A 52,782-nucleotide genomic window follows, 5' to 3' on the forward strand; every position below is an offset into this window, starting at 1 on the left:
CACACCTCTATCGGGGTGAGATCCACCGGATGACGCTGTGGCGCGAACGGTTGGACCGGACCACGAACTGGGCGGTGCTCCTGCTCGCGGCCATCCTGACGTGGGCGTTCACGAACGCCTCGAACCCACACTACGTCTTGCTCATCGGCAACCTCGCCGTTGGGCTCTTTTTGATCATCGAGGCGCGCCGGTATCGTGCGTACGATATGTGGCGTTCGCGGGTGCGGACCCTCCAGCGGAACGTCTTCGCCATTGGACTCGATCCAACCCGGGAGCCGGCTGACGACTGGCGCCGCCGCCTCGCGTCGGACTACCACCAGCCGGCGTTGAAAATCTCCACCGAGGAGGCGGTCGCCCACCGGTTGCGGCGTGTGTATCTGCCGCTGCTTGCCATCCTCAACGCCGCGTGGGTGCTGCGGGTGACGTCGTTTGGCCCGGCCCGGTGGCCGGCGAGCGCGGCAGTGGGGATGATTCCTGGACTCGTCGTCACGGGAGTGGTCGCCATGATGTTCGCTGGAACGGTGTTTGTTACTGTACAGTCTCGGACGTGGCGGGCACACGATGAACTTCGGACGGAGGACCTCAGGCCTCCCTACGAATAACGACTCAAAAAAAGCGCGAAGCGTCGATACGCCCGGAGCGGGATTTGAACCCGCGTCACGACCGTGACAGGGTCGTATGATGGGCCACTACACCATCCGGGCTACCACACCTACATCAATCCGGGACTGGAAAATAAGACTTGCCATCTCGAGACGCCGTGGGGACCCGTGTCGTGGGGCGTGCCGAAACCGATTTGTACCGGCGGAGCCTGTGTCATATCGTAACGTGCCCGTTGGCGTCAACCCCGTCGGCGGGTCGGTTAGCGTCGCTTCACTCGTTCAGCAAGTGTTAAATGTCTGTGTCTACAATAACGCCGTAGTATCTCGTGATAACTTCTCCACTCCACACATGGTAGACGTAAGCCAACACAAACTGGTCCCGGAGCATACGGTCCTCGACGACCCGGACCGGGTCGATGAGGTCCTGTCAGAGTATAACGTCAGCAAGACCAATCTGCCGAAGATCACGGTGAGTGACCCGGCGCTCCCCGACAAAGCCGAACCGGGCGACGTGATAGAGATCACCCGAGACTCGCGAACGACGGACCGAGCAACCGTGTACCGACTGGTGGTCGAATGAACCGAGAAAGCCGACGCACCATCTCGCGGGAGTACTTCTCGCAGGAACGACTGGCCGAGCACCACTTCCGATCGTTCAACGCCTTTCTGGATCGGGGGATGCAGGAAGTCGTCGACGAGAAAGAACGCATCGAGACGGATATCGGCGACAAGGAGGGCCAGGAACCGGTGTTCGTCGAACTCGGCGACGTGCGTGTCGAGACGCCGCGGGTCCGGGAGGCCGATGGGAGCGAGGAACTCCTCTACCCCCAGGAGGCCCGCCTGCGCAACATCACGTACGCCGCGCCGGTGTTCATGGAGATGGAGATCGTCCGCGGCGGCGAGGAGGAAGAGGAGGTCGCTGTCGACTCCACCGAGACAAAGGTCGGCCGGATGCCGATCATGGTCGGCTCCCGGAAATGTAACATCGAGGGGTTGACCCGCGAGGAACTCATCGACATCGGCGAGGACCCCGTCGACCCCGGCGGCTACTTCATCGTCAACGGCTCCGAGCGGGTGCTGATGACGAGCGAGGACCTCGCGCCGAACAAGATCCTCGCGGAGTACGACACGAAGTACGGCGACGAGATCCAGGTCGCAAAGACGTTCAGCCAGCGCCGCGGCTACCGGGCCTTGGTGCTCTGTGAGCGCAACCGAGAGGGAATCCTCGAAGTCTCGTTCCCCTCGGTGTCTGGCAGCATCAACTTCGTAACGCTGGTGCGGGCGCTCGGTCTCGAATCCGACGAGGAGATCGTCCACCGCGTCAGCGACGACCCCGAAATCGTGAAGTTCATGCTGGAGAACCTGGAGATGGCCGAGGTCCAGAGCGAGGAGGAGGCCATCGAGACGCTCGGCAAGCGCGTCGCCGGCGGACAGGGGAAAAACTACCAGCTCAAACGCGCGAACTACGTCATCGACCGCTACCTCCTGCCACACCTCCACGAGGAGGGCATCGACGAGGAGGAGGTCCGGATCAACAAGGCGTACTACCTCTGCCGGATGGCCGAAGCGTGTTTCGAACTCGCCCTCGACCGCCGGGAGGCCGACGACAAGGACCACTACGCGAACAAGCGCCTGAAGGTCAGCGGCGACCTGATGCGTGACCTGTTCCGGACGGCGCTCAACAAACTGGCTCGTGACGTGAAGTACCAACTCGAACGTGCGAACATGCGCAACCGACAGTTGACGGTCAACACGGTCGTGCGGTCGGACGTGCTGACCGAGCGGTTGGAACACCCCATCGCGACGGGCAACTGGGTCGGCGGCCGGTCGGGTGTCTCCCAGTTGGTCGACCGGACGGACTACATGGGCGTGCTGTCGCACCTGCGACGCCTCCGCAGTCCGTTGTCCCGTTCTCAGCCCCACTTCGAGGCGCGGGACCTGCACGCGACCCAGTGGGGTCGGATCTGCCCCTCCGAGACGCCGGAGGGGCCGAACTGTGGTCTGGTGAAAAACTTCGCACAGGCGATGGAGCTCTCCCAGACCGTAGAGGACGAACAGGGGCTCAAGCGCGAACTGGCGTCGATGGGGGTCGAAGGCATCCCCGGGATCGAAGGCGTCGACTCGATGGCGGATTAACATGGCTCAGGCACGCGAGGCGAAAGTATACGTCAACGGCAGTCTGGTCGGGACGCACCCCGACCCCGAACAGCTCGCAGAACAGATCCGCGAGGCGCGCCGACGGGGCGACGTCAGCGACATGGTCAACGTCTCGGTCAAAGAACGCACCCGCGAGGTCATCGTCAACGCGGACGCGGGTCGGGCCCGCCGGCCGTTGATCGTCGTCGAGGACGGCGAACCCCTTCTCACCGACGAGGAGATCGAGGCGGTCGAAGGCGGCGATCTCGAGTTCGAACAGCTCGTCGACCGCGGCTACATCGAGTTCATCGACGCCGAGGAGGAGGAGGACATCTACGTTGCCGTCGACGAGGAGGAGGTCAACGAGCGCCACACACACCTCGAGATCGACCCACAGCTTATCTTCGGCATCGGTGCTGGGATGATCCCCTACCCGGAACACAACGCGTCGCCACGGATCACGATGGGCGCGGGGATGATGAAGCAGTCGCTCGGCCTACCGGCGGCCAACTACCGGATCCGTCCGGACACGCGCCAGCATCTGATGCATTACCCACAGCTGGCGATGGTCAAAACCCAGACCACCGAGCAGATCGGCTTCGACGAGCGCCCGGCGGCCCAGAACTTCGTCGTCGCGGTCATGTCCTACGAGGGGTTCAACATCGAGGACGCCCTCGTCATGAACAAGGGATCGGTCGACCGCGCGCTTGCACGCTCTCACTTCTTCCGGACCTACGAGGGCGAAGAGCGGCGCTATCCGGGCGGACAGGAGGACCGCTTCGAGATGCCGAGTCAGGACGTCCGCGGCGCCCGCGGCGAGGACGCCTACACGCACCTCGACGAGGACGGCCTCGTCAACCCCGAAACAAAGGTCGACGAGAACTCGGTCCTGCTCGGTAAGACCAGCCCGCCCCGGTTTCTCGAGGAGCCGGACGACATGGGCGGTCTCAGCCCGCAGAAACGCCGCGAGACCAGCGTCACGATGCGATCCGGAGAGGACGGCGTCGTCGACACGGTCACGCTGATGGAAGGCGAGGACGGCTCGAAGCTCTCGAAGGTTTCGGTGCGGGACGAGCGCATCCCCGAACTCGGGGACAAGTTCGCCTCCCGACACGGTCAGAAAGGCGTCGTTGGCCACCTCGCACCACAGGAGGACATGCCGTTCACCCAGGAGGGGTTGGTTCCGGACCTCGTACTCAACCCGCACGCGCTCCCCTCGCGGATGACGGTCGGCCACGTCCTAGAGATGCTGGGCGGAAAGGTCGGCTCGTTGGAGGGGCGGCGCGTCGACGGCACCGCCTTCCAAGGCGAGGACGAGGACGACCTCCGCGACGCGCTCGTCGACCGCGGGTTCGACTCTTCGGGCAAGGAGGTCATGTACTCAGGGGTGACCGGCGAGAAGATCGAGGCCGAAATCTTCGTCGGCACCATCTTCTATCACAAGCTGTACCACATGGTGAGCAACAAACTGCACGCCCGTTCGCGCGGGCCGGTGCAGGTGCTCACGCGTCAGCCCACGGAGGGTCGAGCCCGCGAGGGTGGCCTCCGTGTCGGCGAGATGGAACGCGAGGTGCTGATCGGTCACGGGGCGGCGATGGCGCTCAAAGAACGCCTGCTCGACTCCTCGGACCGAGAGAACGTCTACATTAGCGCCGAGACGGGTATGGTCGCGGTCGAAGACGTCGACCAGCGGCGGGTGTACGACCCGGTGTCCGGCGACGAAGACGATATCCACGAACTCGAGGTGAGCTACGCGTTCAAGCTCCTTCTCGATGAGATGACCGCGTTGGGCATCCGCCCACGGTTGGAACTCGAGGACGCAGTCTAACAATGTCAATGCAAACACCGAAAGAGATCGGCGGGATTCAGTTCGGGCTGATGGACCCCGAGACGTACCGCGATATGTCCGCGACAAAGGTGATCACCGCGGACACCTACGACGACGACGGCTACCCCATCGACATGGGGTTGATGGACCCCCGGCTGGGCGTTATCGATCCCGGACTGGAGTGTCGGACCTGCGGGCAACACTCCGGGTCGTGCAACGGCCACTTCGGCCATATCGAACTCGCGGCCCCGGTCATCCACGTCGGCTTCACGAAGCTCATCCGGCGGCTTCTCCGCTCGACCTGCCGGGAGTGTGGGCGACTGGCCCTCACCGAGGAGGAGCGCGACGAGTACCGCGACAACCTGGTTCGCGCCGAGGAACTCGGCAACGACCCAAACGACGTGTTGAAGTCGGCGGTTCGGCAGGCGCGCAAGCAGAGCTACTGTCCGCACCCGGATTGTGGCGGCGTGATGCACGAGATCAAACACGAGAAGCCGACCACCTACTACGAGGTTCAGGACGTTCTCGCGGGGGACTACTCCGAGCGTATCGCCGAGGCGATGCAACCCGACCCCGACGACGAGGACGACGAGGGGACCGGTCCCGCGGAACTCGCCGAGGAGGTCGGCGTCAACGTGGGCCGGATCCAAGAGATCATGTCGGGCGAGTTCCGCCCGAAAAGCGAGACACGAAAAAAGTTGGAGAAGGTTCTCGGCGTGGATCTGACCGAGGAGGACATGAACAAGCTGATGCCCTCCGACATCCGCGACTGGTTCGAGGACATCCCCGACGAGGACATCGAGGTCATCGGCGTCGACCCCGAGCGCTCCCGGCCGGAGTGGATGATCCTGACCGTTCTGCCGGTGCCGCCGGTGACGGCCCGGCCCTCGATCACGCTGGACAACGGCCAGCGCTCCGAGGACGACCTCACGCACAAACTGGTCGACATCATCCGCATCAACCAGCGGTTCATGGAGAACCGCGAGGCGGGCGCCCCCCAACTGATCATCGAGGACCTCTGGGAACTGCTCCAGTACCACGTCACCACCTTCATCGACAACGAGATTTCGGGGACGCCCCCGGCCCGACACCGTTCGGGCCGGCCGTTGAAGACCCTCAGCCAGCGGCTGAAAGGCAAGGAGGGTCGCTTCCGTGGGTCGTTGTCCGGCAAGCGTGTCAACTTCTCCGCTCGGACCGTCATCAGTCCGGACCCTACCCTCAGCCTCAACGAGGTCGGTGTTCCGGACCGGGTCGCAAAGGAGATGACACAGACCCTGAACGTCACGGAGCGCAACGTCGACGAGGCGAGACAGTACGTCGCCAACGGGCCGGAGGCCCACCCGGGCGCGAACTACGTTCGCCGCCCCGACGGCCGCCGACTGAAGGTGACCGAGAAGAACTGCGAGGAACTGGCGACGAAAGTCGAGGAGGGGTGGGAGGTCAACCGCCACCTCGTCGACGGTGACATCGTCGTGTTCAACCGCCAGCCCTCGCTCCACCGGATGTCGATCATGGCTCACGAGGTGGTCGTGATGCCGTACAAGACGTTCCGGCTGAACACCACCGTCTGCCCGCCGTACAACGCCGACTTCGACGGCGACGAGATGAACATGCACGCCCTCCAGAACGAGGAGGCCCGCGCCGAGGCACGCGTTCTGATGCGCGTTCAAGAACAGATGCTCAGCCCGCGATTCGGCGAGAACATCATCGGGGCGATTCAAGACCACATCAGCGGAACGTACCTGCTGACCCACGAGAACCCCCACTTCTCGGAGACGCAGGCGCTTGACCTGTTGCGCGCGACGAGCGTCGACGAACTCCCTGCCGCCGACGGCGAGGAGAACGGCGGCCCGTACTGGACCGGCCGGACGGTGTTCTCCGAACTCCTTCCGGACGACCTCAATCTCGAGTTCACGAGTTCGGCCGGCGATACGGTCGAAATCGTCGACGGCCAACTCGTCACCGGCACCATCGACGAGGACGCCGTCGGGGCCTTCGGCGGCGAAATCGTCGACACGCTCACCAAGGTGTACTCCGAGACGCGTGCCCGCGTGTTCGTCAACGAGGTTGCGGCGCTCGCGATGCGGGCGATCATGCACTTTGGCTTCTCGCTCGGCATCGACGACGAGTCCATTCCCCAAGCGGCAGACGAGATGGTCGACGAGGCAATCGGCAACGCATACGAGCGCATCGAGGAACTCATCGACACCTACGAGACGGGCGAACTCGAGTCGCTGCCGGGGCGGACCGTCGACGAGACCCTCGAGATGAAGATCATGCAGACGCTGGGCAAGGCCCGCGACAGCGCGGGCGAAATCGCCGAGGATCATTTCCAGGAGGACAATCCGGCGGTGATCATGGCCCGGTCGGGTGCTCGTGGATCGATGCTCAACCTGACACAGATGGCCGGCTGTGTCGGTCAGCAGGCGGTTCGGGGCGAGCGGATCAACCGCGGGTACGAGGACCGCACCCTCAGCCACTACGAACCGAACGACCTCTCGGCGGAGGCCCACGGCTTCGTGGAGAACTCCTACCGCGGTGGGCTCACCCCGCGGGAGTTCTTTTTCCACGCGATGGGCGGCCGCGAGGGACTCGTCGACACGGCGGTCCGGACGTCGAAGTCCGGCTACCTCCAGCGCCGGCTGATCAACGCGCTGTCGGAACTCGAGGCGCAGTACGACGGCACCGTTCGCGACACCTCCGACACCATTGTCCAGTTCGAGTACGGCGAGGACGGCACCAGCCCGGTGAAGGTATCCTCGAACGACGACAACCCCATCGATGTCGAGGGGATCGCGGACCGCGTTCTCGACGCCGAGTTCGGCTCCGAGGAGGAGAAAGAACGCTTCCTCGGCAGTCGCGAACCCCCGACGAACCTCTCGGAGTACGCCGGTCCCGGCCTGAACAAGGCCCAGGGCATGGAGGTGGAGTCGGATGACTGAGACCGACGCGTACGAACACGTCACCGACGACATCGAGGCGGTCGTCGAGGACACCGAACTCCCGCGGCGGCTGAAAGACCGCGTCTACGAGGTGGTCGAGGAACGGGGGCCGATCTCGACCGAACGCGCCGACGAGATCGCGCGCGCGACCGAGTCGAAGTATATCGACACGCGGGTCGATCCGCTCGATCCCGTCGGGACGGTGTCGGCCCAGTCCATCGGCGAACCGGGGACCCAGATGACGATGAACACGTTCCACTACGCGGGCGTCGCCGAGATCGACGTGACACAGGGCCTTCCGCGCCTCATCGAACTGGTGGACGCCCGAAAGACGCCGGACACGCCGATGATGACTGTGTATCTCGACGAGGAGTACGCGAGCGACCGCGACCGCGCCCACGAGGTGGTGTGGTCGATCGAGTCGACAAAGATCCTCTCGCTTGGCGACGTGTCGACGAACGTCGCGGATATGCTGGTCCAGATCGACCTGAACGACGAGACGCTGTTGGAGCGGTGGCCGACCGTCGGCGATGTCGACGAGATTGCGGCGGCGATCGCGGAGACCATCGAGGACGCGCTTGGCGTTTCGACCCACCGCGAGGGAACGCTCATCGAGTTCGGTCCCTCCGAGCCGAGTTATCGCCAACTGCTCCAACTGGTCGAGGAACTCCGCGACGTGGTGTTCAAAGGGATCGAGGAGGTCTCGCGTGTCGTTATCCGCAAGGAGAGTCTCGACGACGGCGAGGAGTTCGTTCTCTACACCGAGGGGTCGGCCTTCGGCGATGTGATCGAAATCGAGGGCGTCGACGCCTCCCGCACCACCTGTAACAACATCCACGAGATCTACCGCAATCTCGGCGTCGAGGCGGCCCGCGAGGCCATCATCAACGAGACGATGGACACCCTCGAAGAACAGGGTCTCGACGACGTGAACGTCCGTCACCTGATGCTGGTCGCGGACATCATGACCAACCGTGGCACGATCGAATCGATCGGTCGCCACGGCATCTCGGGGTCGAAGGAGTCGGTGCTCGCCCGCGCCGCGTTCGAGGTGACGGTCAATCACCTGCTGGACGCGGCGATCCACGGCGAGCGTGACAAGCTCGACGGTGTGATCGAGAACGTCATCGTCGGCAAGCCCGTCGCCATCGGCACCGGGGACGTGGACCTCCGGATGGGGTCGTTCAGCCCTGACATGGGCCAACCCTCGGACGACTAGCCGATGCGAATCACCCTGTCGGACCGTGACCGTCGATTCATCGCCTGCTTCGAGGACGAGACGGGAGCGACCGCCCGCGACTGTCTGGTTTTCGAGGAGGAGGGGGGCGACCGCGTCGTCTTTCTCGTCGCGGCCGGTGAGATGGGGCAGGCGGTCGGTCCGAACGGCCGACGGGTCGAGGCCGTCGAAGAAACGCTCGGCCGGTCGGTCGAACTCGTCGAGAACGCCGACCGGCCGGAGGCGTTCGTCGCGAACACGCTCGCACCGGCGGCGGTCAAACACGTCACGATCAGCGAACAGGGTGACCGGATCGCTTACGCGGAGGTTCCCGAACAGGATCGCGGGGCGGCAATCGGCCGTGACGGCCGCAACATCGAGACGGCGCGTCGTCTTGCCGCCCGCCACCACGACATCGACGACGTGCAGTTGGCCTGATCACCCGTCGTTGAGCGCGTACACGTCGCCGGCCTGCGTCGAGAGGAGGACGGTCCCACCGACGGCGACCGGCGACCCGGTTACCCCACCCAGAGCCACGTCCCCGTAGTTCCGGTCGCGGGTTTCGACCCGCCAGCGCTCGACCCCGTCCTCACCGGAGAGCGCGATCAACTCCCGACCCACACCGACGAGAGCCGTTCCGTCGATCACCGTGGGCGGGGTCAGGGTCGTGATGCGGTCGACGTTTGGCCCCCACCGTCGTTCACCGCCGGAGCGTGATAGTGCCGTCACGCCGTCATCGTGTGCGACGACGACGGTATCGCCGTCGACCCCGACGGAGTGTTACACGCGGCCGTCGACGGCCGTCTGCCACCGGATCTCACCCGTCGGGGCGTCGAGCGCCCGGACACTCCCCGACTCGTCGGCGACGAGGACCGTCTCGTCCGCGACGGTCGGGGCGGCCACGGCCCGGTCGTCGAGTGACCGTTCCCACACCGTCTCGCCGGTGTCTGCGGCGAGAGCGACCGCCGATCCGGCCTCGCCGGTGGTGTAGACGACCACGTTGAGGTCGTCGACGACGGCCGGCGTTGCGGCGTACTCCCCGAGGTCGCGTCGCAACCTGACGGTTCCGCCGTTCTCAACCGCGGCAATCTCGCCGTTCTCGTAGCCGCCGCCGACGAAGATGGCGTCGTCGGTCGGTGTCGGAGCCGCGCCGATGTCGTTGTCGGTCAGGGCGCGCCACCGCACCGTACCGTCCGCGGGGTCGACGGCGGCAAGCCCACGCGGGACCGACTCCCCGCCGTTCCAGACGGTCGCGTAGACGACGCCACCGTGGACTGCCGGCGCGGATTCGGAGGCGTGGCCAACGTCGGCCGTCCACGCCACCGCGCCGTTATCGAGGGCGAGGTTCACCGGGGTACCGTCGAAGGCGAGGTAAACATCGGTTCCGTCGACGACGGGCTGGGAGCCGTCGCGGTGGGCGGGTGTGCGTCGCCACGCAACCGACGGCGACGAGGGCACCGGGTCGTCGAGACGGCCGGCGTTGCCGGCGTTGACCTGGTACTGTGGGATCGATCCCGTATCGCCGACGGCCCGTTCGGTGACGGGGGTGATGGCGTCGTCGTCACCACCGCCGTTGCCGGTCAGACACCCCGACAGAGCGGCGGTCGCTGTGCTTCCGAGGAGGGTGAGGGCGACGCGGCGGGAGTGCATACTCCGGCGTCGCTCGGACACCGTCATAAACCGTTCCGGGTCGGCTCGCCGACACCTCGCTTACGGGTTCTCGGCGCTTCTTCGGGGCTCAACGCCGTTTTCCGGGACGTACCACACGGACGAAGATCCTCTCAGAGCGGAGTAACGGCGGCCCTAACGTGTTTTGAGCCGGTTTCGGTGCGCCCGAAAAGGGAGGCTTAAGTAGCTCCACCGGGAATCTGGTGCCACTATGGCGAACGGCAAATATGCGGCCCGCAAACTCAAGAAGGACCGCCAGACGCGGCGGTGGTCCGACTCGGAGTACGCGCGACGCGAGCGCGGCCTCCGGAAGAAGTCGGACCCACTCGAGGGTGCGCCACAGGCGCGGGGCATCGTTCTCGAGAAGGTCGGCATCGAGGCGAAACAGCCCAACTCCGCGATCCGGAAGTGTGTCCGGGTCCAACTCATCAAGAACGGCAAACAGGTGACGGCGTTCTGTCCCGGCGACGGCGCTATTTCCTTTATCGACGAACACGACGAGGTCACCATCGCCGGCATCGGCGGCGCGAAGGGTCGTGCGATGGGCGACCTCTCCGGCGTAAACTACAAAGTCGAGAAGGTGAACGGTGTCTCGCTCATCGAACTCGTCCGCGGTAACGCGGAGAAACCGGTTCGATAATGTCCGAAAGCGAGACGCCCGACGAGGACGCCGACGTGGAGGCGGCCGACGAACCCGGCGACGACCCCGACGCGTTGCTCTTTAGGGTCTGGGAGACCACGGATATCGCGTACGAGGACCCCAGCACCCAGCGGTATATCAACGTCACGCCCATCGCCCACACGATGGGGCGACACGCCTCAAAACAGTTCCAGAAAAGCGAGATATCCGTTGTCGAACGCCTCATCAACCGGCTGATGCAGACCGAGGAGAACACGGGGAAGAAACAACAGGCGATGGGAATCGTGCGCGACGCGTTCGAACTCGTCCACGAACAGACCGACGAGAACCCGGTGCAGGTGCTCGTCACCGCCGTCGAAAACGCGGCCCCCCGCGAGGAGACGGTCCGTCTGAAATACGGCGGTATCTCCGTTCCGCAGGCCGTCGACGTCGCCCCACAACGCCGCGTCGATCAGGCGCTGAAGTTTCTCGCGGAGGGTACCCAGCGCGGATCGTACAAGACGCCGACCAGCGCCGCCGAGGCGCTGGCGAATCAACTCGTCGGTGCCGCCGACTACGACGTCGGCACCTACGCGGTCAACCAGAAGGAAGAAGCGGAGCGGGTCGCCGCCGCCGCGCGCTGATCGCCACGCTCCGTTCTGCTCGGGGGACCACACCACCCCACGGTGACGGTACGACCTCGGACCGTCTGCGACCCACACGCCGCGTGGAACCCTCCACGCCGCGTACGGGTCGGGTATCGATCCGACCTCCGGCGCTGTGCCGGCGTCGGCGGGCGTGTCAGTCGGCCGCCCGCCCGTTCTCGCCGTCGAGTGCGTACGCTCTCGTCGCCGTCACGAGTTCCCGCCGGAAGTCGCTCTCGGTGGGGTCGTCGGCAAGCGTGCGGAACAATCGCTTGAACGTCTCCATCCCGACCCCCGGTGCGTCGGCGGCCGCGGCTCGGGCGAGGTCGTACAGCCGGTGGTCGCCGTCGATCAGGCCGTGGCGCTCGACGAGTCCAAGGGCGAACGCGGCGTTGACGGCGGTGATGTCTGGATCGGCGGCGACGGAGACCCGGCGCCCATCCGGATGTCGCGTGGCCTCCGGGCCGGGAGCGGCGGCGACGGCAGTCGCGAGTTGTGACTCGAGAAACTGGACGAGTTTCGCCGCCGGCGCGACCGAGAGGGTGATGTCGTCGGCGTAGATGTCGCGCATGTGGTTGGCGATCTGATAGCAGTGGGTGAGCTTCCGCCGTTCGACGTCCCGCCCGGAGAGTGCGAGAAACAACGCCTCGTCGGTCGACTGGGTGTGGGAAGCGTGACCTTGTTCGTACCGCGCCATGTGCGCGAGTTCGTGGAGCGCGAGTTCGCGAGCCATCGCGCTCGTCGCGGCCTGTTCGGAGATGTTGAGGACGTGCCGGTCGTCGTAGTGGGCCGCCCAGGTTCGCTCGTCGGGGTCGTCTCGGACCTGCACCTCGACCGTCCGGTCGAGGTTGTGTTCGGTCGAGAGGAGGTCGGCGGCACCGAGAAACGGATCGGGTCGCGTGCCGCCCCGTATTCGAAGGTCCATGGTTACCCGTACCACGCGGCAGATGCCTAAGACGGTTGCGGTCGGCCGAGCGCCGGCGTCCGGTCGTGGTATCCGGTGACACGGGAGAGTAGACGGCGGAACGCGGGCGTTTCGCCTCCGGCAAAGCACTACCCTTTTGACCCTCCTGACGGTATACATCTGTAATGGGCCGACGAAAGAAGATCGTACAAGAATGTGAGCGACTGATGGACAGCCCGGAGAATATCCGGAACATCGCCATCGCCGCTCACGTCGATCACGGCAAGACGACGCTGACGGACAACCTGCTCGCCGGTGCGGGCATGATCTCCCAGGACACCGCGGGTGAGCAACTCGCGATGGACACCGAGGAGGACGAGCAGGAACGCGGCATCACCATCGACGCCGCGAACGTCTCGATGACCCACGAGTACGAGGGCGACAACCACCTGATCAACCTGATCGACACGCCCGGCCACGTCGACTTCGGCGGCGACGTGACCCGAGCGATGCGCGCCGTCGACGGCGCGCTGGTGGTCGTCGACGCCGTCGAGGGCGCGATGCCCCAGACGGAGACGGTGCTCCGACAGGCGCTTCGTGAGGGGGTCAAACCCACTCTCTTCATCAACAAGGTCGACCGCCTCATCTCCGAACTGCAGGAGGGGCCACAGGAGATGCAGGACCGACTCCTGTCGGTCATCCACGACGTGAACGAACTCATCCGTGGCATGACCGAGGAGATGGACGACATCACCGAGGACTGGACGGTGTCCGTCGAGGACGGTACCGTCGGCTTCGGGTCGGCATTGTACAAGTGGGGCGTCTCGATGCCCTCGATGCAGCGGACGGGGATGAACTTCGGCGACATCATCGACCTCGAACGCGCGGACAAGCGCCAGGAACTCCACGAGCGCACGCCGCTCTCGGATGTCGTGCTCGATATGGTCTGTGAGCACTTCCCCAACCCGCTCAACGCCCAGCCCCGTCGTATTCCGCGCATCTGGCGCGGTGATGCGGAGTCCGACCTCGCCGGGACGATGCGACTGGTCGACGAGGACGGCGAACTCGTCATGATGGTCACCGACATCGGTGTCGATCCCCACGCGGGCGAAATCGCCGCCGGCCGCGTCTTCTCGGGTACCATCGAGAAGGGACAGGAACTGTACGTCTCCGGCACCGCCCGGCAGAACCGCGTCCAGAGCGTCGGCATCTACATGGGTGGCGAACGCGAGGAGGTCGACCGTGTCCCCGCGGGTAACATCGCCGCGGTCACGGGCCTCAAAGACGCCATCGCCGGCTCCACGGTTTCGAGCGTCGAGATGACGCCGTTCGAGTCCATCGAACACATCTCGGAGCCGGTCATCACGAAAAGTGTCGAGGCCCGCAACATGGACGACCTGCCGAAACTCATCGAGACACTCCAGCAGGTCGCAAAGGAGGATCCCACGATTCAGGTCGAGATCAACGAGGAGACGGGCGAACACCTCATCTCCGGACAGGGTGAACTCCACCTCGAAGTGATCGGGCAGCGCATCGAGCGCAATCAGGGCATCCCGATCAACACCGGCGAACCGATCGTCGTCTACCGCGAGGCCCCACAGGAGGCCTCCGGAGAGGTCGAGGGTGTCTCGCCGAACCGACACAACAAGTTCTACATCACGGTCGAACCCCTCAGCGAGGACATCGTCGACGAGATCCAACTCGGCAACGTCTCGATGGATATGCCCGAACTGGAGCGTCGCGAGGCGCTGCAGGAGGCCGGCATGGACAAGGACACCTCCCAGAACGTGGAACATATCCACGGAACGAACATCCTCATCGACGACACGAAAGGGATCCAGCATCTCAACGAGACGATGGAACTCGTCGTCGAGGGGTTGGAGGAGGCGCTTGACGACGGGCCGCTGGCGGCCGAACCCGTTCAGGGCGCACTCGTCCGACTCCACGACGCCAAACTCCACGAGGACACCATCCACCGTGGCCCCGCACAGGTCATTCCCGCCGTCCGCGAGGCCGTCCACCGCGCGCTGATCGACGGCGAGATCCGACTGCTCGAACCCACACAAGACGTCCGCATCGACGTCCCCTCGGAGCATATGGGTGCGGCCTCGGGCGAGATCCAGGGCCGCCGTGGCCGCGTCGACGATATGTACCAGGAGGGCGATCTCATGGTTATCGAGGGTATCGCGCCCGTCGAGGAGATGATCGGCTTCTCCTCCGACATCCGGAGCGCAACAGAGGGCCGTGCCTCATGGAACACGGAGAACGCCGGCTTCCGTGTGCTCGTCGACAACCTCCAGCCGGATCTCATCGAGGAGATCCGCACCCGCAAGGGAATGAAGCTCGAACTCCCGCCGTCGGTCGACTACATCTAACGTCGCTCCCGTCCGTTTCTCACCCTGGCGGCGACACCGTCGCTCCCGGCCGGACGCTCGTCCGGCCCCGACGCTCCGACGACCGTCGACGCGAACCGGCCGTCCGTGTCGGTCCCGCCCGGTCCGGCCATCACGTCTCCTCCCGTCGCATCACAGCCGCCGAGGGCCGACCGATGCAGTCTTATACCCCCTTGGCACAGTATGTACCATGCCTAGCGGCACGACCACCGGCAGTCGATGTGTCGGCACGGAGCTATCCCGCGGTCCGTTTCCGTCGCCGATCACAATTATTCGGCTGGCGGGTCGTGCCGCGGGGGTGACGGCCTGAATGCCCGACGAGGCGGTCACCGCCGACGAGGAAAACGACGAACGCACCGACGGCGGCGAGCGGTCGCAGACACACACGATACGGCTGGAACTCGTCGACAAGCCGGGCGAACTGTTGTCGGCGCTCCGGCCCATCGCGGACAACGGCGGCAACCTGTTGTCGATCTTTCACGAGCGTGGTAACCTTACGCCCCGGGGACACATTCCCGTGGAGGTGGCTGTGGAGTGCCCGCCCGACCGCTTCGAGATCATCGTCGAGGCGCTCCGGGAGGAGGGTGTCAACGTCATCCAAGCCGGCGCGGAGCGGTACGGCGAGCAGTTGACGCTCCTGTTGGTCGGCGACATCGTCGATACCGACCTCTCCGATACGCTCCGTTGTATCGAATCGAGTACGGATGCGACACTCTCCGACCTCTCGTTGTCGGCTCATCAAGGTCGTGATGGGGCATCGAGCGCTCGGCTGCGGTTGGCGACTCGCACCGGTCGCACCGACGAGGTGTTCGCCCACGTCCGCGACATCGCCGACCGGAAGGATCTCGACGTGATCGAACCGCTCCTGGAGGTGTCGGAATGAGCCTCGACATCGCGGTGATCGGAGTCGGTGCGGTCGGTCGGTCGGTCGTCGATCTCGCGCCGGACTACGGTCACGCCGTGACCGCGGTGGCCGACTCGGGGTCGGCCGCAATCGATCCGAACGGGATCGACACCGACGCGGTCCTCGACCGCAAGGACCGTGAGGGTGCGGTCGGATCGGCCGCCCCCGAGGACGCACTGTCGGCCGACTACGACGTTTTGATCGAGGCGACGCCGACGACGCTCGGCGACGCCGAACCCGGGTTCTCCCACGTGGAGGCGGCGCTGGCGCGAGACCGCCACGCGGTGCTTGCGAACAAAGGCCCTGTTGCCGAACGGTACGGCGATCTGATGACGCTCGAAGCCGAAAGCGAGGGGACGGTGCAGTTCGAGGCGGCCGTCGGTGGCGCGATCCCGATCCTCTCGACCATCGCCGACTTCGGTCCCGCACAGATCTCGGCCACCCGGGGCGTTCTCAACGGAACGGCTAATTTCGTCCTTTCGCGGATGGCCGCCGAGGGTCTGGGGTACGAACACGTTCTCGCGGAGGCTCAGGATCTCGGCGTCGCCGAGGCCGACCCGGCCTTCGACGTGGAGGGAACCGACGCCGCGCTGAAGTTCGTCATTCTGGCGAACGTGCTCGGTGGCGACGACCGGGAACAGGTGTACAGCCTCGATGACGCGGCCGTCGAGGGGATCCGCGACATTCCGGCAAGCGCCCTTGAACTGGCGCGGGAGGACGGTCGGACGGTCCGGTTGATCGGCGAGGCGACCGCCGAGGGTGTCCGCGTCGGCCCGCGTCTCGTCCCACAACACGACGCACTGGCGGTCACGGGGACGCGAAACATCGTCCAGTTCGAGACGGTCAACGCAGGCCAGTTGCACCTCAGCGGTCGGGGCGCCGGCGGGCCGGAGACGGCGACGGCCATTCTCTCGGACGTGGGTCGACTGGAGTAACGTCGTTTCCGGCCCGCCCCCGACCGTGCGGGAGACTCTCACAAATCGCACGACGGCGTTTCGAGCGTCCGTGACGTGTATCGAAATGGTTTTAGGTGAATCGGGCGAAATGTCCTTTACTAAGCGCCTTAGCGCGTGATTCCCACCATGAGTGACAAACCGCACCAGAACTTGGCCATCATCGGCCACGTCGACCACGGTAAGAGCACGCTCGTCGGCCGCCTCCTGTTCGAGACAGGGTCGGTCCCCGAGCACGTAATTGAGCAGTACCGAGAGGAAGCCGAAGAAAAGGGCAAGGGCGGCTTCGAGTTCGCCTACGTGATGGACAACCTCGCCGAGGAGCGCGAACGCGGGGTCACCATCGACATCGCTCACCAGGAGTTCGACACCGACAAGTACTTTTTCACCATCGTCGACTGTCCGGGCCACCGTGACTTCGTGAAAAACATGATCACGGGAGCCTCACAGGCCGACAACGCGGTGCTCGTCGTCGCGGCCGACGACGGCGTCGCGCCCCAGACCCGTGAACACGTCTTTCTCGCGCGGACGCTCGGCATCAACGAACTGATCATCGGCGTCAACAAGATGGACCTCGTCGACTACGGCAAGAACTCCTACGACGAGGTCGTCGAGGAGGTCAAGGAACTCCTCAAGCAGGTCCGGTTCGGCACCGAGGACGCCTCGTTCATCCCCATCTCGGCGTTCGAGGGCGACAACGTCGCCGAGCAGTCCGACAACATGGACTGGTTCGACGGGCCGACGCTTCTCGAGGCGTTGAACGACCTGCCCGAGACGGAGCCGCCGACGGATGCGCCGCTCCGACTCCCAATTCAGGACGTCTACACCATCTCCGGCATCGGAACGGTCCCGGTCGGTCGTGTCGAGACCGGTATCATGAACGTGGGCGACAACGTGAGCTTCCAGCCCTCGGACGTCGGTGGCGAGGTCAAGACCATCGAGATGCACCACGAGGAGGTCCCCGAGGCTGGCCCCGGCGACAACGTCGGGTTCAACGTCCGTGGCATCGGCAAGGACGACATCCGCCGTGGCGACGTCTGTGGCCCGGCCGACAACGCCCCGTCGGTCGCCGAGACGTTCCAGGCGCAGGTCGTCGTCATGCAACACCCATCGGTCATCACCGCCGGCTACACGCCGGTCTTCCACGCCCACACGGCACAGGTCGCGTGTACCATCGAGTCCATCGACCAGAAGCTCGACCCCGCAAGCGGCGAGGTCGCCGAGGAGAACCCGGACTTCATCAAGTCCGGCGACGCCGCGGTCGTCACGGTGCGACCCCAGAAGCCCCTCAGCATCGAGCCGTCGTCCGAAATCCCCGAGCTCGGTAGCTTCGCTATCCGCGACATGGGTCAGACCATCGCGGCCGGCAAAGTGCTCTCCGTGGACGAACGATAGATGCAACAGGCACGCGTTCGTCTGGCCGGTACGAGCCCAGAGGATCTCGACGGGATCTGTGATGAGGTCCGCGACATCGCAAGCAAAACGGGTGTCAGCCTCAGCGGCCCGATCCCGTTGCCCACGAAGACGCTCGAAGTCCCGTCCCGGAAGTCCCCCGACGGCGAAGGGACCGCCACCTGGGAACACTGGGAGATGCGCGTCCACAAACGGCTGATCGACATCGACGCGGACGAACGCGCACTGCGCCAGCTCATGCGTATTCAGGTGCCCAACGACGTCAGTATCGAGATCGTTCTCGAGGACTGACGTGGGACCACGGCGCTAAGGCGCTTTTCAGTTCGGAACAGAAGCTTACAAGTGCGCCCGACGGCTGAGTTCGATTGTGGGCTCGTAGATCAGTGGTAGATCGCTTCCTTCGCAAGGAAGAGGCCCCGGGTTCGAATCCCGGCGAGTCCATCGGAACGACCGAGCCGTGGCGAGTGAGAATGGTCAAGGCGGGATTTTAATCAGGGAAGTCGCAGCGCCGAGCGAAGCGAGGCGACCGTCCTCCCGTGGTTCGAATCCCGGCGAGTCCATGCGCGCTTCGTGCGTTCGGTAACTGCACTACTGCGGCGCTTCTTTAAGTACCCACCACCCGTCGGAGCCGTGTATCCGCCCCGTCCTGTGGCACGTCCTGCCGGTGGGGGTTTCATGAGTTCATCGAGCGATGCTCAAATTGTCCTGCGGTTTCCGAGACCAGATGCCCACCCGAAAGACATCAACTAACCCTTGTCCTCAACACTGGCCCGTATGACTGTAGACCACCGAACGCGCCCTGCCGTCTCGTTTCGAACGTCACCCTCTTCGACCGGTTTTTGAATTAAAACCTCGCGGCGGTGTAGAACTCGATCGATGTGTCTCCGAGCGTCAGGCCGGTGGGACAGGCCCGGCAGAGAGACGAGCCATAGTGCCGAACACATTCTCTGCATTCATTACTGGCTACCTCACAGGGGGTCGATGGGCTATCGGAGCGCACGAGAGATGCGATACGAACACGACGTATCGCTTCCCCGACCCGGCATCATCCGAGATAATCGCCACGGAACGCTCACGACCCACTCGGTGTGAGAGATAACGCGGTCAGTCGGGCCGGTCGGATTCCTCGGTGGTCGCCTGATCGACGGGAATGATCTCCGTGTCGGGTGCGTTGACCGGGGTATCCGGTCCGGTAATCCATGCGGACAAATAAACGACGCAAGCGGCGATAATAGCCAGCGGAAGCTGAAGCGTAAAGACTCCGTAGACGACCGTGACAGCGATCGTCGCGCGGGTCAGTGTCCGGCGGGTGATACCGTAGTAGTACACGAGCGTTGCAACGACAAACGCCGAAGCCGCGACTCCGGCGCCGACCGCGAGTCGTTGGAGCACGACCACCGAGTACGCCAGCGCACCGACGCCAGCAAACGCCAACGCTACCACGACGTAGCCACGATTAGGGGAGGGCACGACACTACTGCGCCGTTCAGTGTACAGATACCTAACTGTTCTGCCGAGACCTGGCTCCGGTGACCGGCTGGTTTGTATCCTCAACCGAAACGACGGCGACGCGCTCACCCCGTTTGTCTCCGTCACGGGCTTTGTGGGAGCATCGATCGTTCACCTCAGTTGTAGAAACGGGGCGCGAATACAGCACCGGCCGAAACGTAATGATCGCTGACACCCTGTATGGTGGTATGCGAGAGGTACTCGTGATTGGCGGTGGGGTGGCCGGACTCCAAGCGGCCGTGTTCACGGCAAAAGCGGGGGTAGACACGCTCGTTCTGAGTGGCGATGAGCCGTTGGTGTGTCGCACCGACCAGATCCAAAACCTGATTACCAGAGAACGGATCACCGGTGACGAGATTATCGAGACCGGCGGAGAACGGGTTCGGTCGCTGGGTGGCGAAATCAGAGACACGACAGTGACCACCCTCGAACGGGAGGATACACCGGGACCGTTCACCGCCACGACCGACACTGGTGAGACACACACCGGGGAGTACGCCGTCGTTGCGACGGCCAACGAATTCGATTTCCTAGAGCCACTGCGTGACGAACTCGAATTTGTGAGCGGACGGGACGGGGAGTTCACGATGGACCGACACATCGAGACGGACGAAGCGAACCGGGCAACCGACAACGTGTTTGTCGCCGGACTGGCCAACACGTGGGAGTATCAGACCTCGGTCGCCATCGGTGATGGCGCAAAGGCGGCTGTCAACCTCATCAGCGACAAGCGCGATGAGGCGTACATCGACCACGACTGGTGACCGGCACACCACTCCGCTCGCCGCTTGAATAACGGGCGGTCGGTTTCGAACCGCGGCCACACCGGAGCCACCCATCGTCCGTGGCCGACTGCTACGTGCAGCCTCGTCGGGACGGACACACTACCACCGACCCGGTACCTCGCTCGGACGCCACCGAGTACAGGCTGTTTCTCTCACACGGCGGTACGTCTCGTTTTCAGGCGGGTGAGCCGCCCGGTGCGGTCGGCGTACATATGATCGCATGCTTTTCCCACCGTGACCGCCACCCGTCCGGCGCGGAACGCGACTTGGCAACCGGAACCTGTTTCAGAACTTATAAATCCGGGTCTGTCAATGGTGAGGCAACTACGATGGTGGCACTCCTGACCGTCGTCGGTATCGCCGTCGCCGTATTCGTCGGGTTCAACATCGGGGGATCCTCAACGGGCGTGGCGTTCGGCCCCGCAGTCGGGTCACGTCTCATCCGAAAGCCGACGGCAGGTGTGTTGTTTGTTGGCTTTGGCTTTCTCGGGGCGTGGACCGTCGGCCGGGAGGTCATCGCAACGATGAGCAGTAGTATCGTGCCCACAGCCCAGTTCACGCCGATCGCCAGCGTTACGGTTCTGTTTTTTACTGGGGCATCACTACTAATATCAAATCTTTACGGCGTCCCAGCCTCGACGTCGATGACTGCCGTGGGTGCGATCGTCGGACTGGGCCTCGCATCCGGCACTCTCAATCGGGCCCTGATGTTCGTTATCGTCTCGGCTTGGATCGTCGCTCCACTGATCTGTCTCTGTATCGGGGTGATTGTCGGCCGGTATATCTACCCGTATCTCGATCGGTACATCGCCTTCACGACATTTGATCTCTACTTCATCCAACTCGACCGATCGGGAGCGGTTCCACGGCCGTATATCAATCCGAACGCATCAGTACAGGACACCGTCGGATCCCTCTCCGTCGTGATTATCGGCTGTTATATGGCGTTCTCGGCCGGGGCGTCGAACGCCGCAAACGCCATTGCCCCCCTCGTCGGTCCGGGCGGATCGCTCACGGTCAATCAGGGCGTCCTGCTTGCGGTGGGGGCGTTCGGGCTAGGGAGTTTCACCATCGCCCGGCGCACGCTAGAAACGGTCGGGGACGATATCACGGAACTACCGATTCTCGCGTCACTGATCGTTTCGCTGGTCGGTGGGACGGTTATCACGATTCTCTCGTCGGCTGGGATCCCGGCGAGTCTCGCCGTCAGTACGACCTCAACGATCATTGGACTCGGATGGGGACGAGCGAGTCGGGTAGCGACCCTGACGGAGTTGGTAACGCCGTCGCCTGACCGTCCGGATGTAGCGGTTTCGACCGGCGCGTTGGTCACCTCCCGCGCTGAGGATGCGCCTGCCGGACCGACCATCGGAGACATCGCACGAGAGGAGAAACCGGCCGAGAAGCCGGACGAGACTCCGGACGTCCCGGACATCGGCGCCGAGGGACCGGCGGACATCGACGAGCGAAGCCTCTTCGACCCGGCGGCGGCCAAGCGTATCGTGACGATGTGGGTGCTGACGCCGTCGCTGGCGATTGTCGCCTCATATCCGGTGTTCGTGTTCCTGTTGTGACCCGACCACGTGTCGGGTTCGAAGCCATGAGACACCCACACCCTGAAAACGGCCGGGTAACACTCAACGCGCCACCCGGCGAGATTAGGGGCGATTGGGTCAGCCTTGGTGAATGAAACAAACGCGATCACCACGTTGCACGGCCCCGCTATCCCCCGTACACCCGTTCTAACTGGTGCCAATCGACCCGGCTCGGACTGTGTATGATACGGGACGGATTCCACTCGCTCGGTGTCTCTGATAAACTACTCACACCTACCGAGCCTCACCCGGCCTATGCGCCGCCGTGAAGCCCTCCTCTGTGCAGCCACCATTACTGGCATCGCCGGCTGTCTCGGCTCCGCCCCCTCGACCGTCGAACGGTGGCGCTTCCGAACCGATCAGAAGGTGGACTCGCCGCCGGCGATTGCGGCTGGGACGGTGTGCATCGGGAGCATGGATTTCAACCTGTATGCGATCGATGCCGGCGACGGCACCGAACGATGGCGGTTCGAAACGCATCAAGGAGCGCAGTCGTACCCGGCCGTTGCCGGTGCGACCATACAGTTGCAGTCAAGATGAGCGGGTGTACGCACTGGATACGAGCGACGGGAGTGAGCGATGGCGGCTTCGGACGGTCGAACGGGAACTCCGGTCCTCCCCCGCAGTCACGGACGACACGGTCTACCTCGGAAGTTCGGACGACTCCGTTTATTTGCTGGACGCAGACGATGGTACCAATCAATAGGCGTTTCGAACCAACGGTGCGGTCCGCGCATCTCCGGCCGTGGCGGACGGGACCGTCGTGATCGGTAGCTTCGACAACACGGTCTACGGTCTCACCGCTAGCGGGGGGAGCGTCAGGTGGCAGTACGATGCGGGCGCAGGCGTGTGGTCATCGCCGGTCGTTGCCGACGGACTGTTCTACTGTGCTAACACGGACGGCACTCTCCGTGCAGTGGAGCCTGTGGATGCGGAATTGCGTGGAGACTGGCCGATGTTCGGGTCGAACGCGCCCAACACCGCCCATCGGAGTGTGCACATCGAACGCGGATAATCCCCACACGACCCCGACCACCCGTTCACGTGGACTCAAACGGTTCGCCTCGTCGCCGGCACGTTTCCGGCAGGAGGAATACGCGGTCCCCCGCCGGTCACGAGAACGCCGCTTTGTGTCGTGGGGTCGGGGGACGGCGTTTCCCGGTGACCGAGACAGTCTCGCTTACTCCGCTGAAACGGCGGCTGGCCGAGTGGCGTAGACGGTTGTGGCGGCGTGTTCGTCCCGTCGCCTGCGACCGACCGTTTGTGGAGGGTCGTCGTAACCACGGAGCCGACGGCCGTTCTCACACCCGTGCTAACTGGACCGCGCCCATCTTGCCGCCGAGCGTGTCAGCACCGCACACAGCTTCCCGCATCCACACACGCATACACTGGTCGGTTCATCGACCACCGGACACGCGGTTCGCGACCGCGATCTTACGATGTCCCGTCACCCACACCGCCTTATTTCTGCTGAAAATGGGGCCACAGTATATTTAAACAGCTGTTAAGAATCCACTAGCAAATGGGTAGCAAGAGGGACATCCGCGTACTGCACGTTGATGACGACCCGGAACTTGCTAGTGTGACCGCCGATATGCTGGAACGCGAGGAGAACCGACTCGGAGTCGAGACGGTCACAAGTGCCAGCGACGGACTGGCCCGTCTCTCCGCGGCCGAGTTCGATTGTATCGTCTCCGACTACGATATGCCGGATCAGAACGGACTCGAATTTCTCCGAGCCGTTCGCGACGAGTATCCCGATCTGCCGTTCATTCTGTACACCGGGAAGGGTTCCGAGGCGGTTGCCGGGGACGCAATCTCGGCGGGTGTGACCGACTACTTACAAAAGAGCATCGGGTCCGATCAGTACGCCGTTCTCGCCAACCGAATCCGGAACGCTGTCGAGCGACGGGACGCCGAACGGGAGCGGGCCCGACAGCTTGAAGCGATCGAAACGGCCCGAGAGGGTATCAGCATTCTCGATGCCGACGGACAGTACATCTATGCGAATCAACAGTTCGCCGACCTCCACGGGTACGACCCGGAGGAGTTGATCGGCAAACACTGGGAACTCGTGTACCCCGAGGAGGACGTTCCCGAGGTCAGAGAAGAGATTCTGCCAGCGGTCGAGCAGGCGGGGTACTGGCACGGGGAAACCGTCAGCCCCGAGCGGACGGGGGTACGGTACCCGTGGATCACACGTTGGCGACAACCGAACGCGGCGAACTCGTCTGTACAGTACGGGACATCTCCGACCGGAAAGAACGTGAACGGAAGCTTCAACAGAAAACAGCCAGACTGGAGGCGCTGTTTGAAAACTCACCGGATATGATCAACGTCCACGATACGAACGGTGAGATTCTGGACCCGAACCCCCGGCTCTGCGGGAAAACCGGCTACGACGCCTCGGAGCTCACCGACATGAAGATCTGGGAGTTGGATCGAGAGATCGACCCCGATGCTACACACACACTGTGGCAGGAAATGGGGATCGGCGAGAACCGTCGCATAGAAGGCAGGTATGAACGGGCTGATGGGTCGACGTTCCCGGTCGAGGTCCACATCAGCCGGTTCCGTTTCGAGGGACAGGACCGGTCTGTCGCCATCGCTCGGGATATCACCGAACGAAAGGAGCGCGACCGGACTCTCGAAAAACAGCAAACGATCGTCGAAACGGCGCCCGACCCGATCGCTGTCGTCGATGTCGACGGTCGGTTCCGGTACGTCAACCCGGCGCTGTGTGACCTGACAGGCTACACTGAGACGTCGCTTCTGGGGCGCCACTTCTCGCTGATCAAGCCCGACGAGGAGACGAGCCGTATGGAAGAGACGTTCGAGAGGGTGATGTCAGGAGCAAAAACGGAAACTAAACGTTCCGAGGCGCTCCTACAGACGGCAAGCGGGGAGTCGCGGATCTGCGAGGACCACGTGGCGGCGTTACCTGACGGTGATACCGGACGGTCCGACGAGGTTGTCGTTATTCACCGCGATGTCACGGAGCGTGTAAACCGGGAACGGGAGTTGGCACAACGGAAAGACCGGCTTGATGAGGTCGCCAGCATCGTCTCACACGACCTTCGCAATCCGCTGAAAACAGCCAACGGGCGCTTGGAACTTGCCATGGAAGACTGTGACAGCGAGCATTTAGCACACGTCGACCGGGCCTTAGACCGGATGGGCGCACTGACCGAGGACCTCCTGACGCTGGCTCGCAGCGGCGACACCGTCGCCGACCACGAACCGGTCGATTTCGAGGCGGTCGCCAAAGACTGCTGGAGAACCGTCGGGACGGCACATTCGACGTTGACCGCTCGCGCTGATCGTATGATGTATGCCGACAGGAGCCGGCTGAAACAGGTGTTCGAGAATCTGATTCGAAATGCGGTCGAACACGGTGGTGACGACGTGACCGTGACCGTCGGCGAGTTAGACAACGGGTTCTACGTCGAGGACGACGGCCCGGGAATCCCCGAGGAGAGGCGTGACGAGGTGTTCAGTGCCGGCTACTCGACAAGCCAAGAAGGCACGGGCTTTGGGCTGAGCATCGTTAGACAGATTGCCGAGGCCCATGGCTGGGACGTTCGCGTCACCGACGGTGCGGACGGAGGCGCTCGGTTCGAATTCGCGAACGTTATGTTTGAGAAGTAATGTGCGCAACCTCGGTGTCAGTCCCGACACGTTCCACGAACGCCGGAGACGATTCGGCCTTTTTGATCGCACGAATCACCCGTGCTTTCTGCTTCGAGCGGAGCGTGCCAGCCGTTCTGTGACACCCGGCTCCGATTCCGTCGCGCGGATCACACATCTCGACGGAGACGGCTGTTCGGTCACAACATTGATTATTGGCTGGTCCTCAGACATCCTGATGATATACAGCCGCCGAGCAGTTCTGAGAGGCATCGGTGCGTCGGTTGTCGTTGGGTCGGCCGGCGGACAAACCGTCGCGGCCGGGAGCGGCTTCGAGGTCGTCGAATCGCCGACCGAACGGACGCTGTACGACGTTGAGCGGACGGCCGAAGGCCTGTACGCCGTTGGCGGAAGCGGCGACGTCATCGAGCGCACGGCGGACGGTTGGACGAAGATCATCGACGGCGGCCCGACAGGGAACGGGAACGACCTTTTCAGCTCGGACGTCACCGACGACGGCAAGCGACTGTGGTTCGTCGGGAGTTCCGGCGCAATCGGCGAGTACGATGTCGAGACGGGGTCGGTGAACGATCTCTCGGCGCCGAACGACGTGACGAACAACTTCAACGACGTGACCGTCACCGGACAGGCCCGCGAGGCGAACGTCTACGTGGCCGGCGACTCCGGGAAGATGTACTTCAGTTTCGACAACGGCGAGACGTTCGACTCGACCACCCCTGGAAGCGGGGCGAACCTCAACGCCGTCGACTTCTCGGACACCCGTCAGGGACACATCGTTGACGGTAACAAATCGGTCTTTGTGACCGACGACGGGTCGACATACGATAAAATCGGTATCGCCGACGCAAACGAGAATCTATACGGCGTCGACAGCGACGCCGACGATGACGTCTGGATCTGCGTCGGCGGCGGTCGGATCTTCCAGTACGACGGTACCGAGTTCGTCCCTTTCGACGTCGGGGATGCAACCCTTCGCGACATCGAGGTCGGGAGCGGCGGCGGTGGCCTGACCGTCGGTGGGGGTGGAGCGGTGGTCGAGCGCACCGACGCCGTATGGACGCAACTCTCGACGCCGACTGGCAAGAACCTCAAAGCCGTCGCCAGGGGAAGCCCTGACGTGGCCGTTGGCGCCAGCGGCGCGGTTATCGAGCGATAGTCCGCCTCCCATCGCCCCGACCGGTATCGGATTCAGGGCCTGGCCACCTCCAACGGGCACCACCACGCACAGACACGTAACATACGGGTCCGGTAATCGAGTCGGCCACACGCCTCGGGGTGTCGCGGCAGGGAGCATCCACACAGGAGTTGAAATCCGTTCATCCCGGTTCTATCGAGAACCCCTGCTATTCCGGGAGGTGCAGTCCGCTGTGTGCGACCTGACGCGGTTCACGACCCGACCGTTGGTGACGTCGACGTTGACTGTGTGGTATGAGTCATCCGGGGCAACGGGATGTGGCGGTTGATATCGGTCATCCGGTGACGCCGGGACACTCCCCGGAATGAATAGGATTATTGCCTTTGGAGAACGCGGTTCGATCGTAGCGCACGGCTAGTCGCGTATGAGTCCTCCACAGCCAGGTGACCGCGCTGACGACGTACAGACCGTCACCGACAGCGACGGTTTGAACGCCCGCCCGAACTACCCCGAGCGCGGTGGTATCGACGTTTTCGACTCGGTGCTGGTTCGCCAGCCAATTGTCGAAGACCAGACACGAACCGTCAGGAACCTGCTGACGGACTGGGCGGACGACAACGTCGACGGTGATGTCCGTACACTGCTACCGGCCGCCGGCGTAACGCTGGTGACGTTGTTTCTCGACGACGGCGAGTTCAGCCGGACCGACGATGCCAGCCACGACCCACGGCGTGGCGACGCGTTGCTGTGGTACGTCGAGATGGTCGATGCCGACGCCGACGCGTGGGCGACGCCGGATGCGACCATCCGGCGCGTGTCGCCGGTGTTCGGGAATGGACTGGCAGACGTACTCACGGACGAGGCGACGGTCCACGCCGGCGGTCGCGCCGACCACCGATACGTCACCCACGTGACCAATCCCTATCGGCGGGAGCGGTACGCCGATGCGGTCGGACGATCGCTGGTCGCCCCCGTCGCCGGCGATGAGTTACCGATCCCGGTCGCAATCACCTCCCTCGCGGTGAAACCCGGACCCACCAGCACGCTCGTCGCACGCGCCGTTGATCTCATCAACTGGCTCAAGCGGTTCGACCGCGCCCGGTCGTGGGCGCGTGACGAAACGGACACAGTCGAGGCGGAGGCGATGTACACCGAATCGTTGTTGCTGGAAGCGGTCGGTGATCGTCAGGTGACCCACTACTATATGGAGACCGAAGACATGAACCGACTCTACGAAGCCTTCTACGAATCCAACGATTGGGAGGCACGCCTCTCGGAGTGGGTGATGCGGCGGGTGCTAGAGCACCCCGAGGCGTTTCTCGATCCGCCATTGGAGACGGACTGTGAGGTCCTGATTCACGCCGTTGACCCCGAGCGGCCCTGAGTCGCTGTGGTGGGTCAGCCCACAGAACCGGTGTATACGCCGTGTGTCTCCCATCAGAACCGCCGGCTGCCATTTTCTCGATACACCAGTTCGTCTGCGAGTCGCCGGCAACCGACCGAGAAACAAGACTCGGACGTGACGCCGGTGGCGAAGTGCTGACGCCGTTGCGCCACACGGTGGTGTTCGGCAGTGCTTCGAGCGCTCAGCAGTCGCGTCACATCTTTCGGAAGTGACCGCGAGCCGAAAGGCATGCGCCGAGACGACCATCGAACTGCTCAAGACGTTCGATTCTCTCCCGGTCAGTTCTCTGTCACAGAACCGAATTATACCAAACAAATATAACGAGAAACTATAGGTACAGATAGGAATAGCACGAAACGCCGTTCAGTTTTAATAGCCGCCGGTCTCGCCGCTATCCCTCTGGCCGGGTGTTCGACGATGGCAGGTGACGCGGTCGTCAACGCCGCCAAGCGGTCGCCCTCGGAGCGTGCGGACGGAGTTTCATACGGCGACCTGCCACCAGCCCAGAAACGGATCGCTCGGACGGCAGTCGAACAGGACCTCTACCACGCGTGTCCCGAACTCCCCGACGCGCTTCGGTCGTTCGCGGATCGGTTCCGGACGACAACCGACTCGTATCTGCGATACCGGAACACCACATACGGTGTGTGGATCCGAATCGAAGATACGCTCCGAATCACCACTGCTCCCTCCCCGGAACAGGATCGGTCGTGTGGCCCCCTCTGACTCCGGACCACGCCCCGAGGGTACGCTCGGTCTCCACCGTGCATGACCCTCGTCTCCACCACCGGCCTGTCACGATGGCTCCCGTTCGGACGTGAGGTCGTACGGGCACCACCGACATCCCTGTCGAGTACCACCCGCGGAACCGTACCCGGGCTCGTGCGACCGTGGCGTGTGATCGGGTGGCGTGTCAGCCCGACAGCTCCGCGGCGGCCTCCCGGAACAGACCGTCGAGAATCTCCGGCGTCGTCGGGTGATAGGCGCGGTCGGGCAACTCCCGGACATCAAGTCCCGTCTCGACGACCACCTGCATCGTCTTGGCCATCGCGTCGGCGTGGTAGTGCAGGCCCTGCCAGCCCAGTACCGTTCCATCCGTTCCGACAACCAACCGACCCAAGCCATCGGCCACGTTCTTGCTCTTGAACACGCCGTCGCCGGACGCGTTGCGGGTCACAACGATGTGGTCTACCCCTGCATCGCGGGCGGACTCGGCGGAGTGGCCGACCCGGGCGTACGGAAGCACGCCCACCCCCGAGAACACGACGTGGTGGTGCACGTTTTCGTACGTTTCGAGCGGCTCACCGTCGCGGTGAGCGCGAACGTTCGCCGCCGCGGTGAATCCTTGCTCCTTGGCGACGTGAAGGATCGGCTCTTTGCCATTGGCGTCGCCGACGACGAACACCCGCTCATCGTTACGGGTCTGCATCGTGTCCGTGACCCACCCCGGTCCCGGATTCAAGCCGGTCGCCGCAAACCCGAGACGGTCGAGCGCGGGCCGACGACCGGTGAACGCGAACAACTGGTCGGCCTCGACGATCCGATTCTCGCCGTCTTTTTCGACGGTCATCCGGACGCCGCCGTCGTCGGTCGGTTCGACGCGTCGTTCGTGGGTTTCGGTGAGCACCGTGATGTCGAACGACCCGCGGTAGTAGTCGAGCAGTTCGTCACCAAACGGCGGATCAGCTTCATCGAGTGGGCGGGCGTCATGTTCGATGACGGTCAGATCCATACCGCCGGCTTCGGCGAGATATGGGACCAGCTCCATCCCAACGTAGCCAAAGCCCATGACGAGGCCGGAGTCGCCGAACTCGGTCGCGTCGAGAACGTCCGCGCTGGTCTGTACCGTTACGTCGCTGATACCCGGCAGGTCCGGGACGTTCATCGTCGATCCGGTCGCGACCACGATGTAGTCCGGTTCGATCGTCCGGTCGCCGACTCTGAGGTGGCGGTCATCGATGAACGTGGCGGTGTCACGGAGCAACTCGACGGTCTCCCGCTCAGCAAGATCGTCGACGGCAGCGCGGCGGTGCGCGGCGAACTCGGTCGTGTGCTCGTTTTTCCGTTCGACCACCGCTTCGAGGTCGACATCGGGCAACGCCCCGTCCAAGCGGGGGTCGTGCCGTGCCGCAAAGCGGTGTTCGGCTGCCGAGAGAACCTCCTTTGACGGCATACATCCACGGAGGATGCAAAGGCCGCCGCCGGGATCCCCATCATCGATAAGCGTCAGTTCGATTCCGTCGACATCGGCGAGTCGCTGTGCGACTGCCGCACCGGCACTGCCGTACGCACCGACGACCGCAACGTGCGTGCTCACGGCATTGATTTTGGGCCGAGGGTATTAATATCACGGTGAGACACGTCTCATTCAAACTGTGGACGACGAAACGACGACGTGATCGTCGGGGTCTATCGGGGCACCCGCCTTCCGGCCACCGTCGCCGGGGGTCCCACCATCGGAGTGGCTGGACACCTAAAGTACGACACCTCGGCCGGTGGCCGACCATCGGGCGTGTCCTCGAAACTCCACCGCACCGTTCGGTAACCCCCTCGTGTGCGAGTGCCGGTTACGAACTCCGAAGACCCGGAACGTGTACAGAGCAACACGGCGACTCGGCTTCCGGGTTCACGCGTCGAGACTGGCGGCCACCGAGCGAACGTTCGGTCCCCGGTCAGGTTCCATAACCGAACGGAGGTGGACAACCGGACCGTCTCGGACGCTTCTTCTATCTTTAGCCGCCGGTCTCACACGCCGATCCTGGCAACCCGGAAAAACATCGCCCCGACTCATAAGACACGGGATGCGAGTTTCTCGTATTGAAACAACAGGGCCGCTGGAACGTGGCGACACCTCGGTTTAACGTGTGACGGATTTATCATCATATCACATAATACGGTGATGTGACCACGGATACCAACCTGTCGCGAATCACGGAGCCATCGGTAGTCGCGATGCGGTGGCTCGTTCTCGTCACTGCTTATTTTACTCTGTTATTATTTCTCATCGGCGTGTTTGATCTGCTTCTCGGGCTGTGGGGCCTCATAGTAACCGGCAGATTCACCGACCCGGTCGCTGTGATTGAACTTCTCGATACTGTGTTGTTGTTGCTGATCATCGTCGAGGTACACCGCACGCTCATCGCGTACGCTCGTAGCGAACCTGTTGTGCGGACCGTGATCGGTGCTGCGATTATCGCAATCGCCCGTGAGATAATCAGCTTCCGGATCGGTGAGTTCGATACGGTGTCCGACTCCCTGACCGCTGCCGGCGGGTTCGGTATCCTTCTCATCGGACTCGTCATCGCGTACTTTGCCATCCGGTACACCGAGACCCAACTGTCGGAACGTACCCGGTGATCCCCCCGTGTGCCTCCCAACGGCGAGAGCGCAGCCTCTGGCCGGGAGCGGCCGTTAGAGCCGGCACAAAACACGTTGCCCTACCGCTGCCCCCCTCGCTCCAGCCGACTCAACGTTGTAGCCCCGAAAAGACGGAGCGCGAGCGCTCAAGTCTTCAGGGAGCAGGCCTGCGGGAACCGCTCGGGCGGGGTGTGGAACGAGCGACGCGGAAAAACAGCACACTGCATCGGGGGGGAACGGCCTCCCCGTCTCTCCGAGAGACGGGGCCGCCACCCCGACGCACACGCCGTCACGATCACGGATCGGCCCGGATAGGGGACGGACCCGAACAACGGCAACGATGGCGGATGAGAGGTCGTGTTCGGCCCGAGTCGATTCTCTCCGGACGGCGAACACATCCGCGACTCCAACCGTTTCAACGGAACGGACAACCAAGGGTGAGAACCGTTTCTCACCGACGAGGGCCGTCCGACCGGCGAAGAGACCGCGCCCCGGTCGACGGATCGCGGTGGTAACCGGTCCCGGTTCTACTGCGGTGAGACCGGACAGGTGTCGACCCCGAGCAGCGTGTACAACGGGCAAAAGCCGGTCAGGCTGGTGCCGATCATGACGAGAGACACGACCCCGAGCGCGGGCGATGCGATCGCCGGGAACGGGACGACACCCGCGAGGATAGCCAACGACAACAGTCCCGCCGCCGCGCCGATCAGTATGCGAACCGTTCCATCCGTGGAGCCGACGTTTCGTTTCATCTTCATCTACATGTACACACGCCACGTATAATAATGTTACTATTCCACAATACAAACATTACTGATCGGACGATCATCGGCACACATATCCGAACGCATTCTCGAGCGCTCGATCGGTCGGGAGCGATACCGTTCTACGCCGCAATAGAGACACACACCACGTACGGATCCGTATAAGACCTACAAACCCCGCAAGAATAATGCACAATACTAACACACACGAACCGGCGAGCGTACCGTCCGACCGCGCGGACGGAACCCGGCACCCTTACCATCGTGTCGGACTCCCGGCGGGCACATCCATCGGCCCGTCCCACCGACGGCCGCCGATGGACTCGGCTAGGTCCCTCCCCGCCCCCTGACGAGGCGTGACGCCACCGCGCGGTCCGACTCCTATCCGATCCCGGGGACGAAACGGGAAACGACGAACCAGAGTAGAACACCCACGACCGCTAGGAACGTGAGCAGGCTGATGAGATCCCCGATCAGCTTGACCGGATCCATAATCGACCGACCCTCGGGCGACCATCTAATCGTTTCGGGTTGACGCGTCTCTCGCCGGACGGGGACACCCCTGGTGCCGGTCACCCGGCCGCAGGCGTCGCCGTCACGGCGGAGACGGGCCGCCGGTTATCGACTCTCGGCCGTCCAAGCGGTAGCCCGCTCAGTGCTCTCCGGGCGGCGCTCCCTCGGTGTTCACCACGTTGCCGTCGTCGTCGACGGTGACGACCCCACGGTTGTTCACCGCGTACGGGTCGAGGCCGGTCTCCTCCATGAACCCCTTGTAGAGGCGCTCGACGGTCTCGCCGTCCTTCTGACGGTCGGAAGCGCGATCACAGAGCGCGATCAGGTCCTCCGGCACGTCGTTCTCGTGGACGATCCAGTGGTTGATCAGGTCGGAGAGCCGGCGGATCGGCGATGTGAAGTGGCCGTAGATGTCGAAGTTGAGCGCGTGGTGACCGCCGAAGGGGTCGTTCATGTACTTCGCACGGGGCATCACCTTCAATACGGCACGTTGAATCTTCGAAAGCATCCGATCGGGGGCGGATTCAAGCGCTCCGTTGACCGCTTTCCGGGGATCGTCCCACTTATCAGAGGGGATGGAGACGCCGTTCAACTCCTGGATCTCCCGGAGGGCGTCGTTCCACTGGTCCGGCGTCGGCTGTGGGTGGACGCGGTACATCGCCTCGACGCCGCGGTTCCACATGAGTTCGTGCGTGACGGCCTTGTTGGCTTTCAGCATACACTCCTCGATGATGGTGTGTGCGCGGTCCCGGCGCGGGTTGAGAACGAGTGAGCCGTCCTCCTTACGTTGTTCGTGCATCCGATCGGCCAACTCGAACGCGAGGGTGTTCTCGTCGTGGAGTGGGGCATCGGGGTCCTCCAAGCGCGTCTCGCACTCGCCGTAGGTGAGTCGCTCGTCGCTTCGAATGACGGATTTGTAGATGTCGATCTCCTCGAAGGAGAGCGTCTCGGGGTCGAGTTCCATCTCGACGGTGTGAGCGAGGCGGTCCTCCTCGGGGACGAGCGAACACACCGTCTCCGCGAGCGTCGGCGGAAGCATGTGGACGGTGTAGGCGGGAAGGTAGACGGTGTTGCCGCGTTGGACGGCCTCCTCCCACATCGCGGAGTCGGGGTGGACGTAATGTGTCACGTCGGCGATGTGGACCCACAGCCGGTAGGCGTCGTCCTCCTCACGGACGCTGATCGCGTCGTCGAAGTCCTGGGCGTCGATGGGGTCGGTCGTCCACGCGGTCAGGTCGCGCAGGTCCTGTCGGTCGTCGAGTTCGGCCTCGATTTCGGCCTGGACGCCGTCGGTGCGTTCCTCGGCCTCGCGGAGCACCTCCCGCGGGAAGGCGTCCGGAATCTCGAACTCCTCGAACAACTCCTCGCGTTTCTCCTGTAACCGCCGGGCCTCGTCGGGACTGATCTCGACCGGTCCCTGTCCCTCCGCCGTGCCGGCCTCGGCTTGTGCCTGCGAGTCGTTCGTCATACCCTCGCGTAGAGGTGACGGGTAGTTAGACGTGTCGGGCCGCCCCTGCCCGGGAGCCGTTGGCTACGATTCCGGTTCTTCTGGGTCGGCGGAGCCGTACCGCTCCTCGACGGCGCCGTAGTATCGCTCCAGAAACGCCCCCTGTGAGAGGCCCTCGTCGCCGGCGACGTCGACGAGCAACGCCTCGAGTTCGTCGCGTGGCTGGTGACACAGGTTTCGATAACACGACTTACAGAGGTGCTCGAACTCCTTGCCGCGGCGGCTCCATCGGTCGCCTTCCTTGTCGTATTCGCGGGCGTCGGACCGACAAAGCGACGTTCCACACGCGATACAGACGACCGTTTCCCCGTCACCGTCTCCGTCCGAGCCCGAACGCCACATGATTGATGACAGGCACCACGCCCACTTAGCGTTTGTTGCACGTCGGACGCGTGACGGACAGAGAGAACAAAAACGCGCGGGCCGAACACGGTCGGGCGACTTATGAGCCGAGCGGTCACAGAACGGGTATGGAGGTCAAATCGCGCCACCACCTGCGGAGCGACGAGATACGGGAGCTAGAGGCGACGCTTGACGCGGCGCTTGGCGTCGGCCTCGACGGCGAGGCCTACGAGCGCGTCGACCTCGTCGGCACCGAGTTCGATCTGGTGCTCGTCGACGGTGAGCCACAGGTGTTCGCCGTCGACGACGAACGCTTCCTGACCGTCCGCGGGGCGAACGCTCACCCGCCGGAACGACGGGTCGTCACCGTCGACGCCGGTGCCGTCCAGTTCGTCAGCGACGGCGCGGACGTGATGCGCCCCGGCATCGTCGACGCCGACGAGGTGATCGATCCCGGCGACCTGATCGTCGTCGTCGAGGAAACCCACGGTAAAGCGCTCGCGGTCGGGCGCTCACTTGAACCCGGCGCCGACCTCCCGGGTGACTCGGGCAAGGTCGTCGAATCCGTCCACCACGTCGGCGACGACCTCTACGAGTTCTCCGTCTGACTCGTCCCGTACCGTTCTACCGCAGTCTCGTACCCCCGCTTTGCGCGCCGGTACGTCTCCCGGAGATCGGCCACCGGCGACTCGCTGGTATCCACCCGGAGGTCGTCGTACAGCGTCGTCGGTCCGTCGGCCCGCCCGACGACGACCGCCGCGCTCCCGGTCGACAGATCCCGGCGGTCGCCCCCCGCCCGCTCCCCGGCCGCGAGCGCGGTGAGAAGGCGACACGCGAGCGGCGCGTCGCGTTCGTTCTCGCGGAACCCCCGCGCCACCGCCGCCACCACCGCCTCGTCCGACAACGATGTGCCGGCGACGCTCACCCCGTCGCCGGTGACGTGGCCCGTGACCCCCCGGCAGTCGTCGCCGGTGTGGCCGTCGGCCGCGGCGGCGGCGACGCCGTGAACCTGCCGGCGCGGCGTCGCCGCGTCATCGAGAACCTCCGGCAGCGAACGGCCGTCCGCGAGGCCGTCGAGACACCGCCGACCCACCTCCGCGTCGGTGATCCCGACGGTGGCGACGGCCCCGTTGTCGCCCGCGTGTGTGGCGACGCCTCCGACCGCGGGGAGGCGGGATGCCGCGGCGGCGCCGAACCGGAAGCGCCCGTTCGAGTCGGCTCCCGGTCGCTCCCGAGCACAGATGCTGTAGGTCACGGTCGAGACACGCGGTCCGGGGTAAAAAAGCCGTCCGAGGCCCGACCGTTCGGACCCCGGTGTCTGACGTAAGAACTAATGAGACGGTCGGTCCAGTACAACCCATGGGAATCATGAGCAAAATCCTCGGCGGCGGCGGCAGCCACAGCACCGAGGACTACGTCGAACTGAACCTCGACGACTTCGATACAGCGCGGGCGGATGCAGGCATGCAGGTCCGTCTCGCGGAGATCAGCGAACAACGCGATGCCATGGCGATCAAAGACGCCGTCTACGACGGCGACCTCGTTATCGCCGACATCACCCGACTGAGCCCGAGCGACAGCGTCGTCGACCGAGTGCTTGAGGACCTCCGGCAGGTCGCCCGCGAGGTGGACGGCGACGTGATCGTCAAAAACGACGACCAGATCATCGTGACGCCGACGGGCGTGACGATCGGCCGCGAGAAACTGTAGCGCTCGACCCGTGGTCGCCGGTCTCTGGTCGCCCGTGAGCGGCGGTCCGCGAGCCTTTGCTATGTGGGGAATCGACAGGGTTTCGGCGGTCGCGCTCCCACGTCGGCGTGAATGAAGGAGTACATCGAGGTTCGCGGGGCCGAGGAACACAACCTCAAGGACCTCGACGTCCGCATCCCCCGCGAGGAGTTCAGTGTCGTCACCGGCCTGTCCGGATCGGGGAAGTCCTCCCTCGCCTTCGAGACGGTGTACGCCGAGGGGCAACGCCGATACATCGAGTCCCTCTCCGCGTACGCCCGCAACTTTCTCGGACAGATGGACAAACCGCAGGTCGAGAGCGTCGAAGGCCTCTCGCCGGCCATCTCCATCGACCAGAAAAACGCCGCCAACAACCCCCGGTCGACGGTCGGCACCGTCACCGAACTGCACGATTATCTCCGCCTGCTGTACGCCCGCGTCGGCACCCCACACTGTCCCGAGTGTGGCCGCGAGGTTGGCGAGCAGAGTCCGGGTCAGATGGTCGGCCGCCTTCTCGACCTGCCTGCGGGGACGCGGGCGAAACTCTGTGCGCCCATCGTCCGCGACCAGAAAGGTGCCTTCGAGGCGCTGTTCGACGAGTTGGTGAGCGAGGGGTACAGCCGCGTCGAGGTGGACGGCGAACCGTACGACCTCACCCTCGATCGGCCGGCCCTCGACGAGAACTACGACCACACCATCGACGTGGTGGTCGACCGTGTGACGGTCGATCCCGACGCCCGGTCGCGGATCGTCGACTCCGTCGAGACGGCCCTGACCGAGGCCGACGGCGTGTTGAAGCTGATCCTCCTCGATCCACCCGCAGGGAGCGAACTCGGCGGTGCGACCGCCCGGTCGACGGGCGATCTAGCCGATGTCGACGCCGACACGGACGAGGCAACCGACGACGCCCCTGACCGTCTCGTTGTCGAGTTCTCCGAGGCGCTTGCCTGCACCCACTGTGGTATCGACATTCCGGAACTCGAAACGCGAAGCTTCTCGTTCAACAGTCCCCACGGAGCGTGTCCGGAGTGTGAAGGCATCGGCAACACGAAGGCGGTCGATGCCGGTCTCGTGGTGCAGGATCCGAGCAAGCCGTTGAAAAACGTCTTCGAGCCGTGGAGCTACAACCGGTCGTACTACCGCCGGCAACTCGACTCGCTGGCCCGCCATTTCGACGTTGCTCTCGACACGCCGTTCGAGGAGTTGGACGACGACGTTCAGGCGGCGTTTCTCCACGGCACCGACGAGGAGGTGCTCTTCGAGTGGACGACGAAAAACGGCGTCCGACGCAAACGTGAACCGTTCGAGGGCGTGATCGGCAACCTCGAACGTCGCCACGTCGAAACCGACTCAGACAACACCCGCGACCACATCGAGGAGTTCATGGCCGTCACCACCTGCGGTGCGTGTGAGGGGACGCGTCTCAAACCCGCCTCACGGGCCGTTCTCGTCGACGGCGTACCGATCACCGATGTGAACCGCATGAGCATCGGCGACGCCCTCGACCACTTCGAGGGGCTTGAGGCGTCGCTCTCGGAACGTGACCGAACCATCGCCGAGGAGATCCTGAAGGAGATCCGCGCCCGCCTCGGCTTTATGACCGAGGTGGGACTCGATTACCTGACCCTCGACCGGGAGGCGTCGACCCTCTCGGGCGGCGAGTCCCAGCGCATCCGGCTGGCGACACAGGTCGGCTCCGGGCTGGTCGGCGTGCTGTACGTTCTCGATGAACCCTCGATTGGCCTTCACCAGCGGGACAACGACCGCCTTCTCGACACCCTCGAAGGCCTGCGGGATCTGGGCAACACGCTACTGGTCGTCGAACACGACGAGGAGACGATGCGCCGCGCCGACAACCTCATCGACATGGGGCCGGGCCCCGGTCGCCGCGGCGGCGAGGTTGTCGCACAGGGCGATTTCGACGACGTGGTCGGCTGTGACGAGTCGGTTACCGGCGACTATCTCGCCGGTCGGCGGACGATTCCGGTGCCGGAGGAGCGCCGCGACCCCGGCGACGGCCATCTCACGATCCGCGGGGCGCGCCAGCACAACCTCACGGACCTCGATGTCCCCATTCCAATCGGCGAGTTCGTCGCCGTCACCGGTGTCTCCGGGTCGGGTAAGTCGACGCTCATCAACGACGTGTTGTACAACGGGCTGGCTCGCCGGATGAACGACAACACCTCGGTCGACCCCGGCGACCACGACGCCATCGAAGGAACGGATGCCATCGAGACGGTGCGCCTGATCGACCAGTCGCCGATCGGGCGTACGCCCCGGTCGAATCCCGCGACCTACACCGGCGTCTTCGACCACGTTCGCGAACTGTTCGCGGAGACGGACCTCGCCACCCAGCGCGGCTACAAGAAGGGTCGCTTCTCGTTCAACGTCAAGGGCGGCCGGTGCGAGGAGTGTGGCGGGCAGGGCACGGTCAAAATCGAGATGAACTTTCTCTCGGACGTACACGTCCCCTGCGAGGAGTGTGACGGCGCACGCTACAACGACGAGACGCTGGATGTCACCTACAAAGGCAAGACCATCGCCGACGTACTCGGGATGGAGGTCGACGAAGCCCTCGACTTTTTTTCGGCCAACCCCGGTATCCGCCGCCGCCTCGAACTCCTCCGAGACGTGGGGCTTGGCTACATGCAACTCGGTCAGCCCTCGACGACACTTTCCGGCGGCGAGGCCCAACGCGTCAAACTCGCCGAGGAACTGGGGAAAAAGGACTCCGGCGAGACGTTGTACCTGCTCGATGAACCGACCACGGGGCTCCATCCAGAGGACGAGCGCAAGCTGATCGAGGTTCTACACCGTCTCGCCGACGCCGGTAACACCGTGGTAGTGATCGAACACGAACTCGATCTGATAAAAAACGCCGATCACGTGATCGACCTCGGTCCGGAGGGCGGCGAGGGGGGTGGCGAGGTGGTGGCGACGGGAACGCCAGAGGAGGTGGCGCAACTCGACGAGTCACACACCGGTCGATACCTGCGTGATCTGCTCCCGGCAATCGACCTGACCGGGCCGCGAGCGGATCGGCGCAAGCCGGCCAAGCCCGCGGGCGACGATTGAGACGGTTCGAGGCATACCGCACGACGCCGGGAACCACGGTCTTTGGGTGGCACAACGGCAGCTTTCATCGGCCGCGTTTTAGCTCTCAGGGTGTTTGAAACTCCACCCATCGACCGGGATCACCGCCGGGTCGCGACCGTCCCAAACGAAAATATATTATTTCTGTCACCAGATAGCGCTGAAAATCCGACGTACTCAAACACGTCGGGTACGTATCAATAGTTGCGGCTTATAATGAGTGTTTTCTCACGCAGAGTTGTCCCGGACGAGCAACCGTACATGCGGTGTTACGACACTACATCTCCCGCCTTCCGGCACCTGCCGGTGTGCGTGGCCGGCGTCTCACCGGGGGTAACCGGCCCCCGGAAACCGGGAATCGGCACCGAACACGGGTCGACGCCGTTCGGGGCCGTCGACACCGCTGTCATCACGGCCCACAGAGTAGTGGGAGGTGGACGATGACCCGGGTCGGACACACTGTGACGGCGACGACAGTCGTCGTCGTCGCTCTCGTTCTCGTTCTCGTTCTCGCGACGCCGACAGCCGGTGCCGGCGCAGGTGCCGGCCTCGGTGACGCGTCGGTCACGCCGACGGCGGTTTCGACCGGCGAGACGACGACGCTCGATATCTCGCTCGAAGCGACGGCTGTAAACACCTCCGACGGAACGACGGGGGCGAACGCGACGGTTCGCGTTCCGGCGGCGGTCGACCTCGGCAACGCGACGGTGACGACACGGGGGGTGACGCCGAACACGACCGGCGTCAAGGCATCCGTCGACGCGGGCGCAAACACCGTCGTCGTCTCGTGGGACGACGCCACCTCCGGTGTCGACTCGGAGACGCTGACGGTCACCGCGACGGTATCGGACGTCGCCGTCGACCGTACGGGCGAACACGAGGTGACGGCAACGATCGACGCCAACGGCGACGGGACGACGGACACAGAGGGGACCGTCGGCACCGTTACCGCCGAGACGACAAGCGCCCGGAGCGTCACGACAACCATCTCTCCGCTGTTTTTGGGCGAGGAGGATGTCGATCTGACCGCTCTCGACGGCGCGGCGACGGCGGGCGAGCAACAACGATTCCACGGTGTCGGCGGCAGAGCGGAGGGTAAAGTCGCAACCGCCGACGACGCGGCCGCGGCCGAAATCAGCCGTGACAACGGCTTCATTCCCGGTCCGTACGCCCTCCAGTCCGGCACCGATTCCACCGCCGTCGTGGTTCAGGAACCGGACGTGTTCGACATAGAGGTGTACCCCGGTAGAACGACAAGCGGAACCGACATCGCCGATTCCTCCGTCTCGGGGCAGACGGAAACGGTGACCGTCGTTCCGGAGTTCGACTTCGAGGCCGCCGCCGACGCACGGGTCGTCGTCGAGGATGGGGACGGGTTGGAGATCACCGACACCGTGGTCGGGAATCCGACCGCGTCGACCTCCGGCGCGCCGGTTCGTCTCGATGTCTCCGACCTCTCGCCGGGCGCATACACGATCAGAGTCGAGGGAACCGACGACCTCGACAGCGTGAGCGCGTCGGTCACCCTCCGCGTCCGATCGGTGGAGGCGGGCATCTCAGTTGATTCCGACTCGGTCACCCGAGGGGAGACGACCGTTGTCTCCATCCGTGGCGAGCCAGGGACGACCCGACAGATTCGGGTGCCGGCAAGCGCCCTCCGCGCCGGCGAGGCACCGACGAATGCGACCGCCGACGACGTGTTCGGCGGTAGTGACGGGGTCACCGAGGTCGGCGTGGACTCGGACGGGAACGTGCTTTTCGCCACGGCTGACCTCGAATCGGACGGCTCGGCGCGGGTCGAACTCGACACCGGGCCGCTGGAGACGAGTGGTCACGACATCGCGCTTGCGACGGACGCCACGGCGCCGGCAACCGAAACCACCAGACTCGAGGTCGCCTCGCCACAGGTGTCGGTTCGGGCCCCCCGCTCGGACGTAACGATCGGCAGAACGGAACGGATAACGGGCAGGGCAGACGGTGCCGACGAGGTGAAACTCTACGCCCGTGCCGGCAGCCAGTACGTCCCGCTGTACGAGGACGCGAGCGAGAACGAACTCGCCGAGACGAGCGTCACCGGTGGTTCATGGAGCATCGAACTCGACACGGAAGCGGTCGTAAACATTCCCGACAGCTATCGGATCGCGGCCGTCACCAATCCGGAGGAGCGGGGATTCGGCCCGAACGAGCGTCTCAACGATTCCACGATCCGAGGGATCCAAGGGGCCGCACAGGCCGGTATCACGACCGTCGGTCCGGAACTGTCGGCATCGGTCTCGCGTTCGGAGATATCCACCGCCCCGAGCGACGAGGTGACGATTTTCGGCCGTGCCCCCGGGCCAAACAAGGCCGTTCGGGCATACGTCGTCCGTCCTCGCGGTAGCGTCGCGGTGTTCAATCTGACCGCCGCCAGCGACGGGGACTTCGATTTCAGCTACAACGACTTCGAGACGCCAGGCCGGTACCGAATCATCATCGTGACCGCGGGACGCGACGACAGCTTTGGCTTTGCCGACACCGGTAACGCGTCGTCGATCCGGCGCAAACTCGGGACAGACAACACGGCAAACGAGACCACACGGACGATCCGCGACGCCTACAACGGGGCCGGCGTCGACGACAACCGGATCGAACTGAACGTCGACGCGGACAGTCCGCGCGTGGACACCGAGACGGTTCGGCTCCTCCGGATTCAGGGTGATGGGCTCATCGTCTCGGGGACGTCGAACCGACAGGGCGGAGCCAGCCTCCGTCTCGAACTCTCGGGGGACGAGGGACCTGTCGCCATCGAGACGGCCGAGGTCAGCGAGTCGGGTCGCTGGCGAACCACTCTCGATGTGGAGGGTGTCGATGCCGGCAGGTACAGCCTGCAGGTGGAGTCGTCGAACGCGACCAACGTTGCAACGATTCGACTGGAGTCGGGAAGCGCCAGCATCGTGACGTTCACCTCAACGCCGACGCCCACTCCGACGCCGGAATCAACAACGACCCCGACGCCGGACGCCGGGACGGTGGCGGCCGGTTCGGAAGCGGCCCGACCCGAGGCCAACGGGGTACAAACGGGGACGACCGGAGACGGCTTTGGGTATATGACCGCGCTCATGGCGGTGATGGCGCTTTCGGGGGCCGCGCTCGTGGCGGTGGTGGCGCTTTCGGCCCTGCCCGTTCGCCGTCGGTCGGAGTAGCCGTCTCGACGGCGCTGACTCCGACTCTGACTCCGACTTCCGGCGCCCGACCGGTTCGTCCTGTCTCCGTCGCAGTCAAAACCCCTGCGCACCAAACAGAGACCGTGATGGACGACGAACCTACTCCCTCGCCGGCACCGGCCGGTCGCCCCGCATGAACGTCCGTTGTCGCGGTATCTACACGACCGCACTCACCCGCCGTTTTCTGGACGCGGGTCACGACGTGGTCGCCGCGTCCGACCCCATCCGCGAACGCTTCGATGCCGACCTCGGGACCGATCCACACGACGTCGCGGTCGAGACGACCGACGACCGGCAGGGCGTCGGCGTCGCCGGCGACCCGGACGCCGTCGACGAGGCCGTCGACCGACTCCACGTCACCCGCGACACGTTCGCATGGCCCTCCCCGGTTCCGCGGGACGCCGTCTTCGACGCGCGCGTGACCGAGACGCTCGGCAGCGGTGCTGTCTGTGATCTCGGTACCGCTGACGGCTTTCTGCCGTTTGGCAACGTCGACGGACACGTCGCCGAGGGCGACGAACTGCAGGTGCAGGTCGCCGAGTCGGCCGCGCCGTGGACCGACCGCCGGGCCGTTCTCACCGCCGCCGTGCGGGCGCAGGCCGGGCCGGCGACGCTCGTCCGTGGCGAGTCGGGGATCACCGTCGACGCCCGCGACGACGACGCTGCCCGCGAACTCGCGGGGATGACGGATCTTCTCGGCATCGACTCCCCCGACGGCTGGGGGCTTCGCTGGGCCGACGCGGCGACCGATGCCGACATCAACGCGTTAAAATCGGCGCTCTCGACGGCGGTCGACCGCGCCGAGACCGTCGAATCGGCGCTTGACTCGTCCGTGGCCCCGCCACGCAGCGTGACCGCCCCCGCCGCGACGGCGTGGGTGTGGTTCGGCCGGGAGTCGCGGTTCGTTCTCGACGCCGACCGCCGCGAGGTGACGACGACGATGCCCGGCCACCACCGGGTGAAGGCAGGGTCCGGCGCGGCGAGTCGCGCCGTCGACTTCGTCGAGGCGCTACACGCGGTCGACAGCGACACCGAGGACTTCCCCTTCGTGCCGGTGACGGACACCTTCGGTCCCGTCGCGGGCGACCACGTCCGCCTCGACCACGGCAAGCCCGACGGTCGCCGCATCGTCCTCGGACGGGCCGAGGTGACCGACCGCGACCCCGACGGAACGCTCACCCTTCGCCGGGAGATGACCCCCGGCGGGACGTACGACGCCCTCGGTGTCGCCCGGACGGCCGGTGACGTGGCGATCACGAAGGTCCGTGAGGGACGGTGGTGGTACCCCACGGTGTACCGGGGCGACGACGGCGAGCGCAAGGGAACGTACGTCAACGTTTGTACACCTGTCGAGGCGTTCCCCGACGCCGTCCGCTACGTCGACCTCCACGTCGACGTGGTGAAAGGGCCGGACGGCGAGGTGCGCCGCGTCGACGATGACGAACTCGACGCGGCGGTGGCGGCCGGGCGTGTCTCCGAACCGCTTGCGGAGAAAGCCCGGTCGGTCGCGTCGAGTCTGGTTGAGGCGATTTAGCGGATCCCCCACCTCTTTGCCGCCCGGCCTCAACCTCCCGGTATGCTCACGACCGACCTCTCCGATCGGGTTGCGCTGGTGACCGGAAGCGCGAACGGCGTCGGCCGGGAGTTCGCCCTCTCGATGGCCGACGCCGGCGCGTCGGTCGCCGTCCACTACCACACGAGCGCCACCGACGCACGCGCGACGGCGACCATCGCCCGCGAGGCGAGCGGTTCGGCGACGACCGTCCAGGGCGATGTGACCGACCCCGACGAGGTGGACGCGGTGTTCGACGCCGTGGAGGCCGACCTCGGGACGGTCGACCTGTTGGTGAACAACGTCGGTGACTTCGCCCCTCGACACTGGGAGGAGCTCGACTTCGAGACGTGGAACCGAGTGCTGGAGACGAATCTCAACGGGACGTACCTTTGTTCGAAGCGGGCGCTCCCCGCGATGCGCGAGGCGGGGTTTGGCCGCATCGTCAACGTCGGCTACGCTGGGACGGAGAAGGCACTCGTCTACCCGAGAAATTTCCCGTATCTCGTCGCGAAGACAGGGGTCATCATGTTTACGCGGATGCTCGCGAACGACACGACCGACGACGGCATCACGGTCAACTGCCTCTCGCCGTACGTCGTCGAGAACTCCGACGAGTTCCCCGACGAGGCCCCGCGTGGCCGGTGGGCCTCGTTTGCGGATCTCCGGCAGGTGCTCTTTTTCTTTCTCGACTCCGACAGCGGCTACGTCAGCGGCGAGAACGTGGAGATAGACGGCGGATGGATTCCGGAGGCGCTTTGATCCCGGGTTCGTCCCGGGCGGCGGCGGTCCGCCACTGCCCGGCACCAAGGGCGGGACCGGGTCAGGCGTTCGGTACGTCGTCCGGGTCGTCCTCGACGGAGCGTTTCATCGAGTCGCGGCGGGACTTGGCGTCCCGGCCCGTCACCTCGAGGAGAAAGTCGTTCTTGTCGCTGACGGCGTCCTCGGCGGCGTCGGCGTTGCCTTCGGCGATCACGTCCGCGGCGTCTCGTTCCTCGAAGTGAACCGCGAGTTTGTCCTTTTTCCCGCTGTACTCCGCGGCTCCGGCGACGATGCGCTCGAAGACGGGATTGTCCGGGTCCTCGACGACGTAGAGTTCGTGGCCGTCGACCTCCTCGGTCCCGGACACCGCCCCGAAGTAGCCTTCGATGGTTGCTTTCAGATCCGGCGCGTTCTCGTCCAGCGTCTCCCCACGACGCATTTTGTACTTCTTCATGGGGCCTGATTCGAACAGCGCCGGTTTACCAGTTTCGTCCTCCCGTCACCGCTCGTCAATGTAGCCTTTATGACACTCCGGGCAGATGTCGCCGGCGCGCATCGACGACCCGCCGGTCGCGCGGGTGTAGCCACAGTTGGGGCAGACGAACTCCGTCACCGCCCCGTCGTCATCGTCGCCGATCCGTTCCACCCCGTCGGCGGCGACGAACCGTTTGTCGGTGGTCGCCGTCGGCGAGGCCGCCCCGTTTGTCGCCACACCTCCGTGTCCGTCGCCACCGTGTGCCGTTGCGCTTCCGACGGACGCGGCGGACGGATCGGCGTCGCTCGCTCGGGCGTTGAACCCTTCGTCCGTTCTCTCCGGGTCCGGCCAGTCGTCGCTGCCGTCGACGACCGTCGCCCCGTCTGTCGCGTCCGATCCCGACGGACCACCCGGTGCCGGTTCCGCCTCCGCTTCCGTCTCTGCTTCCTCCCCGACCGGGTCGTCCGCGTCGGGCCACTCGCCGTGTCCGCGATTCTCGTTCGGGCCGTCGTTGTCGAGGATGATCCCGTCGTCGATGTTCTCGGCGGGACCGTTGGCTCCGTCGTTGCCGGAACCGATGGGTTCCGGTTCCGGTTCTCGCTCCGGCTCCGACGGGTCGCTCCGTGCCAGGTCGGACTCCGGTTCCGGTTCCGGTTCCGGCTCCGGGGCGACCCCCGGCTCCCCCCCGACCGGGCCGTCGCCGGTGACCTCGTCGGTGTCCGTGTCGGCCGGCACGCCGCCGCCTCCGGGGTCGGGGTCGGGGTCGGGTGTCACACCGTTGCCCAGTCCGGTCGCCATCGTCTCGTCGCCGGGTCTCTGCACCGACCGAACCTCCTTGTTTTCGCTGACGATCCGGCGCTCCCCACACCGGTCACACGTCTCGACGGTTCGGTATGTGACCACCACCTCGTCGCCACGCTCCTCACGGTCACGCTCCACCTCGCGGTTCGCGTACTCGTGTCCCAGCAGGCACCTAAGTCCCATTGAACCCGGATAGCAGACACTACATCAAAAGCGTCCGTCAGACACGCGTCGGACGCACTGTTGTCGGTACAGGTAAGCCGTCCGCGGTCTTTAGGCCCGCGTATGAAGGCTAAGCGGGAGTTCCGGGACCGACCGGACGTGCAAGTGGTCGTGCTTGATGCGTTGGTCGACCGCGGCGAGGAAGGAATGACCGTGTTCGAACTCCGTGCGGCCGCCGACGTCAACATCGACACGCTCGAAGGGGCACTCGCCGAATTAAAGGACGACTCGCTCATCGAGGTCGAGGCCACCGACGGTCAGGCGATCGTTCTCCCGGACGATCGTGTCGTTCCCGATCCGGCCGACCCGCCGGACGACGACGACAGTTTGTTTGACATCGTCCGCGACCGCCTCGGGCTCTGACCCGACCGCGTTGCTTTTTCCCCCCGACCGCCTACCCACACGCGATGACACGCGGCCTCCACGCCGACTACGGTGCCGAGTTCGAGACGCGCGGCGGACACAGCGTCGTCGCGCACTACGGTCGTCCCGAGCGGGCCCACCTCGCGGTCCGCAACGGCGTTGGCATCATCGAGATGGGGTACGGCGTCGTCGCCGTCGAGGGTGGAGACGCCGTCGACTACGTCGACAACGCCGTCTCCAACCGTGTCCCCGATGCCGACGGGGAGGGGTGTTACGCGCTTTTGCTCGATCCACAGGGCGGTATCGAAACGGATCTGTACGTTTACAACGCCGGCGAACGCCTGCTTTGTTTCACGCCGCCCGCCCGCGCCGCTCCGCTGGCCGACGAGTGGAGCGACAAGGTGTTTATCGAGGACGTGTCGATCCGCGACGCCACCGACGACTTCGCCGTCTTCGGCGTTCACGGGCCGACGGCCACCGAGACGCTCTCGACCGTTCTCGCCGGCGCGACGGTCCCGGAGCACCCGCTCAGGTTCGTGCGCGGGTCGGTCGCCGGCGCCGGTGTCACCGCCATCTCGACGGACGATCCAACCGGCGAGACGGGCTATGAGGTGGTGTGTGCGGCCGACGACGCCGAGTCCGTTCTCGATTCGCTGCTCACCCGCGGTACGCCGACGACCCCCGCCGGCTACCGGACGTGGGAGACGCTGACGCTTGAAGCCGGCACGCCGTTGTTCGAGACCGAACTCGACGACCGGATCCCCAACGTCGCAGGCCTGCGAAACGCGCTCGACTTCGACAAGGGGTGTTACGTCGGTCAGGAGGTCGTCTCCCGTGTCGAGAACCGGGGTCGCCCGAGCAAGCAGTTGGTGGGACTCGCCCCCGAGGCCGTTCCCGACGGCGGGGCGGCCGTCTTTTCGGGGGATTCGGCGGTCGGCGAGGTGACCCGCGGCATCCACAGCCCGTCGCTCGACCGACCCATCGCCCTCGCCTACGTCGGAAGCGACACGCTGAACGCCGACGACCCGCCAACACTCACCGTCCGTGTCGACGGCACGGCGGTCGACGCGACGCTCGTCGACCTGCCGTTCGTCGACGGGAGCGGTCGGTCCGCCCGCCTCCCCGGTTACTGACCGTTCTCGCCGTCCGAGGGTGTCGGCTCCTCGGGTTCGATCGGTGACCGACCTTCTGCCCCCGCCCTCGATCCGGACCCACCAGGGAGGAGTCCCGACACGACGGCCCGGAGGTGACTCGCGGAAAACACCGACGTGGGGCGGTCCATGTGGACGCCGATCTCGCCGTCGAGCGCCCACAAGCCGAGCCGTTGGACGGGGTCCGGAAGCGAGTACGCCCGCCGGATCAGGCCGCCGAGTCGGATCTCCCGGCGCAGGTCGGCGCGCCACGCTCGTTCGTAGTCCGCGAGCGTCGCGGGGTCGTCGGGGTCTATCGTCTCCGCGGCGTGGTCGGCGGCGGTCATGCCGTAGAGGATGCCGCCACCGGTGAAGGGCTTTGTCTGGGCGGCGGCGTCGCCGATGAGAACGGTCCGGTCACCGGTCACCGACTCCGGCGGCCCGATCGGGATCCCGCCGGAACAGCGCCGGTCCGTCTCGGCGCCGTAGGCGTCGGTCAGGCGGTCGAACGCCTCCGCCACTTCGACACCCGGTGGCGTGGCGAGGCCGTATTCGACGCCCGCCTCGCCTCGTGGGATACGCCACGCGAAAAACCGCGGCACCGTCAGGTGGACGTCAACGAAGTCCCCGCCGTCGGGGGTGTCGTCGAACGCGAGGACGCCGTGGAGTCGCTCGGCCGGTTCGGGGAGTCCGACCTCGCGACGCACCCGCGAGACCGGCCCGTCACAGCCCGCAACCAGTCGCGCCTCGAACGTGACGGCCCGGTCCTCGGCTTTCGCGGTCACCGTCACACCGTCTGCGTGTTCGTCGACCCCGGTGACGGTGTGGTTCTCGCGCACGTCGGCCCCTGCCGCCCGCGCGGCGTCGGCGAGCGTCCGGTCCAGTCCGACCCGGTCGATTACGTTCGACACCGCCTCGGACTTATAAAAAGGGTAGGCCCGTGATCCCGGCCCGCCGAGGTGGAAGTTCGCACCGTACACCCGGTTCTGTTGCAGGCGATTCTCGGCCTCGTCGGGGACGTACTCCCAGATATCGGTGCTGACGTGGCCCGAACAGGCAAGCGGCGTTCCGATCGTCCCCTTTTCGAGGGCCAGTACGTCGTATCCGGCCTCGGCCGCCCGCCGGGCGAAACGCGCCCCCGCCGGTCCGACGCCGACCACGACGAAGTCGTACATACCGTTTGATGGGCCGCCCCGGGACAAATAGCCGGCGGTCCGGGACCGAACGGGCGAAGAGATTAACGGCTGGCCACCGACCGTTCATACATGCCGCGTAGACGGGACCCGGTCGAGGAACGTGCCGACGACTCCACGGACCTCTACGACATCGCCACCTGGGAGCGCCGTGGACTGCTCGACACCGTCTCCGCCGGGATCTACCGGGGGTCCGTCGCCTCGGCTCGCCTGTTCGTCGTCGCCATTGCCCTTCTCATCCTCGTCGCGATCGGCGGGTTGAGCGCGCTGACCGACCCGCAGATCGGCGTGTTGACCGTTCTCTCGGCGGTCCCTGCGCTCGCGCTCACCGTCTACGTCCGCCAGTCGGACGTGACCACCAACGAACCGCTCCCCTTGCTCGTCGCCACGTTCTTACTCGGCGTTCTGACGGCCAACTTCGCCGCGGTTCTCAACTCCTACACCCGCGGGCTGTTCGCCGGACTCGGCTTTGTCGGCACCGTTCTCTTTTTCTTTCTCGTCGTCGGTCCCGTCGAGGAGACGGTGAAACTGCTGGCCGTGCGGCTTTATGCCTACGGCACCGACAGCTTCGAGGCCGTTGTTGACGGCGCGGTGTACGGCGCGGTGGCCGGACTCGGCTTCGCCACCATCGAGAACGCCCTTTACATTACACAGAGCGTCGACGCCGCGCCCGCCGCCGCGGGCCTCGGTCTCATCGGGGCTGGGGGTGGTATCACCGCCATCCGCGCACTGGCCGGGCCGGGCCACGTCATCTACTCCGCCTTCGCGGGCTACTACCTCGGTCTCGCGAAGTTCAACCCACGGCAGCGGGGTCCAATCGTGGTCAAGGGACTGCTCATCGCCGCACTCATCCACGCCACATACAACGCCACCGTCGGTATCGGGTCGGGGGTGGTCGGCTTCGCGACCGGCCTGCCGGAACTCCCCGCCTTTTTGTTGTACGTTCTTATCTACGACGGTGTCTTCGGACTGATCCTCTTTGGAAAGATTCGACGGTACAACCGGACCTACCGGACGGTCCATGAGGACGAGGCGGCCGAGGAGTCGGCCTTCGAGTCGGACGTGGCGGAGTTCGACCCCTAAACCAACCGCTCGACGTACTTCGCCACCACGTCCACCTCGACGTGGATGGGGTCGCCCGACTCCTTTTCCGATAACGTCGTCAGATCGTACGTCGTCGGGATGATGGCGACGGACACCGTCCCGGCGTCGTCGTCGAGGGCGGCGACGGTGAGGCTGATGCCGTCGAGTGCGATAGACCCCTTGGAGACGACGTACCGCCGCAGGTCGTCCGGGAGGGCGAAGGTGAACTCCCAGTCGTCGCCGACCCGTTCGACCGTCTCGACGGTCGCAACGCCGTCGACGTGGCCTTGAACCACATGGCCGTCAAACCGGCCGTCGGCGGGCATGGCACGTTCGAGGTTGACCGCGTCGCCGACCGCCACGCGCCCGAGATACGTCTTCTCGACCGTTTCCTCGGCGAGAAACACCTCGAACCAGCCGTCGCCGTGACCGTGGCGCTCCACCGTGAGACAGGCCCCGCTCACACTGATCGACTGGCCCTCCTCGACGGCGTCGAAGTCATGACGCAGACGGAGCCGACGACCCTCCTCGGCGTCGTCGACGCCGACTATCTCTCCTGTCCCCTCGACGATGCCCGTGAACATACTCATACGTCGGGGTCGACCGGAGTAAGGGGTTGCGATTCGGCCGACGCGAAGCGGCGACGCTTTGGGGCGGGGCGTCGTAATCACTACCATGCGACTCGGGATCCTCGAAACGGTCGGGCTGGCGGCGTCGCTGATCTTCGCCGTCCCGCTCGGCCTGTTCGGTGTCGAGACGCTTCTTTCGGGCCAGCCGGTACTCGGGGGCGGTCTCGTCGCCGTCGCGGTCCTGATGGTCGTTCTCCCCCGTCGGCTCACGACCCCGGCCGACCTGCCGGGTGCGGTCGTCGAACGGGTCGTCGGGAGCGCGGTCAAGGACCCCGACGCCGACGCCGGGGACAAAGGCGAGAACGAGAACGAGAACGAGGGCTAGTACGCCCCCGGCGACAGCGATGTCGGCGTCGCCCCGAGCGGCCGACAGCCCGATTCGGTGACCGCATAACACGTTCCGACCCGGACGCGACCCCGGCCGGTCCCGGGGTCCGGATCGGTCGCGGCCGGATCGAGCACGAAGACATCACCGGCGACGAGAGCGTCATCCGTCGAGAAGTCGACATCGGTTCCGCCGATCGACCGCGCCACCACCCCGTCGGTCGCGAGGCCGTACGCGCCGAGTTCGGCGACCGCCTCGTCGACGACCCGCCGCGCCGGCAGGCCGGGTTCGGCGACCCGCCGGACGGCGTCGTGTGCCATGCCGACCGCGACGGCAGCCCGGCGTTCCCACCCACCGTCCCCGTCGACGACGAACGTCCGCGAGAGCGGGCCGCCAACGCCACCGACCCGGGGTTCGAGGGCGACGATCACCGGTTGCCCCGCCCGCAGTTCACCCGACGGTTCGACGGCCGTCGTGCCGGACGGGTCACCCCCGGCCCGGCACACGCCGTCGGCGGCGACGGCTTCGAGTCGGGTGGCCGTGAGTGGGGTGTCGTCGACACACAGGCGGCCGTCGACCGGCGTCGCCATCGCGAGGGCGGCCGCGGCGGCGACAACGCCGGCGCCGGCCGGATCGAGTGCGCGTTCGACCGCGGTTGCGGCGTCGCCCCCGTCCGTCACGCCTCGGGTTCCGGGACCGGCGTGGACTGTGCCTCCTCGAGCATCCCCTCGACGTCCTCGTCGCGGAGTTCGTTGTGCAGGAGGACGCCGATCGGAAGGGTCGGCGCACCGCCAATCAGGTTCTCGAGGAGAACGAGTCGCTCCCGCGCACGGCTCATCCCGACGTAGAACACCCGCCGCTCGTTGTCGGTCAGCAGGGGGACCGGGCTCGTGTGGGCGGTAAACTCCTCGACGCCGGCCACGCCGGTCGGATCGTCGATACTCGCCGCCATCTGTTCGACCACCTTCTCCGTGAGGTCGGTACAGACGAACACGTGGTCCGCTTCCCGACCCTTCGCGGAGTGGATGGTGCCGACGCGGACCCGACTGGGGTCCATCCCGTCGTAGTCGCCGTCGAAGTAGGCGTCGACGGCGTCGCGTTGGAAACTCGTCACCTTCCGGAGCATGTCACCCGCGGCGGTCCGTCCGGGCATGAAGGGGATGTGGTCCTCGACAACGTCTGCGGGCACCTCCAGTTCGGTGATGTCGTCGGTGTCCGCCGCCTCCTCGCGGTCGTCCAGATACTCGTAAAAGTCGTCTCGCTCGTTTGTCCCGAACGCCGAGTCCTGTAGCATGTCGGCCAGACGGCGTGCCTCCAGTCCGGTGGTCGACTCTCCGGCCTCGACCTTCTCGACGGCGCGGACGTACTGTGTGAGGCGGTCGGTCCACATCCGCTGATCGGTCATCATCGAGAAGGGAATCCCCTTCGGGAGGAAGTCGTC

General features: G+C 65.0%; 49 protein-coding genes, 2 tRNA genes and 1 pseudogene. 36 read left to right on the top strand and 16 right to left on the bottom strand.

Features of this window, described 5'->3' with window-relative positions; genetic code table 11:
• Nucleotides 1-602: DUF2270 domain-containing protein (locus Q0925_RS01240; RefSeq protein WP_299331039.1), on the top strand; the 602-nt coding region annotated here is incomplete at its 5' end.
• A gap of 29 nt (nt 603-631) precedes the next feature.
• Here the strand turns inward: Q0925_RS01240 and Q0925_RS01245 are convergent.
• Nucleotides 632-704 (bottom strand) — tRNA-Asp (locus Q0925_RS01245).
• A 247-nt stretch (nt 705-951) separates the two neighbouring features.
• Between Q0925_RS01245 and Q0925_RS01250 the strand changes: the two genes are divergently transcribed.
• From Q0925_RS01250 to Q0925_RS01275, 6 genes are read left to right on the top strand one after another with little or no spacing between them, the layout of a single operon-like run.
• A complete protein-coding gene (locus Q0925_RS01250) occupies nt 952-1,182 on the top strand; it encodes a DNA-directed RNA polymerase subunit H (protein WP_299331129.1) in 231 nt (76 codons plus the stop codon).
• A complete protein-coding gene (locus tag Q0925_RS01255) occupies nt 1,179-2,738 on the top strand; it encodes a DNA-directed RNA polymerase subunit B'' (RefSeq protein WP_299331041.1) in 1,560 nt (519 codons plus the stop codon). The genes Q0925_RS01250 and Q0925_RS01255 overlap by 4 nt, the downstream gene beginning before the upstream one ends.
• 1 nt (nt 2,739) lies before the next feature.
• Nucleotides 2,740-4,566, top strand: a complete 1,827-nt coding sequence (gene rpoB / locus Q0925_RS01260; protein WP_299331044.1) for a DNA-directed RNA polymerase subunit B — start codon at nt 2,740-2,742, stop codon at nt 4,564-4,566.
• Between the two features lie 8 nt (nt 4,567-4,574).
• Complete coding sequence (locus Q0925_RS01265) at nt 4,575-7,508, top strand: DNA-directed RNA polymerase subunit A' (protein ID WP_299331130.1); 2,934 nt, start codon at nt 4,575-4,577, stop codon at nt 7,506-7,508.
• Nucleotides 7,501-8,727, top strand: a complete 1,227-nt coding sequence (rpoA2, locus tag Q0925_RS01270) for a DNA-directed RNA polymerase subunit A'' (RefSeq protein ID WP_299331046.1) — start codon at nt 7,501-7,503, stop codon at nt 8,725-8,727. The genes Q0925_RS01265 and rpoA2 overlap by 8 nt, the downstream gene beginning before the upstream one ends.
• Before the next feature lie 3 nt (nt 8,728-8,730).
• Nucleotides 8,731-9,162 carry a NusA-like transcription termination signal-binding factor gene (locus Q0925_RS01275; protein ID WP_299331048.1) on the top strand — a complete coding sequence of 144 codons (432 nt, stop codon included), beginning with the start codon at nt 8,731-8,733 and terminating at the stop codon, nt 9,160-9,162.
• Here the strand turns inward: Q0925_RS01275 and Q0925_RS01280 are convergent, their stop codons facing one another.
• The gene (locus Q0925_RS01280; RefSeq protein ID WP_414652079.1) at nt 9,163-9,453 is read right to left on the bottom strand and encodes a PQQ-binding-like beta-propeller repeat protein; all 291 of its coding nucleotides are present in this window, start codon (nt 9,451-9,453) and stop codon (nt 9,163-9,165) included.
• Between the two features lie 51 nt (nt 9,454-9,504).
• Nucleotides 9,505-10,374, bottom strand: coding sequence for a PQQ-binding-like beta-propeller repeat protein (locus Q0925_RS01285; protein ID WP_299331050.1), 870 nt, complete (start codon nt 10,372-10,374; stop codon nt 9,505-9,507).
• Between the two features lie 229 nt (nt 10,375-10,603).
• Here Q0925_RS01285 and Q0925_RS01290 point away from each other — a divergent pair, with 229 nt between their 5' ends.
• A complete protein-coding gene (locus Q0925_RS01290) occupies nt 10,604-11,032 on the top strand; it encodes a 30S ribosomal protein S12 (RefSeq protein ID WP_092635289.1) in 429 nt (142 codons plus the stop codon).
• On the top strand, nt 11,032-11,655 hold the full coding sequence (locus Q0925_RS01295) for a 30S ribosomal protein S7 (protein ID WP_299331060.1): 624 nt from the start codon (nt 11,032-11,034) through the stop codon (nt 11,653-11,655). The genes Q0925_RS01290 and Q0925_RS01295 overlap by 1 nt, the downstream gene beginning before the upstream one ends.
• Before the next feature lie 157 nt (nt 11,656-11,812).
• Here Q0925_RS01295 and Q0925_RS01300 read toward each other — a convergent pair whose 3' ends face one another.
• Nucleotides 11,813-12,580: a DUF5781 family protein gene (locus Q0925_RS01300; RefSeq protein ID WP_299331062.1), complete on the bottom strand. Its 768-nt coding sequence runs from the start codon at nt 12,578-12,580 to the stop codon at nt 11,813-11,815.
• 164 nt (nt 12,581-12,744) lie between these two features.
• Here Q0925_RS01300 and Q0925_RS01305 point away from each other — a divergent pair, with 164 nt between their 5' ends.
• The 6 genes from Q0925_RS01305 (at nt 12,745) to Q0925_RS01330 (ending at nt 18,663) form a co-directional block, all read left to right on the top strand.
• Nucleotides 12,745-14,934 carry an elongation factor EF-2 gene (locus Q0925_RS01305; RefSeq protein ID WP_299331064.1) on the top strand — a complete coding sequence of 730 codons (2,190 nt, stop codon included), beginning with the start codon at nt 12,745-12,747 and terminating at the stop codon, nt 14,932-14,934.
• Between the two features lie 328 nt (nt 14,935-15,262).
• Complete coding sequence (locus tag Q0925_RS01310; protein WP_299331066.1) at nt 15,263-15,835, top strand: amino acid-binding protein; 573 nt, start codon at nt 15,263-15,265, stop codon at nt 15,833-15,835.
• Complete coding sequence (locus tag Q0925_RS01315; protein ID WP_299331068.1) at nt 15,832-16,791, top strand: homoserine dehydrogenase; 960 nt, start codon at nt 15,832-15,834, stop codon at nt 16,789-16,791. The genes Q0925_RS01310 and Q0925_RS01315 overlap by 4 nt, the downstream gene beginning before the upstream one ends.
• A gap of 147 nt (nt 16,792-16,938) precedes the next feature.
• On the top strand, nt 16,939-18,204 hold the full coding sequence (gene tuf / locus Q0925_RS01320; RefSeq protein ID WP_299331070.1) for a translation elongation factor EF-1 subunit alpha: 1,266 nt from the start codon (nt 16,939-16,941) through the stop codon (nt 18,202-18,204).
• On the top strand, nt 18,205-18,513 hold the full coding sequence (rpsJ, locus tag Q0925_RS01325) for a 30S ribosomal protein S10 (RefSeq protein ID WP_299331073.1): 309 nt from the start codon (nt 18,205-18,207) through the stop codon (nt 18,511-18,513).
• 78 nt (nt 18,514-18,591) lie between these two features.
• A tRNA-Ala gene (locus Q0925_RS01330) sits at nt 18,592-18,663 on the top strand.
• A gap of 663 nt (nt 18,664-19,326) precedes the next feature.
• Here the strand turns inward: Q0925_RS01330 and Q0925_RS01335 are convergent.
• Nucleotides 19,327-19,692, bottom strand: a complete 366-nt coding sequence (locus Q0925_RS01335) for a hypothetical protein (protein WP_299331076.1) — start codon at nt 19,690-19,692, stop codon at nt 19,327-19,329.
• Nucleotides 19,693-19,919: 227 nt separating this feature from the next.
• On the opposite strand from Q0925_RS01335, the gene Q0925_RS01340 reads away from it, so the two are divergent.
• The 10 genes and pseudogenes from Q0925_RS01340 to Q0925_RS01380 all read left to right on the top strand — a co-directional run bounded on the left by Q0925_RS01340 (nt 19,920) and on the right by Q0925_RS01380 (nt 29,025).
• On the top strand, nt 19,920-20,495 hold the full coding sequence (locus Q0925_RS01340; protein WP_299331078.1) for an FAD-dependent oxidoreductase: 576 nt from the start codon (nt 19,920-19,922) through the stop codon (nt 20,493-20,495).
• 350 nt (nt 20,496-20,845) lie between these two features.
• Nucleotides 20,846-22,090: an inorganic phosphate transporter gene (locus Q0925_RS01345; RefSeq protein ID WP_299331080.1), complete on the top strand. Its 1,245-nt coding sequence runs from the start codon at nt 20,846-20,848 to the stop codon at nt 22,088-22,090.
• A gap of 276 nt (nt 22,091-22,366) precedes the next feature.
• On the top strand, nt 22,367-22,651 hold the full coding sequence (locus tag Q0925_RS01350; RefSeq protein ID WP_299331083.1) for a PQQ-binding-like beta-propeller repeat protein: 285 nt from the start codon (nt 22,367-22,369) through the stop codon (nt 22,649-22,651).
• A 4-nt stretch (nt 22,652-22,655) separates the two neighbouring features.
• On the top strand, nt 22,656-22,817 hold the full coding sequence (locus Q0925_RS01355) for a PQQ-binding-like beta-propeller repeat protein (RefSeq protein WP_299331085.1): 162 nt from the start codon (nt 22,656-22,658) through the stop codon (nt 22,815-22,817).
• Between the two features lie 15 nt (nt 22,818-22,832).
• Nucleotides 22,833-23,126: pseudogene (locus tag Q0925_RS12400) on the top strand (PQQ-binding-like beta-propeller repeat protein); the annotation flags it as partial.
• A gap of 507 nt (nt 23,127-23,633) precedes the next feature.
• Nucleotides 23,634-24,443 (top strand): response regulator, encoded by an 810-nt coding sequence (locus tag Q0925_RS12405; RefSeq protein WP_299331088.1) that lies wholly within the window; start codon nt 23,634-23,636, stop codon nt 24,441-24,443.
• Complete coding sequence (locus Q0925_RS12410) at nt 24,440-25,759, top strand: PAS domain S-box protein (RefSeq protein ID WP_299331131.1); 1,320 nt, start codon at nt 24,440-24,442, stop codon at nt 25,757-25,759. The genes Q0925_RS12405 and Q0925_RS12410 overlap by 4 nt, the downstream gene beginning before the upstream one ends.
• Before the next feature lie 217 nt (nt 25,760-25,976).
• On the top strand, nt 25,977-26,915 hold the full coding sequence (locus Q0925_RS01370; protein ID WP_299331091.1) for a WD40/YVTN/BNR-like repeat-containing protein: 939 nt from the start codon (nt 25,977-25,979) through the stop codon (nt 26,913-26,915).
• A 403-nt stretch (nt 26,916-27,318) separates the two neighbouring features.
• Nucleotides 27,319-28,278, top strand: coding sequence for a hypothetical protein (locus tag Q0925_RS01375; RefSeq protein ID WP_299331095.1), 960 nt, complete (start codon nt 27,319-27,321; stop codon nt 28,276-28,278).
• Between the two features lie 438 nt (nt 28,279-28,716).
• A complete protein-coding gene (locus tag Q0925_RS01380) occupies nt 28,717-29,025 on the top strand; it encodes a hypothetical protein (RefSeq protein ID WP_299331098.1) in 309 nt (102 codons plus the stop codon).
• Between the two features lie 187 nt (nt 29,026-29,212).
• On the opposite strand, the gene Q0925_RS01385 is transcribed toward Q0925_RS01380, so the two are convergent.
• Nucleotides 29,213-30,616: an NAD(P)/FAD-dependent oxidoreductase gene (locus Q0925_RS01385; protein WP_299331100.1), complete on the bottom strand. Its 1,404-nt coding sequence runs from the start codon at nt 30,614-30,616 to the stop codon at nt 29,213-29,215.
• A gap of 635 nt (nt 30,617-31,251) precedes the next feature.
• Between Q0925_RS01385 and Q0925_RS01390 the strand changes: the two genes are divergently transcribed.
• Nucleotides 31,252-31,656 carry a phosphate-starvation-inducible PsiE family protein gene (locus Q0925_RS01390; RefSeq protein WP_299331132.1) on the top strand — a complete coding sequence of 135 codons (405 nt, stop codon included), beginning with the start codon at nt 31,252-31,254 and terminating at the stop codon, nt 31,654-31,656.
• A 527-nt stretch (nt 31,657-32,183) separates the two neighbouring features.
• On the opposite strand, the gene Q0925_RS01395 is transcribed toward Q0925_RS01390, so the two are convergent.
• The 3 genes from Q0925_RS01395 to Q0925_RS01405 all read right to left on the bottom strand — a co-directional run bounded on the left by Q0925_RS01395 (nt 32,184) and on the right by Q0925_RS01405 (nt 34,782).
• Nucleotides 32,184-32,414, bottom strand: a complete 231-nt coding sequence (locus tag Q0925_RS01395; protein WP_414652080.1) for a YgaP family membrane protein — start codon at nt 32,412-32,414, stop codon at nt 32,184-32,186.
• 658 nt (nt 32,415-33,072) lie between these two features.
• Entirely contained in the window at nt 33,073-34,401 is a 1,329-nt protein-coding gene (locus Q0925_RS01400; protein ID WP_299331101.1) for a ribonuclease catalytic domain-containing protein, read from the bottom strand.
• A 63-nt stretch (nt 34,402-34,464) separates the two neighbouring features.
• Complete coding sequence (locus Q0925_RS01405; protein WP_299331103.1) at nt 34,465-34,782, bottom strand: DUF7562 family protein; 318 nt, start codon at nt 34,780-34,782, stop codon at nt 34,465-34,467.
• 128 nt (nt 34,783-34,910) lie between these two features.
• Here Q0925_RS01405 and Q0925_RS01410 point away from each other — a divergent pair, with 128 nt between their 5' ends.
• Entirely contained in the window at nt 34,911-35,390 is a 480-nt protein-coding gene (locus Q0925_RS01410) for an RNA-binding protein (protein ID WP_299331105.1), read from the top strand.
• Here Q0925_RS01410 and Q0925_RS01415 read toward each other — a convergent pair.
• Nucleotides 35,372-36,037 carry a DUF1028 domain-containing protein gene (locus tag Q0925_RS01415; RefSeq protein WP_299331107.1) on the bottom strand — a complete coding sequence of 222 codons (666 nt, stop codon included), beginning with the start codon at nt 36,035-36,037 and terminating at the stop codon, nt 35,372-35,374. The genes Q0925_RS01410 and Q0925_RS01415 overlap by 19 nt on opposite strands.
• A 104-nt stretch (nt 36,038-36,141) precedes the next feature.
• Here Q0925_RS01415 and Q0925_RS01420 point away from each other — a divergent pair, with 104 nt between their 5' ends.
• The 5 genes from Q0925_RS01420 (at nt 36,142) to Q0925_RS01440 (ending at nt 45,120) form a co-directional block, all read left to right on the top strand.
• Complete coding sequence (locus Q0925_RS01420) at nt 36,142-36,492, top strand: cell division protein SepF (protein WP_299331109.1); 351 nt, start codon at nt 36,142-36,144, stop codon at nt 36,490-36,492.
• Between the two features lie 111 nt (nt 36,493-36,603).
• Entirely contained in the window at nt 36,604-39,585 is a 2,982-nt protein-coding gene (gene uvrA, locus Q0925_RS01425; protein ID WP_299331111.1) for an excinuclease ABC subunit UvrA, read from the top strand.
• A gap of 458 nt (nt 39,586-40,043) precedes the next feature.
• Nucleotides 40,044-42,785, top strand: coding sequence for a hypothetical protein (locus Q0925_RS01430; RefSeq protein ID WP_299331112.1), 2,742 nt, complete (start codon nt 40,044-40,046; stop codon nt 42,783-42,785).
• Between the two features lie 154 nt (nt 42,786-42,939).
• Nucleotides 42,940-44,340 (top strand): DUF402 domain-containing protein, encoded by a 1,401-nt coding sequence (locus Q0925_RS01435; RefSeq protein ID WP_299331113.1) that lies wholly within the window; start codon nt 42,940-42,942, stop codon nt 44,338-44,340.
• 42 nt (nt 44,341-44,382) lie between these two features.
• Nucleotides 44,383-45,120, top strand: coding sequence for an SDR family NAD(P)-dependent oxidoreductase (locus Q0925_RS01440; protein ID WP_299331115.1), 738 nt, complete (start codon nt 44,383-44,385; stop codon nt 45,118-45,120).
• Between the two features lie 61 nt (nt 45,121-45,181).
• On the opposite strand, the gene Q0925_RS01445 is transcribed toward Q0925_RS01440, so the two are convergent.
• Complete coding sequence (locus tag Q0925_RS01445; protein ID WP_299331117.1) at nt 45,182-45,574, bottom strand: DUF5611 family protein; 393 nt, start codon at nt 45,572-45,574, stop codon at nt 45,182-45,184.
• A 45-nt stretch (nt 45,575-45,619) separates the two neighbouring features.
• Entirely contained in the window at nt 45,620-46,579 is a 960-nt protein-coding gene (locus tag Q0925_RS01450) for a DUF7093 family protein (RefSeq protein WP_299331119.1), read from the bottom strand.
• A 102-nt stretch (nt 46,580-46,681) separates the two neighbouring features.
• Between Q0925_RS01450 and Q0925_RS01455 the strand changes: the two genes are divergently transcribed.
• Together Q0925_RS01455 and Q0925_RS01460 are read left to right on the top strand one after the other, a co-directional pair.
• Nucleotides 46,682-46,981, top strand: coding sequence for a DUF6432 family protein (locus Q0925_RS01455; RefSeq protein WP_299331121.1), 300 nt, complete (start codon nt 46,682-46,684; stop codon nt 46,979-46,981).
• 44 nt (nt 46,982-47,025) lie between these two features.
• Nucleotides 47,026-48,114 carry an aminomethyltransferase family protein gene (locus Q0925_RS01460; protein WP_299331123.1) on the top strand — a complete coding sequence of 363 codons (1,089 nt, stop codon included), beginning with the start codon at nt 47,026-47,028 and terminating at the stop codon, nt 48,112-48,114.
• Here the strand turns inward: Q0925_RS01460 and Q0925_RS01465 are convergent.
• The gene (locus Q0925_RS01465) at nt 48,108-49,286 is read right to left on the bottom strand and encodes a geranylgeranyl reductase family protein (RefSeq protein WP_299331124.1); all 1,179 of its coding nucleotides are present in this window, start codon (nt 49,284-49,286) and stop codon (nt 48,108-48,110) included. The two genes, Q0925_RS01460 and Q0925_RS01465, sit on opposite strands and share 7 nt — an antisense overlap.
• 90 nt (nt 49,287-49,376) lie before the next feature.
• On the opposite strand from Q0925_RS01465, the gene Q0925_RS01470 reads away from it, so the two are divergent.
• Nucleotides 49,377-50,387: a PrsW family intramembrane metalloprotease gene (locus Q0925_RS01470; RefSeq protein WP_299331125.1), complete on the top strand. Its 1,011-nt coding sequence runs from the start codon at nt 49,377-49,379 to the stop codon at nt 50,385-50,387.
• On the opposite strand, the gene Q0925_RS01475 is transcribed toward Q0925_RS01470, so the two are convergent.
• A complete protein-coding gene (locus Q0925_RS01475) occupies nt 50,384-50,971 on the bottom strand; it encodes a riboflavin synthase (protein ID WP_299331134.1) in 588 nt (195 codons plus the stop codon). The genes Q0925_RS01470 and Q0925_RS01475 overlap by 4 nt on opposite strands.
• Nucleotides 50,972-51,062: 91 nt before the next feature.
• On the opposite strand from Q0925_RS01475, the gene Q0925_RS01480 reads away from it, so the two are divergent.
• Nucleotides 51,063-51,341, top strand: a complete 279-nt coding sequence (locus Q0925_RS01480) for a DUF7533 family protein (protein ID WP_299331126.1) — start codon at nt 51,063-51,065, stop codon at nt 51,339-51,341.
• Here the strand turns inward: Q0925_RS01480 and Q0925_RS01485 are convergent.
• Together Q0925_RS01485 and Q0925_RS01490 are read right to left on the bottom strand one after the other, a co-directional pair.
• The gene (locus tag Q0925_RS01485; protein ID WP_299331127.1) at nt 51,338-52,021 is read right to left on the bottom strand and encodes a M24 family metallopeptidase; all 684 of its coding nucleotides are present in this window, start codon (nt 52,019-52,021) and stop codon (nt 51,338-51,340) included. The genes Q0925_RS01480 and Q0925_RS01485 overlap by 4 nt on opposite strands.
• Nucleotides 52,018-52,782, bottom strand: a 765-nt coding sequence (locus tag Q0925_RS01490; protein ID WP_299331128.1) for a 3'-5' exonuclease, incomplete at its 5' end; no start/stop codon positions are given. The genes Q0925_RS01490 and Q0925_RS01485, both read right to left, overlap by 4 nt.

This window comes from Haloplanus sp., from assembly GCF_028275055.1.
In the GTDB taxonomy this organism is placed as follows: domain Archaea; phylum Halobacteriota; class Halobacteria; order Halobacteriales; family Haloferacaceae; genus Haloplanus.

What these genes read in the sequence shown, in the direction of transcription:
- Q0925_RS01460 (WP_299331123.1), top strand. Translation starts at nt 47,026, where the DNA reads ATGACACGCGGCCTCCACGCCGACTACGGTGCCGAGTTCGAGACGCGC.
- Q0925_RS01290 (WP_092635289.1), top strand. Translation starts at nt 10,604, where the DNA reads ATGGCGAACGGCAAATATGCGGCCCGCAAACTCAAGAAGGACCGCCAG.
- Q0925_RS01375 (WP_299331095.1), top strand. Translation starts at nt 27,319, where the DNA reads ATGAGTCCTCCACAGCCAGGTGACCGCGCTGACGACGTACAGACCGTC.
- Q0925_RS12405 (WP_299331088.1), top strand. Translation starts at nt 23,634, where the DNA reads ATGGGTAGCAAGAGGGACATCCGCGTACTGCACGTTGATGACGACCCG.
- rpsJ (WP_299331073.1), top strand. Translation starts at nt 18,205, where the DNA reads ATGCAACAGGCACGCGTTCGTCTGGCCGGTACGAGCCCAGAGGATCTC.
- uvrA (WP_299331111.1), top strand. Translation starts at nt 36,604, where the DNA reads ATGAAGGAGTACATCGAGGTTCGCGGGGCCGAGGAACACAACCTCAAG.
- Q0925_RS01305 (WP_299331064.1), top strand. Translation starts at nt 12,745, where the DNA reads ATGGGCCGACGAAAGAAGATCGTACAAGAATGTGAGCGACTGATGGAC.
- Q0925_RS01435 (WP_299331113.1), top strand. Translation starts at nt 42,940, where the DNA reads ATGAACGTCCGTTGTCGCGGTATCTACACGACCGCACTCACCCGCCGT.
- Q0925_RS01310 (WP_299331066.1), top strand. Translation starts at nt 15,263, where the DNA reads ATGCCCGACGAGGCGGTCACCGCCGACGAGGAAAACGACGAACGCACC.
- Q0925_RS01345 (WP_299331080.1), top strand. Translation starts at nt 20,846, where the DNA reads ATGGTGGCACTCCTGACCGTCGTCGGTATCGCCGTCGCCGTATTCGTC.
- Q0925_RS12410 (WP_299331131.1), top strand. Translation starts at nt 24,440, where the DNA reads ATGATCAACGTCCACGATACGAACGGTGAGATTCTGGACCCGAACCCC.
- tuf (WP_299331070.1), top strand. Translation starts at nt 16,939, where the DNA reads ATGAGTGACAAACCGCACCAGAACTTGGCCATCATCGGCCACGTCGAC.
- Q0925_RS01350 (WP_299331083.1), top strand. Translation starts at nt 22,367, where the DNA reads ATGCGCCGCCGTGAAGCCCTCCTCTGTGCAGCCACCATTACTGGCATC.
- Q0925_RS01390 (WP_299331132.1), top strand. Translation starts at nt 31,252, where the DNA reads ATGCGGTGGCTCGTTCTCGTCACTGCTTATTTTACTCTGTTATTATTT.
- Q0925_RS01370 (WP_299331091.1), top strand. Translation starts at nt 25,977, where the DNA reads ATGATATACAGCCGCCGAGCAGTTCTGAGAGGCATCGGTGCGTCGGTT.
- Q0925_RS01315 (WP_299331068.1), top strand. Translation starts at nt 15,832, where the DNA reads ATGAGCCTCGACATCGCGGTGATCGGAGTCGGTGCGGTCGGTCGGTCG.
- Q0925_RS01255 (WP_299331041.1), top strand. Translation starts at nt 1,179, where the DNA reads ATGAACCGAGAAAGCCGACGCACCATCTCGCGGGAGTACTTCTCGCAG.
- Q0925_RS01300 (WP_299331062.1), bottom strand. Translation starts at nt 12,580, where the DNA reads ATGGACCTTCGAATACGGGGCGGCACGCGACCCGATCCGTTTCTCGGT.
- Q0925_RS01275 (WP_299331048.1), top strand. Translation starts at nt 8,731, where the DNA reads ATGCGAATCACCCTGTCGGACCGTGACCGTCGATTCATCGCCTGCTTC.
- Q0925_RS01400 (WP_299331101.1), bottom strand. Translation starts at nt 34,401, where the DNA reads ATGACGAACGACTCGCAGGCACAAGCCGAGGCCGGCACGGCGGAGGGA.
- Q0925_RS01250 (WP_299331129.1), top strand. Translation starts at nt 952, where the DNA reads ATGGTAGACGTAAGCCAACACAAACTGGTCCCGGAGCATACGGTCCTC.
- Q0925_RS01450 (WP_299331119.1), bottom strand. Translation starts at nt 46,579, where the DNA reads ATGGGACTTAGGTGCCTGCTGGGACACGAGTACGCGAACCGCGAGGTG.
- Q0925_RS01480 (WP_299331126.1), top strand. Translation starts at nt 51,063, where the DNA reads ATGCGACTCGGGATCCTCGAAACGGTCGGGCTGGCGGCGTCGCTGATC.
- Q0925_RS01420 (WP_299331109.1), top strand. Translation starts at nt 36,142, where the DNA reads ATGGGAATCATGAGCAAAATCCTCGGCGGCGGCGGCAGCCACAGCACC.
- Q0925_RS01265 (WP_299331130.1), top strand. Translation starts at nt 4,575, where the DNA reads ATGCAAACACCGAAAGAGATCGGCGGGATTCAGTTCGGGCTGATGGAC.
- Q0925_RS01430 (WP_299331112.1), top strand. Translation starts at nt 40,044, where the DNA reads ATGACCCGGGTCGGACACACTGTGACGGCGACGACAGTCGTCGTCGTC.
- Q0925_RS01455 (WP_299331121.1), top strand. Translation starts at nt 46,682, where the DNA reads ATGAAGGCTAAGCGGGAGTTCCGGGACCGACCGGACGTGCAAGTGGTC.
- Q0925_RS01470 (WP_299331125.1), top strand. Translation starts at nt 49,377, where the DNA reads ATGCCGCGTAGACGGGACCCGGTCGAGGAACGTGCCGACGACTCCACG.
- Q0925_RS01285 (WP_299331050.1), bottom strand. Translation starts at nt 10,374, where the DNA reads ATGCACTCCCGCCGCGTCGCCCTCACCCTCCTCGGAAGCACAGCGACC.
- Q0925_RS01380 (WP_299331098.1), top strand. Translation starts at nt 28,717, where the DNA reads ATGGCAGGTGACGCGGTCGTCAACGCCGCCAAGCGGTCGCCCTCGGAG.
- Q0925_RS01465 (WP_299331124.1), bottom strand. Translation starts at nt 49,286, where the DNA reads ATGTACGACTTCGTCGTGGTCGGCGTCGGACCGGCGGGGGCGCGTTTC.
- rpoA2 (WP_299331046.1), top strand. Translation starts at nt 7,501, where the DNA reads ATGACTGAGACCGACGCGTACGAACACGTCACCGACGACATCGAGGCG.
- Q0925_RS01295 (WP_299331060.1), top strand. Translation starts at nt 11,032, where the DNA reads ATGTCCGAAAGCGAGACGCCCGACGAGGACGCCGACGTGGAGGCGGCC.
- Q0925_RS01340 (WP_299331078.1), top strand. Translation starts at nt 19,920, where the DNA reads ATGCGAGAGGTACTCGTGATTGGCGGTGGGGTGGCCGGACTCCAAGCG.
- Q0925_RS01410 (WP_299331105.1), top strand. Translation starts at nt 34,911, where the DNA reads ATGGAGGTCAAATCGCGCCACCACCTGCGGAGCGACGAGATACGGGAG.
- Q0925_RS01475 (WP_299331134.1), bottom strand. Translation starts at nt 50,971, where the DNA reads ATGTTCACGGGCATCGTCGAGGGGACAGGAGAGATAGTCGGCGTCGAC.
- Q0925_RS01445 (WP_299331117.1), bottom strand. Translation starts at nt 45,574, where the DNA reads ATGAAGAAGTACAAAATGCGTCGTGGGGAGACGCTGGACGAGAACGCG.
- Q0925_RS01405 (WP_299331103.1), bottom strand. Translation starts at nt 34,782, where the DNA reads ATGTGGCGTTCGGGCTCGGACGGAGACGGTGACGGGGAAACGGTCGTC.
- rpoB (WP_299331044.1), top strand. Translation starts at nt 2,740, where the DNA reads ATGGCTCAGGCACGCGAGGCGAAAGTATACGTCAACGGCAGTCTGGTC.
- Q0925_RS01395 (WP_414652080.1), bottom strand. Translation starts at nt 32,414, where the DNA reads ATGAAGATGAAACGAAACGTCGGCTCCACGGATGGAACGGTTCGCATA.
- Q0925_RS01440 (WP_299331115.1), top strand. Translation starts at nt 44,383, where the DNA reads ATGCTCACGACCGACCTCTCCGATCGGGTTGCGCTGGTGACCGGAAGC.